Raw genomic sequence first — 57,671 nt, 5'->3', positions numbered from 1 at the left:
CGATGGACTGTGTGCGTTCTTCTATCCGCCAAGGCGCAACGGATGTGGTTTGTGCCTACCGTCGTGATGAAGCCAATATGCCAGGTTCCAAGCGGGAAGTGAAAAACGCCCGTGAGGAAGGGGTTGAATTTAAGTTCAACCTGCAACCATTGAGCATTGAAGTGAACAGCAATGGTAAAGTGTGCGGTGTAAAAATGGTGCGTACACAACTGGGCGTACCGGATGCACAGGGCCGCAGTATGGCTGAGCAGATCCCAGGTTCAGAACATGTGTTGCCTGCAGATGCCGTGATTATGGCATTTGGTTTCCGCCCACACAGCATGGAGTGGCTGGCTGCTCATGATGTGGCGCTGGATAAACAAGGCCGTGTCGTTGCCCCTGAAGGCACCGATAATGCCTTCCAGACTAGCAACCCGAAAATCTTTGCCGGTGGCGATATTGTCCGTGGTTCTGACTTGGTCGTGACAGCAATTGCTGAAGGCCGTAAAGCCGCTGATGGCATCATGAATTATTTGGAAGTCTGACACTAACAACACCGCGATATCTAAGGGCTGGCAACTGGTTTGCTAGCCCTTTTCTTTGCTACATTCCCCCGTATTTCCTTATCTTTACAAGATTTTGTAACAATCTCTCTTCTCCTTATTTGCAGCATTTTATATGCGAAGCGCTATAGTAAAGGCCGAGTTATATTTGCTTTTGGGTCGACGCAGCTCGGCCTACCTAGATAGTTTCGCCCCCGTTTTAAAGAAAGGATCATCTGTTATGAAATCTCACTTACTTTTTATTGCTGGCGGATTGTTAGCGATGAGTGGCAGCGCGTTGGCAATGTCTCTGAATTATCAAGAAGTTGGCTATAATATTGAAGCCCGTGGAGCCCGTGCCGTGGTGGCTGAACTGGCAAAAGCGGGGCAACTGCCCGCGGTAGAGAACAATATCAAGCTGGGTGATGATAACTGGATTGCCATGGCACCTAAATTGGCCGATGGAGGTAATGCGAGTTTCACCGCAGGCGTGAAATCAGCACTCTCTTCTGCACTGATATATAACCCTGCGGCGGTACTAAAATCGGTCAATGACAGCAAAACACTCAAATTATCAGAGATTTGTACTGCCCCTGCGGATGTTAAAGATAGCGCCGCGAAAGCGAGTTTCCAGCAACGCGCCTCGCATACTTTATCGACAATCCGTAATAGTGACATGATGAGTCAGCGTGATAGCTGTCTGGCAGAATTGAAAAAGCTGTCTTAATTTTGGTCCTATTCCCAAAATAATAAGGGCAGCCCCAAGGCCGCCCTTAAAATACACCTGCTTTACCTGAAAACGAAGATGGCTATTTAACGACTCGCAACGCCGGGCGACCACCATTACGCGGTGGCTGCGGCGGCTCATCATCAGGTGAGCCATTATCGCCTTGCGAAGGCGTTGCTTCATCTGAGACTAGCATCAGGTTGTCAGCCGCAGTATTCGTGCTCTCATCTTCTTCGATGCTATCGAAATTGCCTTCAGCATCAGAATCGTAAGCTTCTTCAGGTTCAAACATTGTGCCGGAACCATTTTCCCGCGCATAGATTGCCACGATCGCCCCCATAGGAACGATCACCTGAAGCGGTACACCGCCAAAACGGGCATTGAACGTCACGCTATCGTTGCCCAATTCTAAGTTACCTACCGCGCGCGGTGCCACATTCAATACAATCTGCCCATCACGAGCAAACTCCATCGGCACCGATACGCCTGGCCGTGTGACATCCACCACCAGATGTGGCGTCAGTTGATTATCAATCAACCAATCGTAAAAGGCGCGTAACAGATAGGGACGACGCGGAGACATATCTGACATCTCCATAGCAATTAACCTCGGGTTTTCAAGTGCATTTCACGTTCAGCTTCCGTCAACGAAGCCAAGAACGCATCACGCTCAAACACACGTGTCATATAGCCTTTCAATTCTTTAGAACCCGCGCCAGTCAGCTCAATGCCTAATACTGGCAAACGCCACAACAGCGGAGCCAGGTAGCAATCCACCAGGCTGAACTCTTCGCTCAAGAAGTAAGGCGTTTCATTGAACACAGGTGCGATAGACAGCAGAACTTCACGCAATTGTTTACGTGCCGCTTCTGCTTCCTGTGCATTACCCTGTTCAATTTTATGCATCAGGGAATACCAGTCTTGCTCAATGCGGTGCATCATCAAACGGCTGCTACCACGTGCAACAGGATATACCGGCATCAATGGTGGATGTGGGAAACGCTCATCCAGATATTCCATGATGATACGGGATTCATACAGCGTCAGCTCGCGATCAACCAAAGTAGGGACGGTCTGGTAGGGATTGAGGTCAATTAGGTCCTGCGGCAGATTACCAGCTTCAACCTGCTCAATCTCAACACTGACACCTTTCTCCGCCAGTACGATACGTACTTGATGGCTAAAAATGTCGGTCGGGCCGGAAAACAGCGTCATTACCGAACGTTTGTTGGCAGCGACAGCCATGAAAACCTCCAAGATTATCTAGAAAACAGTGCGAATAGCCCACGGTGAGGTTGCTATCCTGAGTCGTTTGACCGCCAGTTCGCAATCTCAACAGCTGCTGCCGTAAATAAGCCTTGGTCGAGATAAGAATTCAGCCAGGGAGATACACGGACGCTAACTAGTTCGCCGAACAGGCACAAAAGTGAGTGATAGTTTACCAGATTTTGAATGTTTTGTGGGGATCGTGCTGCTATTTCATAAAAAATCGTCTATCAGACAACAGGTTAGCGGCAAAAATATAATATATAGAGTGGTGGGAAAGTGCTTTTCAGATGTGATTATCAGATGTATTACTCAGACAAATAAAAAAACCCGGTGAAACACCGGGTTTTTACCATCAATCTGATGCCATAAAGGCAAAAAATTAACGTTTGGAGAACTGTGGACGACGACGTGCTTTACGCAGACCCACTTTCTTACGCTCAACTTCACGCGCATCACGCGTTACGAAGCCAGCTTTACGCAGTTCACTGCGCAGAGACTCGTCATATTCCATCAGTGCACGGGTAATACCGTGACGGATAGCGCCAGCCTGACCTGAAATACCACCACCTTTAACAGTGATGTACATGTCAAACTTGGTAACCATGTCGACCAGTTCCAACGGTTGATTCACTACCATGCGGGCAGTTTCACGACCGAAGTAAACTTCAAGGCTACGTTGGTTAATAACGATTTTACCACTGCCCGGCTTAAGAAAAACGCGAGCAGCAGAACTTTTGCGGCGACCAGTGCCGTAGTATTGATTTTCAGCCATTGCCATAATCCCGATTAAATGTCCAGAACTTGCGGTTGCTGCGCCGCATGATTGTGCTCAGTACCCGCGTAAACTTTCAGTTTACGATACATTGCACGACCCAGCGGACCCTTCGGCAGCATGCCTTTAACCGCGATTTCAATCACACGCTCAGGACTGCGGGCAATCATCTCTTCAAAGGTCGCTTGTTTGATACCACCGATGTGACCGGTGTGGCGGTAATAAATCTTGTCTGAACGCTTGTTGCCAGTTACAGCAACTTTTTCTGCGTTCAAAACGATGATGTAATCACCAGTATCAACGTGCGGGGTGTATTCCGCTTTGTGCTTGCCGCGTAAACGACTAGCCAGTTCAGTAGCGAGGCGACCTAAGGTCTTGCCATTCGCGTCAACAACATACCAGTCGCGTTTTACAGTTTCTGGTTTAGCTGTGAAAGTTTTCATTATAAAAGCTTACCCAATTAATAAGTTACACGTTGGTGAACACCCAAACGTTCAAAAACAGTTGAGGCTCACACGACCATCAGTCCAGCAAACCTACCCCTTCGAATAGCCAATGCCGGCACTATCAAAGTTTTTGGGAAAAAAACTTTGTTGTAACGTGGGGTCGCAAGATTATAGAGAAGTCGACGTTAAAGATCGAACTGTTTTTGACGAGAAAGGTATAAATTAAACATGCTAAGTCAGGACGAAGGAAAATCGCCCGCGATAGAGTAGCATTTTAATACGCCAAAAGTGAATATCTTCGCCGCACTTAAAGCGGCGAAGGTGGCTGACAATACACAAATATTGCAATACACAGGTGTTGAGTATTTTACGTGCCGCCATGCCTTAAATGACATGATTACGGCAGATGCGGTAAAGCAAGGTACTCTTCACTCTGCATCTCTTGTAACCGAGATAAACAGCGCTGATATTCGAATTTTAGGTGCTCACCGCGATAAATCTCAAACATGGATGCTTCAGCTGAGATGATCAATTTGACTCTTCGTTCGTAAAACTCATCGACTAACGCCAAAAAGCGCCGAGCCGTATTTTCATCACGTACCGTCGCCATACAGTGAACATTGTGCAGCAATACCGTGTGATAGACCTTCGACAGTGCAATGTAATCCAACTGGCTACGTGCTTCTTCGCACAACGTATGGAAATCTATCGCCAAAACCCCCTGTCCCGCACAAATCGCCGGTAATGGCCGGTGATTGACCTCCAGCACCGGCGTATGTTCGCCCTCTTTACCCGCCAATTTGACAAACATTTCGCCCATGACCTGCTCGGTCTGCGAATTCAATGGGGCCAGATAAAGATTGGCTTGCGTCAGGGTGCGCAAACGGTAATCAATGCCTGCGTCGACATTCATCACATCGCAATACTGCTTAATCAATCCAATCGCCGGCACGAAGCGAGCGCGCTGTAAGCCATTTTGATACAAGTTATCGGGCGGAATATTGGAGGTTGCGACCAGTGTAATGCCTCTTGAAAATAAGGCGTCTAGCAATGTTGCTAACAGCATGGCATCGGTAATATCAGTGACGAAAAACTCATCAAAGCACAACACATCGGTTTGCGTTTTGAAGTGATCAGCAATGATCTCCAACGGATTTTCATGCCCTTGCAGTTCAGCCAGTTCTTGATGTACCCGCAGCATAAAACGGTGAAAATGCAGCCGAAGTTTACGCTCGCTTGGCAAACTGTGGAAAAACATATCCATCAGCCAAGTTTTACCGCGCCCAACGCCGCCCCACATATATAAACCCTGCACCGGACGTATGGCCGTTTTTGATGAGCCTCGGCCGATCAAACGGTTCAACCGCCCACGAATCCCCACCCCAGCGGGTGGCTCATGCTGACGTTGCATGAGTGCATGATAAATTTGGTCCAACTGTGCAACAGCGCGTCTTTGTACATCGTCAGGCTGGTAGTCGCCAGCATCAAGCGCCTGCTGATAAATCGTTGTAGGTGTACTTAGTTGCATGTTTATCATTAATCCCTGATAAAATAGTTATCTACTTTTCGCGTTACTTTCTCACTGATTTATCGTGCAATCGCAGCATTTACCGACTCAACACCTGCGGATAAATCCTGATAATCAAAACCAAAGTTGCATCAGGATTCCACTCAGACAAGGTTAACGGTTATAGTGGCTATTATTAAGTGAAAAGTCCTGCTGAACAATGAAGTCAAAAAAGGAGTCATCATGACCTGGGAGTATGCGCTTATTGGGTTGGTTGTGGGTATCATCATTGGCGCGGTCGCTATGCGCTTTGGCAACCGCAAATTGCGTCAGCAGCAAGTGCTGCAAAATGAGCTGGAGAAGAGCAAAACAGATTTGGAAGAGTACCGTCAAGAACTGGTTGGGCATTTTGCCCGCAGTGCTGAATTGCTGGATAATATGGCTCGCGACTATCGTCAGCTTTATCAGCATATGGCGAAAAGCTCCAATAACTTGTTACCGGACTTACCGTTACAGGATAATCCGTTCCGCTATCGCTTGACCGAATCTGAAGCTGATAACGATCAGGCACCGGTAAAAATGCCACCGCGTGATTACTCTGAAGGCGCATCAGGCTTACTACGCCCTGAGCATCAGACCCGCGATTAAACACAGATACATCATGCTGGCTACGATCACGTAGTCAGCACATTTACACTTCTATACTCACCTTTCCTTGAATTACTTCGCAGCAAACCTTATATCAAGCGGTATCTCAGGATACTTATTTTAAGACTATAGTAGCCATTTGAAATAAGTGAATTTTTTAGCTAACTCAGAGTCTGAACTTACAACGGGCCTGTCACAGCCATCTACACTATTCATTCACCGTTAGGTATTGAGAGAGTTTAATCAATGAAGAAAAAGTCATTACTTCTTAGTGCGCTGGCAATGAGTGTCGGCTTAGGTCTCGCTAGCGTTCCAATGGCGAACGCTGCCGCACTGCCCGCAGCGGTGGCTGGGCAGGCTGTTCCTAGCTTGGCACCGATGCTAGAAAAAGTCTTACCTGCCGTCGTCAGCGTTCATGTTTCCGGCACGCAGGTTCAACAGCAACGTTTGCCAGAAGAGTTCAAATTCTTCTTTGGCCCTAATGCGCCAACCGGTAAAGAGAGCAACCGTCCCTTCGAAGGGCTGGGTTCTGGTGTCATTATCAATGCTGAAAAAGGTTACATCTTAACCAACAATCACGTCATCAATAATGCGGATAAAATTCGTGTTCAGTTGAATGATGGCCGTGAATATGATGCCAAACTGCTGGGCCGTGATGAGCAAACTGATATCGCTTTATTACAGGTAACAGATGCGAAAAACCTGACCTCCATTAAAATTGCTGATTCCGATAATCTGCGAGTGGGTGATTTTGCTGTCGCCGTCGGTAACCCATTCGGTTTGGGGCAAACCGCGACTTCAGGGATCATTTCTGCCCTAGGTCGCAGTGGGCTGAATCTGGAAGGGCTGGAAAACTTTATCCAGACCGATGCGTCTATCAACCGGGGTAACTCTGGTGGCGCTTTGGTTAACCTCAATGGTGAATTGATTGGCATTAACACCGCCATTCTCGCCCCTGGCGGCGGTAATATCGGTATCGGCTTTGCTATCCCAAGTAATATGGCGCAAAACCTCAGTCAGCAGTTGATTGAGTTTGGCGAGGTAAAACGCGGGCTGTTGGGTATTCGTGGCAGCGAAATGACGGCCGATATGGCGAAAGCCTTTAATATCGATGCTCAACGCGGTGCATTCGTCAGTGAAGTTTTGCCAAAATCAGCCGCTGCAAAAGCAGGTATCAAAGCGGGTGACGTGTTGGTCTCTGTCGATGGCAAGCCAATCAGCAGCTTTGCTGAGCTGCGTGCCAAAGTCGGCACCACTGGCCCAGGTAAAGTCGTTAAAGTTGGTTTGCTGCGTGATGGGAAGCCGCTTGATGTTTCAGTCACGCTGGAAAATAGCAGCCCAACGTCCACCAGCGCAGAGACTTTATCACCATCATTGCAGGGTGCTTCCCTGAGTAATGGCGAAATCAAAGATGGTGGCAAAGGCGTTAAAGTTGAAAGCGTCACTAAAGGTTCACCTGCAGCGCAATCTGGCTTGCAGAAAGACGATGTGATTATTGCTGTAAACCGTGTTCGCGTAAAAGACATCGCCGAATTACGCAAAGCCATCGAAGCAAAACCTGCGGTCATTGCACTGAATATTGTGCGTGGCGGTGAGAATATTTACCTGTTAATACGCTAATTTGCGGAAAAATCGGACACAGCACCATGCTGTGTCCGCCAAACTCATGCTATCCTCCTGACATCCATTCATTCACGCCATAAACCTCATGTTTCTTAAGCTATTGCGTTCTATTATTTTGGGGCTGATTGTCGCCGGTATCTTGCTGGTCGCCATGCCTATGCTTCGTAATCCCGGTCACTTCTTTTCCGGTAGCAGCACTAGCTTAGAAGAAACCCCCGCCAGTTATAATCAAGCGGTACGCAGAGCGGCGCCTGCGGTGGTGAATGTCTATAATCGCAGTCTGAGCTCAACTCAAGATGGGCTAGCCATTCGTACGCTGGGCTCTGGCGTTATCATGAGTGACAAAGGCTACATCCTGACCAACAAGCACGTTATTAATAATGCAGAGCAAATTATCGTGGCGCTGCAAAATGGCCGTGTATCAGAGGCATTACTGGTCGGTTCGGATAGCCTGACAGATTTAGCCGTTCTGAAAATTGATGCGGTCAATCTCCCTGTCATTCCCATCAATATTAATCGTGTCCCCCATATTGGCGATGTCGTCCTCGCCATCGGTAACCCTTATAACTTGGGCCAGACGGTCACTCAGGGGATTATCAGTGCCACCGGCCGTATCGGTTTAAGCGATTCTGGCCGACAAAACTTCCTTCAGACCGATGCCTCAATCAATCAGGGCAACTCTGGCGGCGCACTGGTGAATACATTGGGTGAGTTGATGGGGATTAATACCTTATCTTTCGATAAAAGTAGCAACGGTGAAACACCGGAAGGGATCGGTTTTGCTATTCCAACGGCGCTGGCGACCAAAGTCATGGAGAAGCTGATTCGTGACGGGCGGGTCATTCGCGGTTATATCGGGGTGACTGGCGAGGAGTATCCTCCTTTCAATGCGAGCGGTAATGGCCCCGATCGGATACATGGCATTAAAGTTAATGGGATATCGCCAGATGGCCCAGCGGCGAGATCTGATTTGCAAGTCGGTGATATCATTCTTAGCGTGAATAATAAGCCTGCCACGTCCGTGATTGAAACAATGGATCAGGTTGCAGAAATCCGCCCCGGAACAACGATTCCAGTACTGCTCTTGCGTAATGGTCAGCAAATAACGATACAAATCACCATTACAGAATTAGATCAAAATGCAGTACTTGGCCACCAAGCAACACAACAGCCATAATTTTTTTGTTAAAAAAATGCCAGCTCGTGAGAACGGCTGGCATTTTTATTGCGATGAGATCGCTGGCTTAGCGAAGGCTTATTCGCCTTTCACACGCTCAATTTTGGCACCTAGCGCACGTAATTTATCTTCGATACGTTCGTAGCCACGGTCAATGTGATAAATACGGTCAACAATCGTGACGCCATCAGCGATACAGCCCGCTAATACCAAGCTGGCTGAAGCACGCAGATCAGTTGCCATCACTTGAGCACCGGATAGTTGCTCAACACCATAACAAATGACGGTGTTGCTCTCGATTTCAGCATGTGCGCCCATACGAATCAATTCAGGCACGTGCATGAAACGGTTTTCGAAGATAGTTTCGGTAATCACTCCCGTCCCTTCTGCGACCAAATTCAATAGGCTGAACTGAGCTTGCATATCCGTTGGGAACCCTGGATGTGGCGCAGTACGGATCGTCACTGCTTTTGGCCGCTGGCCGTGCATATCGAGGCTGATCCAGTCATCACCCACTTCAATGTCTGCACCCGCTTCACGTAGTTTGGCTAATACCGCATCCAAAGTATCAGGACGCGCTTGGCGACAAACCACTTTTCCGCCCGAAACTGCCGCAGCAACTAAGAAAGTGCCGGTTTCAATACGGTCAGGCACCACACGATAAACACCACCCCCCAAGCGCGCAACGCCTTCAATGGTGATACGGTCAGTGCCCGCACCCGTTATTTTAGCGCCCAGCGTATTGAGGAAATTTGCGGTATCGACGATTTCTGGTTCACGTGCGGCGTTTTCAATCACAGTGGTGCCTTCAGCCAAGGTTGCGGCACTCATAATGGTCACAGTAGCGCCAACGCTCACTTTGTCCATCACGATATTTGCGCCCTTCAGGCGACCATTGACTGAAGCTTTAACGTAGCCTTCTTCCAGCTTAATTTCCGCACCCAATTGTTCTAAACCAGTGATATGCAAATCAACCGGACGAGCGCCAATAGCACAGCCACCAGGCAAAGAAACCTGCCCTTTACCAAAACGCGCAACCAGTGGCCCCAGCGCCCAAATAGAAGCGCGCATGGTTTTGACTAAATCATAAGGCGCGCAAAATTCATTCACGCCGCGGGCATCGACGAAAACGGAGCCTGAATCGTCACGTTCAATTTTGGTGCCTAATTGGCCAAGCAGCTTGATGGTAGTATCAATGTCTTTTAGCTTCGGGACATTTTGCAGCTCAACTTGCTCTTCAGCTAACAGCGCAGCAAACAGTATTGGCAGTGCGGCGTTTTTCGCGCCGGAAATAGTGACTTCACCACTTAGGCGAGTCCGCCCCTCAACACGAAACTTATCCATTGTGACCACTCTCTATTGTCAAATTCGAATTTACCGCCCGCCGTTGAACTGTTCACAACATCATCAAACAGCCCACTAGCCAACAGTATTAAAAGCCGTTTAGCTTACGATCCCGCAGCCACTCTTGTGGCGTATAAGCCTTAATTGATAAGGCATGAATACGGTTATCCGCGATATATTCCATCAAAGGCGCATACACAGCCTGCTGTTTTTTCACTCGGCTCATGTCAGCAAATAGCTCACCGACCGCAATCACCTGAAAATGACTGCCATCGCCGGTCACATGTGCTTCTTGTAATGCCAATGCTCGCATCAGCACGTCTTTAATTTCGTTAGTATCCATAAGATTCATTCTATTTTATGAGGAGCATAGCCAGTCAAACATATTAGTGGAATACGGCATGTTCCGAAACAAAGAAAAGCCCCTGCGTCATAATTATCTGCAGGGGCCACTCGTTTTCATTCTTGACGTAGCAGCGGTATTCGCTAGCCTGGGTATATTTCTGCTGAGGCTACGGTTTCGACTGGTATGATATCGCGAAGATTATACAGCTCAATCAGGGTAGCTAGCCGGTCACTGACCCCCATGATCATGAGTGAAGTTCCTTGCTTGATCCTCAGTTCACGAAAATGCACCAGTAGCGCCAAGCCAGAGGAGTCAACGCGTTGTAACTGACTGACATCGATATGGGTTTTATCCGCCAGCAGCACCTCGCGCTGCTGCCAAAGAGGCAACAGCGTCTCACGATCTAACTCACCTTGCAGTACCAGCGTATCCTGCTCTGAATGCCAGCTCAGTTCATTTGCCATTATTGCTACTTATCCCCGCCCTTACTGCTTATCTAAGGTAATTGGCTGTTTCGCGGCAAGCAGCAATTGTTGGGTCAAGCCATCAACACCTTTTTGACGCAGGATAGAAGCCCACTCATTTTGCTTAGTGCTGATCATGCTAACCCCCTCGGCTATCATGTCATACGCCTGCCAGTTGCCAGTTTGGCTATTTTTACGCCATTGGAAATCTAAACGAACCGGTGGGCGGCCATTAGGATCGAGGATGGTCACACGGATAGCGACAATATTGGCATCACCCAGCGGCTGGTCTGGCGCGACATCATAAGTTTGGCCGTGGTACAACGCCAATGCTTGGCCGTATGCCTGCTCTAGATATTGACTGAAAGCATTAAAGTAGGCTTCACGTTGTGCAGGTGTTGCCCCTTTATAATAGCTCCCCAATACCAGTGCCCCGGCATACTTAATCTGGACGAATGGCAACAGCTCTTCGCGCACGATCGTCCGTAAATAGTCTGGGTTTTGCTTGATCTTAGCTTGTTCAGTTTTCAGACGTGTGAATGTTCTTTCTGCCGCTTCATCCATCAGACGATACGGGTTTGTTTGATCGACCGCATTCGCCAATGGCGCGACCACCAGCAATGCAATCATAAGGAAACGTTTAAACATTCTGATACCCTTTTATGGATGTTGAGTTGCAGGCAAGTGACTATTGACTGCCGGTGACTGTGTACCTTCAGCCGGTACAGTGGTTCCAGTTGGCAACGCAGCTGGGTTATTGGCTGGTGAATCAGAATTACCATCCCCACCACTTTTGTACAAGAACTGGCCGATAAGGTCTTCCAGTACCAAGGCGGACTTGGTGTCTTGAATCACACCTCCGTCTTTCAAAATACTGGTGCCCATATCAGGATCTTCAAAACCGACGTTCAGAGCCAAGAACTGCTCACCCAATAAGCCTGACGTACGGACAGCCAATGAACTGGTATCTGGGATATGGTTATAGCGCTGCTGAATATCCATTGCCACACGAGGGCTGTAGTTACTGGTATCCAACGTAATATTCGCTACCCGCCCAACGACTACCCCGCCAATTTTGACCGGTGAATTGTTTTTAAGTCCGCCAATATTGTCAAAATTTGCGTAAATCCGGTAAGTCGGTTGATTGCCCACTGCTTTGATATCGGCCACCTTCAGGCAGAGGAATATGACTGCCACGATAGCAATCAGTATAAACGCGCCTACCCAGATTTCACTTTTCTTCGTTTGCATCGACTCAGTTCCCAAACATCAGTGCTGTCAGCACAAAATCTAATCCCAATACCGCCAGTGACGAATGCACCACAGTACGGGTCGTTGCCCGGCTAATCCCTTCAGATGTTGGGATCGCATCATAACCATTGAACAGCGCAATCCAAGTCACGGTAATGGCAAATACCACACTTTTGATCAGGCAATTCAGTAAATCTGTACGCCACTCAACGGCGCTCTGCATGGCTGACCAAAAGAAACCGCCATCGATGCCTTTCCAGTCAACACCGACCACTGAACCGCCCCAAATACCGACGGCAACAAAAATCGCGGTCAATAATGGCATACTGATCAGACCCGCCCAGAACCGAGGTGCGACTACTCGGCGCAAGGGGTCAATGGCCATCATTTCCAAACTGGAAATCTGCTCTGTGGCCTTCATTAGGCCAATCTCCGCAGTCAATGCAGAACCTGCACGACCTGCGAACAGCAGCGCTGTGACGACGGGCCCTAATTCACGTAACAGTGACAATGATACCATCATGCCAAGGCTGGCTTCTGCACTGTATGTGGTTAGGATCAAGAAGCCCTGTAACCCGAGAACCATACCGATGAACAGGCCGGAAACCACGATAATCAGCAGGGATTGCACCCCAACGCTATACAGTTGTTTAACCAATAGTGGCCACTGTTTTCGCGGTTCAGGCCGCCCCACGAGGGCATTGAACAACATTAAGCCTGCGCGACCAAAGGAGGCGCAGACATTAATGCCGCGACGGCCTAGAGACGCTAATGTCTGTACTAGCATGAATACTCCATCAACCTAACAGCTCAGTTTTATAATCCCCGGCAGGGAAACGGAAAGGCACCGGCCCGTCGGCAATACCATCAAGGAACTGGCGCACCCGCATATCATCGTTAGCCTGCAACTGTTCAGGTGTGCCTTCAGCAATCACATGCTGATCGGCAACAATATAAGCATAATCGGCAATACTGAGCACTTCCGGCACATCATGGGAAACCACCACACAAGTGACACCCAATGCATGATTCAGTTCGTCAATCAGTTTTACCAACACACCCATGGTAATCGGGTCCTGACCAACGAACGGCTCATCAAACATAATGAGTTCAGGATCAAGGGCAATTGCGCGCGCCAATGCCGCACGACGTGCCATCCCACCAGACAGCTCATTGGGCATTAAACTCGCCGCGCCACGTAATCCTACCGCCTCCAATTTCATCATCACTGTGCTATGCAGCAACTCTTCCGGTAATTGACTATGCTCTCGCAGTGGAAACGCCACGTTTTCGAACACGGTCAAGTCAGTGAATAGCGCCCCTGATTGAAATAACATGCTCATTTTTTTGCGCACATCATATAAACGCTGACGCGAAAGCGTAGGAATATTATCACCATCAAGCCAGATTTCACCGGTATCCGGCGCTAATTGCCCACCGATCAGGCGCAGCAGTGTGGTTTTACCAATCCCTGAAGGCCCCATAATCGCAGTCACTTTTCCGCGCGGGACCGTCATATTGATATCGGCGAATATCGAACGCTCACCACGGGTAAAACTCATCCCATGGATCTCTATCAAATTCGACGCTATATGCTTCATTATCATTCGTCCCTTGAGCCTTTTATTACGCATCTAACCGCCAATGCTACATCAAATGGCGTTAACGAGCGCGATTGGGGAGTAGTTTGGCAACTTATTCGCGCTTTTTCGTAGCTAAAGTTGCCTTCAGTTTTACTTTTCCGGCACTCACAGTCAAAATTAGCAACTAAGCAAAAATAAGTTTCAAAACACGTTGCCAACCATTTTTGCTAATGGGCGATCTGCTGCCTGCACCCCATGGATCAGGATTATACCTAATAAAGGACTCTGCATGTTTCTTGCGATAACACTATTAGTCATTGGCTTGGTTTTATTAGTGTATGGCGCCGACCGATTAGTCTACGGCGCTGCGGTGTTAGCCCGCGCTTTTGGTATCCCACCGCTCATTATTGGGATGACGATTGTGGGGATCGGCACCTCGCTACCAGAGTTGATTGTATCAGTCACTGCTGCACTGAATAACCAAACTGATATGGCCGTTGGGAATGTGCTGGGGTCCAATATTACCAATCTATTGCTGATTGTGGGCGGTGCTGCCCTGATACGCCCATTAACGGTACGTTCTGAGATATTACGTCGCGAGTTACCCTTAATGTTAGCGGTCACCGTCCTGTGCGGCTTCCTGTTAGCGGATAATCATCTTAGTCGCGGGGACGGGATTATTTTGCTGCTGGCCGCCGTCGCATTTATTGTCTTGATGCTAAAAATTGCGCGATTGGCCCATGCTCAGGGTAATGACATCCTGACCCGCGAACAGTTGGCCGAATTACCGCAAGATAGCAGCACGACGGTTGCATTATTGTGGCTGGTATTGGCCTTCATTATTTTGCCGCTGTCAGCCAAAATGATTATTGATAACGCGACCGTGATTGCCAGAGTCGCGGGCGTCAGTGAGTTGGTCATTGGGCTGACCGTCATCGCTATCGGCACCAGTTTACCGGAATTAGCCACCTTCATCGCCGGCGCGTTGAAAGGGGAAGATGATATGGCGGTCGGGAATATCATCGGATCGAACATCTTTAATATCGTCATTGTCTTAGGCGTACCTGCGTTGTTGTCACCAGGTGAGATTAACCCGGAGGCTTTCCAACGTGATTATTGGGTGATGCTCGGTGTCAGTGTGATATTCACCCTACTTTGTTTAGGGCGAAAACATCGTATCGGCCATCTGGCAGGTGCTCTGTTATTATGTGGGTTTATTGCTTATCTTGCGGTGCTATTCTTCGCCCCTTTTAGTGCGGCGTAATAGAAAACGATGCCGCGTACAGGAACTGAGTATGTCTTCTTTTGATTCGCAACCAAGAATGGATTTTCAACAGGCGGGCAAACAGGTATTGCACATTGAGCGCGAAGGACTTGCACAGCTCGATCAATACATTAATGACGATTTTTCTAATGCCTGCGAAGCTATATTTCATTGCCATGGCAAAGTGGTCGTCATGGGAATGGGAAAATCAGGTCATATTGGTTGCAAAATTGCCGCTACGTTGGCCAGTACAGGAACGCCAGCATTTTTTGTCCATCCAGCAGAGGCCAGTCATGGCGATCTCGGTATGGTGACACCGCAAGATATCGTATTAGCGATCTCCAACTCAGGCGAATCAAACGAGATTCTTGCATTAATCCCTGTTCTAAAGCGCCAAAAAATCACATTGATCTGCATGAGCAACAACCCTGATAGCACCATGGGTAAAGCCGCCGATATTCACTTGTGCATAAAAGTCCCGCAAGAAGCCTGTCCACTGGGGCTAGCCCCCACAACCAGCACCACCGCCACCTTGGTGATGGGTGATGCACTCGCGGTAGCATTACTGCAGGCACGCGGTTTCACTCAGGAAGATTTTGCGCTTTCTCATCCGGGCGGAGCACTTGGGCGCAAGTTGTTATTGCGAATCAGCGATATCATGCACACTGGCGCTGAGATGCCACATGTCAGCCCTGATGCTTCACTACGCGATGCATTACTGGAGATTACTCGGAAAAATCTGGGATTAACCGTAATCTGTGACGATTTGATGATGATTAAAGGTATCTTTACCGACGGTGACTTACGCCGGATATTCGATATGGGCGTTGATTTAAATCATGCGAAGATCGCAGATGTGATGACCAGTGGTGGCATTAGAGTTCGTCCAAACATGTTGGCAGTCGATGCACTCAACCTGATGGAATCACGTCACATCACCGCAGTGTTGGTGGCCGACGGTGACCAATTGCTCGGCGTGGTGCATATGCACGACATGCTAAGAGCCGGTGTCGTTTAACAAAGGAAAAATTATGAGCAGCACCGTCTATTTGGACACATGCTACGGCCCCGTGGCCGAGAGCGTCATGCAACGTGCAGAAAACATTCGTCTGCTCATTTGTGATGTTGATGGCGTGATGTCTGATGGTCTGATTTACATGGGTAACGATGGCGAAGAGCTGAAAGCATTCAACGTCCGTGATGGCTATGGTATCCGCTGCCTGATAACCTCGGGTATTGAAGTGGCTATCATTACGGGTCGCCGCGCCAAATTACTGGAAGACCGCGCCAACACCTTAGGCATTACCCACCTTTATCAAGGACAATCTGATAAACTGGTGGCTTACCATGAATTATTGCTAGCATTAAACTGCCAGCCTGAGCAGGTGGCGTATATTGGCGATGATCTGATTGATTGGCCTGTCATGGCACAAGTCGGGTTATCTGTCGCGGTGGCGGATGCCCATCCGTTACTTCTTCCCAAAGCACATTACGTGACGCAAATTAATGGCGGGCGCGGTGCAGTACGCGAGATATGTGATTTGATTTTATTGGCCCAGAATAAACTCGACGGTGCCAAAGGATTGTCGATATGAGTAAAACAAGGCTATGGATAACCCTAGCGCTGGCATTGATCGTTTTAGCTTTGATTGGTTGGAATATGTCCGGCTTTAATCAGCAAAGCACGCCAACGGCGGCAGATAATAATGAGCCATCGTCGCAAAGCCAGCATACGGTGACCGTGGTATTTAATCCGGTCGGGCAATTGAATTACAAATTAGTGGCAGAGGAAGTTCAGAACTTCAGCGCCCAAGAACTGACTTGGTTTACTAAACCGGTCATGACGATGTTTGATGAGAATGCCGTTGCCACTTGGACAGTTCGGGCAGACCGCGCCAAACTGACCAATGATAAAATGCTGTATTTGTATGGTCACGTTGAGGTCGATAGCCTAACACCAGATGCACAATTACAAAAAATTAGAACCGATAACGCCCAGGTTAATTTGATCACTCAGGATGTGTCCTCAGACGATGAAGTTACCCTTTTTGGTGTTGGATTCACGTCTAACGGTATGAAAATGCGTGGTAACTTGCGGGATAAAACCGCTGAGCTGATTGAAAAGGTTAAAACCTCTTATGAAATCCAAAAATAACATTCGCCTTCTTTTACTTGCCAGTTCACTTTTGGCCGCCAGCCTGCCAGCGCTGGCTTTAACGGGTGATACTGATCAACCTGTCAAGGTTGACTCCGCCAAGCAAGCGTTAGATATGGAGGCGAACACCGTCACCTTTACCGGCAACGTGGTTATCACGCAAGGCACCATTGAAATTAAGGCCGATAAAGTGGTTGTCACCCGCCCTGGCGGTGACCAGAGCAAAATGGTCATCGAAGGCTTCGGTAATCCTGTTACCTTCTACCAAATGCAAGACAGCGGTAAACCCGTCAAAGGCCACGGTCAAAAATTGCGCTATGAAGTCGCGAATGATTTTGTGGTGTTGACTGGCAATGCTTATCTGGAGCAACTTGATAGTAATATCAAAGGTGACCGCATTACTTATCTGGTGAAAAAACAGCAGATGGAAGCCTTCAGTGATAAAGGCAATCGCGTCACAACCGTATTATTACCGTCCCAATTACAAGACAAAGGGCCAGCAGCGTCAGGCCAAAAGAAGAGTAAGTAATCATTTATGGCAACATTAATCGCAGAAAAGCTGGCTAAGGCGTACAAAGGCCGTAAAGTGGTCGAAGACGTGAGCCTAAGTGTAAAGTCAGGTGAGATTGTGGGTCTGCTGGGGCCAAACGGCGCAGGTAAGACCACCACCTTTTATATGGTCGTCGGCATTGTCCAGCGTGACGCCGGGCGTATTGTGATTGATGATGAAGATATCAGCCTCTTGCCTCTCCATGAACGCGCCCGTCGCGGCATTGGCTATTTACCGCAAGAAGCCTCAATCTTCCGCCGTTTAAGTGTTTTTAATAACCTGATGGCGGTGTTAGAAATCCGTAAAGATCTCACGGCTGAACAGCGACAAGAACGCGCTGACGAGTTGATGGAAGAGTTCCATATCACGCATTTACGTGACAATCTGGGGCAATCACTGTCTGGTGGTGAGCGTCGTCGTGTCGAAATAGCCCGTGCGCTGGCAGCAAATCCTAAGTTTATTTTGCTGGATGAACCGTTCGCGGGTGTTGACCCCATTTCCGTTATCGATATTAAAAAAATTATTGAGCATCTGCGCGACAGTGGTCTGGGAGTTCTGATTACCGACCATAACGTGCGTGAAACGTTAGACGTTTGTGAGCGGGCTTATATTGTAAGCCAAGGCCACTTAATCGCTCATGGCACACCACAGGAAATTTTGGCTGACGAACAAGTCAAACGCGTGTATTTAGGTGAAGAGTTCCGTCTCTAATCATCTGCCAATGCTCGTAACAAGGCCGTTTCGCCAGCCATAAAGGAAAATTGATACCGCATTATGAAGCAAGGTTTGCAACTCAAGTTCAGCCAACAATTGGCAATGACTCCGCAGCTTCAACAGGCTATTCGTCTGTTGCAACTTTCTACACTTGAACTCCAGCAGGAGATTCAGTTAGCGCTGGAGAGCAACCCACTGCTTGAGCAAACTGACCCTCATGAAGAGGTAGACACCAAAGAAACGGTAGACAGTGAATCGCTTGATACTCGCGAAGCGCTGGAACAAGCCGATATGCCTGAAGAGTTACCTCTCGATGCCACTTGGGATGAGATTTATACCGCAGGTACGCCATCAGGCACAGGCAATGATTACAACGATGATGAGTTGCCCGTCTATCAAGGTGAAACCACCCAAACACTGCAAGACTATCTTATGTGGCAGGTGGATCTCACGCCCTTCTCTGAAACGGACGCAGCTATCGCGACCTCAATTGTCGATGCCGTTGATGAAACAGGCTATCTCACCGTTCCGCTGGAAGATATTCTGGAAAGTATGGGGGGCGAAGACATTGCACTGGACGAAGTCGAGGCCGTTCTCAAGCGGATCCAACACTTTGATCCTATCGGCGTGGCGGCGCGTAACCTGCGCGAATGTCTGTTAGTACAGCTCTCGCAATACGCTAAAGACACCCCCTATCTCGCCGAAGCGCGTCTGGTGATAAGCAATTATCTGGATTTGCTAGGCAACCATGATTTCCGGACAATGATCCGCTTAAGTCGGCTAAAAGAAGATACACTTAAGGGAGCGATAGCCCTGATCCAGTCACTGGATCCGCGCCCTGGTCAGTCGATCAATACAGGGGAGTCTGAGTATGTCATTCCCGATGTTTTGGTCCATAAAGACAAAGATAAATGGACGGTCGAGCTAAATGCCGATAGCATTCCACGCCTAAAAATTAATCAACACTATGCGGCAATGGGGAGCAATACCCGCAATGATAGCGACGGGCAATTTATCCGCAGCAATCTGCAAGAAGCAAAATGGTTGATAAAAAGCCTTGAAAGCCGCAATGAAACACTGCTCAAGGTTGCACGTTGCATCGTAGAACAGCAGGTCGACTTTTTTGAAAATGGGCCTGAATTTATGAAACCCATGGTACTGGCGGATATCGCACAGGCCGTCGATATGCATGAATCGACAATTTCTCGAGTGACGACGCAAAAGTTCCTGCACAGTCCCCGGGGGATTTTCGAGCTGAAATATTTCTTCTCCAGCCACGTCAATACTGAGAGCGGGGGCGAAGCCTCTTCGACAGCAATTCGTGCACTGGTGAAAAAATTGGTTGCGGCAGAAAACCCTGCCAAACCCCTTAGCGACAGTAAACTGACCACACTTTTGTGCGAACAAGGCATCATGGTGGCACGGCGTACCGTCGCGAAGTACCGAGAGTCGTTATCCATCCCGCCGTCAAATCAACGCAAACAGTTGGTTTGACCTGAACTGAGAAGGAAGACACTATGCAACTCAATATTACCGGACATCATGTCGAAATAACCGACGCATTACGCGAGTTTGTTACCACTAAATTTGCCAAACTTGAGCAATATTTTGATCGCATTAACCAGGTGTATGTGGTTTTAAGTGTCGAAAAAGTCAAACAAATCGCAGAAGCGACGGTACATGTGAATGGCGGCGAGTTGCACGCAAGTTCAGAGCAGGAAGACATGTACGCCGCCATTGATATTTTGGTTGATAAACTGGCGCGCCAGTTGAACAAGCATAAAGATAAATTGAAACAACATTAAGAATCCTAGCCGTTAGTCTACCTAACGGTGGTTCTACCCTCGCTACATAGCCTGATCCTACCGTTCATCCGTGGGATCAGGTTTAAAACAGCGCTTAAGTGAAAGATGAGATGACCAACGATCCAGCATTGCAATTAACCTCGGTATTAAATATCGAGTGCACCAAAAGCTCCGTACATTGCTCAAGCAAAAAACGGGCTTTGGAAATTATCAGCGAGTTAGCTGCCAAACAGCTTAACTTGCCTTCACAGGTCGTTTTCGATGCTGTATTGACCCGCGAACGTATGGGCAGTACAGGCATTGGCAGTGGCATCGCGATACCGCATGGCAAGCTGGAGGAAGACACACTGCGTGCAGTGGGCGTATTCCTCCGTTTGGAACAACCGATTGCCTTCGATGCTATTGATAATCAACCTGTTGATCTATTATTTGCCTTGTTGGTTCCGGCAGATCAATGTAAAACTCATTTACACACTTTATCTTTAGTGGCCAAGCGATTAGCTGATAAAACAGTATGTCGTCGCCTACGCGCAGCACAAAGTGATGACGAGCTTTATCAGATCATGACTGAATTACCGCCAGAGACAGCGTAATCAGTGCTATCTGTTTTCATTGTCGTGTTTTGCTCATATAGCCGGAATACAGCGTTCTAATGTATATCCAATAGACTTCAAGTTGTCGGAAAGCGCTCAACACACCGGCAACTCGAAAGATGATAGGTACAGAGACCAAGGGGAGTCACTCACATGGTGCTGATGATTGTCAGCGGCCGTTCCGGTTCAGGGAAGTCTGTTGCTTTGCGCGCATTGGAAGATATGGGCTTTTACTGTGTCGATAACTTGCCTGTGGTTCTACTACCACAATTGGCAAGCACGCTTGCCGATAGAAATATTTCTGCTGCGGTAAGTATAGACGTGCGCAATATGCCTGAATCACCCGAGGTATTCGAGCATGCCATGACCCAACTGCCAGACAGCTTTTCACCGCAGTTGCTCTTTTTAGATGCTGACCGCAATACCCTGATTCGTCGCTACAGTGATACCCGTCGTCTGCACCCGCTGTCGACTAAAAACCTATCATTAGAAAGTGCTATCGATGAAGAGAGTGATCTGCTGGAGCCTTTGCGCTCACGGGCGGATCTGATTATCGATACCTCAGAAATGTCAGTGCATGAGTTAGCTGAAATGCTACGTACCCGCCTGTTGGGTAAACGCGAGCGTGAGCTGACGATGGTGTTTGAGTCCTTTGGCTTTAAGCACGGTATCCCCATTGATGCTGATTACGTCTTCGACGTGCGTTTCTTACCAAACCCACATTGGGATCCGAAATTACGCCCAATGACTGGTCTGGATAAGCCTGTTATCTCCTTCCTTGATCGCCACACCGAAGTGCATAACTTTGTTTATCAGACACGCAGCTACTTAGAACAATGGCTGCCGATGCTAGAAACCAATAATCGCAGTTATCTCACGGTGGCCATTGGTTGTACTGGCGGTAAGCACCGCTCAGTCTATGTTGCTGAACAATTGGCTGATTATTTCCGTGCGCGTGGCAAGAATGTGCAATCACGTCACCGCACTCTGGAAAAACGTAAATAATGACCATCAAACAGACTGTTGAGATCAAGAACAAGTTGGGGATGCATGCCAGACCCGCGATGAAGTTGTTCGAATTGGTTCAGAGTTTTGATGCAGAAGTGATGTTACGTAATGACAGTGGGACCGAAGCTGAAGCCAGCAGTGTGATTGCACTGCTGATGCTAGATTCAGCCAAAGGCCGCCAGATTGAAGTCGAAGCGACCGGCCCTGATGAGATTCAAGCACTGGCTGCGGTGATTGAGTTGTTTAATTCGGGGTTTGATGAGGATTAAGTCGCACACGGGGTTAAGGATTGGATCTGGTTTGGTTGATAGTTGGTTTTGTGATCGGTTCGGTTGTTACAGCTCCAGTGTTCACCTTCCCTGTGATGAACCAACCGCCAAAGGGGCCATGAGCGTGGCCCCTTGTGGAATCCCGCGCTTCGCACGTATCGCTTGTCCACTGCGTGGATTCCCTCACTCATCGTTTCGGCTGACGGACCGCCGTGATTCGCTCCTGCTCAAGCACGGCTCGCTCGGCATCCATGCCTCGCGTCCTACCTTCACTCTTCATTCGGCAGCTCAAATGTGCTTTCAAACTTCAAGGTCAAAACCATGATTTTTTGGTCTTGGGTCTTGGGTCTTGGGTCTTGGGTTGTGAATTGTGGGTTTTGACGTTGAGCGCAATCAGAAAAATTGCCGACGAGGATGAAGGGTAGAGTGAGCGGCCATGGACGGCCGCGAAAAGCGCGATTGAGCATGGATGCGAATCGCGCTGGCTCGTTAGCCGAAAGACGTAGGAGGTTTACCCGTAGGGCAATATTTCGCGCAAAGGCGCGGGTGTTGGGCCGCCGCCCTGCGGCCCGACTCGGTTGAGGCGGAGGAGTTAAAGTGATCACCGAACGAATATCAACCGAAACTAGATCCGGTCCTCAACCGAAACCAGATCCGGTCCTCAACCGAACCGATCAGCGGTCATTCGCCCCTAGCCCCGAATATCAACAAAAAGTAATCGTTTGCTAATCATAAAAAATGCGGCTTTTACCCCTTGCAGAGAAAAACCACGCGAGTATAATTCGCCACAATTTGCCGGGAGATATGATGAAAAGCTGCTTAGATTTCGCACTACATCGTCATTTTGTTGAAGATGACCAGCCAACAGGCAGCCAACTGCCTTGGTCTCTCCCGTTGCTAAACCGATCCCGTAAGGCCCCTCATTGAGGGGCTTTTTTTTGTCTGCCAATCGGCACTGAATTTAACATTACTGCGTAAAAACTGATCATACCCAATCTGCCAATGAAAAGATAACGGGTATAAAAACACCAGGGTAGCCCACGACCACGGGCAGTCACACAGGAGAGCGAAAATGGCCAACCCGTTGTATCACAAGCACATCATCTCAATTAACGACTTATGTCGCGATGAACTGGAACTGGTATTGCGCACCGCCGCTAGCCTCAAAAGTCGTCCGCAACCTGAGCTGTTAAAACACAAAGTGATCGCCAGTTGCTTTTTCGAAGCTTCGACCCGCACCCGTTTGTCATTTGAAACCTCGATTCATCGGTTGGGTGCATCTGTGGTCGGTTTCTCTGACAGCAGCAACACCTCGCTGGGCAAAAAAGGCGAGACACTCGCCGACACTATGTCGGTTATCAGCACCTATGTCGATGCCATCGTGATGCGCCATCCACAGGAAGGCGCGGCCCGCTTGGCAGCACAGTTCTCCGGCAATGTCCCCGTGGTCAATGCAGGTGACGGGGCAAACCAACACCCAACGCAAACTCTGCTCGATTTATTCACCATTCAGGAAACCCAAGGGCGGCTGGATAACATCAATATCGCCATGGTCGGTGACCTAAAATATGGCCGCACCGTGCATTCACTGACACAAGCGCTGGCCAAATTCGATGGCAATCGCTTCTTCTTTATCGCCCCCGATGCACTGGCAATGCCTGCTTACATCCTGCAAATGCTGGATGAAAAAGGAATTGAATACAGCCTGCATGAAAGCATCGAAGAAGTGGTCGCCGATCTGGATATTCTCTACATGACTCGCGTACAAAAAGAGCGCCTTGATCCGTCAGAATATGCCAATGTCAAAGCGCAATTTGTTCTACGCGCGTCGGATTTGAATGGCGCACGCGATAATCTCAAAGTCCTGCATCCCCTGCCGCGGATTGATGAAATCACCACCGATGTCGATAAAACGCCTTATGCCTACTATTTCCAACAAGCAGGTAACGGGATTTTCGCACGTCAGGCGCTGCTGGCTCTGGTGTTAAACGCTGAATTGGCTCTTTGAGGGAGAATTGAACATGACTCAAGATTACAAACTACAGGTTGAAGCGATCAAATGCGGCACCGTGATTGACCATATTCCGGCGCAAATCGGGTTCAAATTATTGTCGCTGTTCAAACTGACCGCCACAGACCAACGTATCACTATCGGCTTAAATCTGCCTTCTAAGCGCTCAGGCCGTAAGGACCTGATTAAGATAGAAAATACCTTCCTAACCGAACAGCAAGCCAACCAATTGGCGATGTATGCGCCAGATGCCACCGTCAACCGCATCGATAACTACGAAGTAGTGAAGAAATTGACGCTGAGCCTGCCAGAGCGGATAGACGGCGTTCTCACCTGCCCAAACAGCAACTGCATTAGCCACAATGAACCCGTCGACTCCAGCTTCAAAGTGAAAGCTAGCCAGGGTGAAATCCACCTGAAATGTCAATATTGCGAGAAAGAGTTCGATCATCAGGTCGTGTTGCAAGCAGATTAAGCCCTGTAAACCAACAAAGAACGGTTAACCGGCAACGAACTGTTCACCGATTAAGCACTGTAAATGAATTAACACGGCAGCCCGCAGCAAACTGAGTTCGCGCCGGTTGCCGTTATTCATCCCAGCTTTATAATGGCAGAGATAATAATATCCCATTGATCTCATCAGGCCATTTACGTGCCTGTCAGCGAAAGATGAAGGGGACCTCTTTTCCGCATTACATAAATCAGGAGTCTACATGTCACGCATTATCAGCACTGAACAAGCCCCTGCCGCTATCGGCCCTTACGTCCAAGGCGTTGACCTTGGCAGCATGATCCTAACTTCCGGCCAGATCCCCGTTGATCCTAAAACCGGTCTAGTGGCCGACGATGTTTCAGCGCAAGCACGTCAGTCGCTAGAAAACGTCAAAGCCATCGTTGAAGCTGCGGGCCTGAAAGTTGCCGATATCGTGAAAACCACGGTATTCGTGAAAGATCTGAATGATTTCAGCACCGTTAATGCCACTTACGAAGCGTTCTTTAATGAGCACAATGCGCCATTCCCTGCGCGCTCTTGTGTTGAAGTCGCTCGTCTGCCAAAAGACGTCAAAATCGAAATCGAAGCTATCGCAGTACGTCGTTAATTCTGATGTCACTGCGAATACGGCTGGTCATTGCCAGCCGTTCTTGTTTTCAGGCGTCAATTTCGCCCCTCCTCTTTCCCGATGCGCTATCGCAGCCCATCGCCCTGTTGATGCCGTCATTTTCTGCCCATAAATAAAGCACCCTGCTCACCAGTTGCACCCTAATAGTGCTAAAGTTGTACTAACCCCCCTTATTTTGCCTATTTGACGAGCTGGCACAGTTTATGCCTGATCCCCACTACAGCCTGTTCTGTTAGCGAGGTGATAATGCTGAACATCGACCTTTCCGCATCACGATTTTTCGATGAAATGTTACTGGCGCAGGGACAACACCGCAGCCATTACGACGCCTACTGGCAATGGTTACAACAGGCCGATCAGCTAACGATTGCGCGCAAGCGTGAAGAAGCTGCACTGCTGTTTCATCGGGTGGGTATTACCTTTAACGTGTATGGCGACGATGACGGTGCGGAGCGGTTAATCCCGTTCGACAGCGTGCCGCGCATTATCCCCGCCAGTGAGTGGCAGATGTTAGATCGAGGCATTCGCCAACGTGTACAAGCGTTGAATGCGTTTCTCCATGATATTTACCACGATCAACATATCCTCAAAGCTGGGATCATTCCGGCCGAGCAAGTGCTCGCCAATGATCAATATCAGCCCTGCATGCAAGGGGTCAATCTGCACCAAAATATCTACGCACATATTATTGGCGTCGATATGGTTCGTAATAGTGACGGTCTCTATTATGTGCTGGAAGACAATCTGCGTACGCCATCCGGCGTCTCTTACATGCTGGAAAACCGCAAAATGATGATGCGGCTCTACCCAGAACTCTTTGCGGAACAACGCATAGCACCGGTGGAACGCTACCCTTCTCATCTGCTACAAACGCTGCGTGAAAGTACCCCCGTCAATGACCCTACCGTGGTGGTGTTGACCCCTGGTCGCTTTAACAGTGCCTACTTTGAGCACAGTTTTTTGGCGCAACAGATGGGGGTTGAGTTGGTGGAAAGCGCCGATCTATTCGTCAAAGAGGGCGCGGTCTTTATGCGGACGACTGCCGGCCCTTGCAAGATTGATGTTATCTATCGGCGAGTGGACGACGCCTTCCTCGACCCGCTGGCTTTCCGCCCTGACTCCATGTTGGGTGTTCCCGGATTGCTGTCCGTTTATCGTGCTGGGGGCGTGGTGTTGGCTAACGCCATTGGCACTGGCGTGGCAGATGATAAATCTATCTATCCCTATGTGCCGGATATGATCCGCTTTTACCTCGCAGAAGACCCTATTCTGGCGAATGTCCCCACCTGGCAATGTCGCCAACCGGCTGATCTCTCTTATGTATTGGCTAATTTGGATCAAATGGTAGTGAAGGAAGTGCATGGTGCAGGGGGCTACGGCATGTTGATCGGCCCAGCGGCCACACAAACAGAAATCGCCCAATTTCGCCAATTGCTGCTGGCGAAACCACAAAACTACATCGCGCAAGAAACTCTCGCGCTCTCGACCTGCCCCACTTTCGTCAATAACGGTCTTGCCCCCCGCCATATTGATTTGCGCCCTTTTGCCCTATCTGGGTCGGAAATTCGTTTGGTACCGGGTGGACTCACGCGCGTGGCATTGGCGGAAGGTTCTCTGGTGGTTAACTCCTCGCAAGGTGGCGGAACCAAAGACACTTGGGTATTGGAGGATGACGCATGCTAAGCCGAACAGCCAGTGAGCTTTATTGGATGGCCCGTTATCTTGAGCGCGCCGAGAACATCACCCGCGTATTGGATGTGACCAACCGGCTCTCGATGATGCCCACCAGCACCCGAGTGAATTTTGATTTACTGGTGCCGCTCAGCCTGAGTAACACCCAAGCGCTATTCTCTGAGCACTATCCGCAAGTTTCCATGACGCATTTGCTCAATTTTTTTGTCCTTGATAGCCATAACCCTAGCAGTATTTTCAGTTGCTTACAGATGGCTTGGAATAATGCCCATGCCGTGCGCGGTAGCCTGTCGTCCGAGGTTTGGGAAAGCATCAACGCCACTTGGATTGAGATGAAGCAGCTACGTCGGCAAGGTATCAGCGCCGCCGGTATTGATGCCTTTTTTGACTGGGTTAAAGAACGCTCACACCTGTTCCGTGGCGCGGTTTACGGCACGTTGCTGCGCAGCGATGCGCTCTATTTTATTCGCTTGGGTACCCTGATTGAACGGGCGGATAGCACGGCTCGCCTGCTGGATGTCAAAAACCAACTATTGGATAACGACGACGATCCGGTGCGCGAATACTACCGAATGGACACTTTGCTGCGAGCCGTGAGCGCACGCGAGGCTTACCACAGCTTGTACAAGCAGCAACTCAGCCGCGAAGCCATTGCGGAACTGCTGATTTTACGCAATGAAATTCCGCGCTCCCTACTCGCTTGCATCAATGACATGGAGCAACAACTGGAATTGATCGGCGGCAATCAAAGTAACCAACCACGGCGGTTAGTCAGTATCTTGCTCGCCGAACTGCGTTTTAGCAGTATCAATGATGTCATGGCCGATGGCCTACACGTCTATCTGATGGATTTTTTAGGCAAGATCAATGCGATAGCTGACAGCATTCGTCAAACCTATTTGGAGGTTCAATGAGACTGAATGTCGATCACAGCACCCATTATACTTACGCCCAACAGGTGCAGCACAGCACACAGTATCTCCGCCTGACGCCGCAAGACTCAGCCCACCAGCGAATCTTGTCTTGGCAACTGAGTTTGCCGGAAGAGGCCATTTGCACCACCGACGCTTTTGGTAACGTGCTTCATGTGCTGACACTGGATAAGCCGCATCAGGCCATTACCATTCAGGCTCAAGGCGTGGTCGAGATTGAAGATAACGTGGAAGATGATAGTGGTGATCACCTCTCGCCACTGGTGTTTCTTCGCCATAGCCCGCTGACGCAACCCGATGCGGCTATCCGTCAGTTTGCTGCTAGCCATTGTCAGGGCGTGACGCACGCAGATGCACAATTGGATTGCCTAACACGGATGATGGGGGAGCTATTAGCCAAAATGCCCTATAGCCCTGGCACCACCACGGTCCAAGACAGTGCGGCACAGGCTTTTGCTGCTCAACAAGGGGTATGCCAAGATCACACCCACGTCTTTCTGGCGTGTTGCCGCAGTTTAAATATTCCAGCCCGCTATGTAAGCGGCTATCTTTATACAGAATCCTCTAGTCATGTCGCGACCCATGCTTGGGCCGAAGTGTGGTTGGATGGGCACTGGCAAAGCTTTGATGTGACCAATAATACCTGCAAGCCGAATCAACATTTGAAATTGGCGGTGGGCATAGATTATCTGGATGCCTGCCCAGTACGAGGAATTCGTCGGGGTGGTGGTTATGAGGATATGCAGACCATTGCTGCCGTACACATGCTATCGAACCCGCGATCTGATATGTCGCAATAAAAGGAAACTGTTTTATGACCTACTGTGTGGCCATGCGGCTGGCGTCCGGGTTAGTGTTTGCCTCAGATTCCCGCACTAATGCTGGGGTGGATCATATTTCCACTTTTCGCAAACTGCATCTGTTCCAGCAAGAGGGCGAACGAACGCTGGTGGTGCAAAGTGCCGGCAATCTGGCGACCACACAGAGCATTATCAGTTTATTGCAGCGCCGCTGTCTGGACCCCGAACAAACCAACCTGATGAATGTACGTTCAATGTATGAAGCGGCCACGCTGTTAGGTGAAACCGTACGCGAGGTGATTAATCGGGACAGTGGCGTACAGCAAAACAGTGGTGGCACAGATTTTAGCTGTAACCTGTTGTTAGGCGGCCAGATTAAGGGTGAAGAGTTGCGGCTATTTCATATTTATCCGCAGGGAAACTTTATTGAAGCCACGCAAGATACACCTTATTTTCAGATTGGCGAAAGCAAGTACGGCAAGCCGATTATCGATCGTGTTTTGAGTTACGACACCACGCTGGATCAGGCGATGCAGTGCGCGTTGATTTCGATGGATTCCACGTTGCGCAGTAATTTATCGGTGGGATTGCCGTTGGATGTGATGATCTACCCACTGGGGAGTTTTAGTACGGATCAGCAATATCGAATTACGGAGGATCATCCGTATTTTATGATGATCCGTAAGGGGTGGGGGGAAGGGTTGGTGAGTATTTTTTCTCAGTTGCCGGTGTTGAAGTTGGGGGGGTGATGTTGGGTTTGGTTTCGGTTGAGGATTGGATCTGGTTTCGGTTGAGGGCTGGATCTGGTTTCGGTTGAGGATTGGATCTGGTTTCGGTTGAGGATTGGATCTGGTTTCGGTTGAGGATTGGATCTGGTTTCGGTTGATAGGCGTTCTGCGGTCACTTTAACCTCGTAGCCTCAACCGAGTCGGGCCGCAGGGCGGCGGCCCAACACCCGCGCCTTTGCGCGAAATATTGCCCTGCGGGTAAACCTCCTACGTCTTTCGGCTCACGAGCCAGCGCGATGGGCATCCTTGCCCAAACGCGCTTTTCGCGGGCGTCCTGCCCGCTCACTCTACCCTTCATCCTCGTCGGCAATTTTTCTGATTGCGCTCAACGTCAAAAGATACAAACCAAAAGCCAAAAAATCATGGTTTTGATTTTGAAGTTTAAAAGCACATTTGAGCTGCCGAGTGAAGAGAGCAGGCAAGGAAAACGGGCAGGACGCCCGTTTTAGGCGCCATGAGCAGGGATGCGAATAAAGCCGTCCGTCAGCCGAAACGATGAGTGAGGGAACCTGCGAAGCAGGCAAGCGATACGTGCGCAAGCGCGGGTTTCCAAAGGGGCCACGCTCATGGCCCATTTGGCGGTTGAGGCATCAGAGGTAAGGTGAACACTGAAGTAATAACAACCGAACCGATCACCAAACCAAACCAAACCAAACCAAGCAACCGGATCCACCTGCAAAGCAGCCAAGCAATCCGTGCGCAAGCGCGGGTTTCCAAAGGGGCCACGCTCATGACCCCCTTGGCGGTTGAGGCATCAAAGCCAAGGTGAACGCCAATTTCATAACAACCGAACCGATCACCAAACTACTGAACCACTAAACCTAATAACTAACGCAACAAAGACAACACATTCTGAGGAACCTGATTTGCCTGCGCTAAGACGGTAGTCCCTGCGGATTGCAAAATATTCGCTCGACTCATATTAGAAACTTCAGAAGCAAAGTCCGCATCCATGATCCGAGAACGCGATTCAGATAGGTTAGTCACGGTGTTATCGAGATTACTGATAACTGAAGAAAAACGGTTTTGTGAAGCACCTAAGCTGGAACGTAAGGTATCTACCTGAGCTAACGCTTCATCGACCGTTTTCAGTAGACCCTCACTCACACTGTCGCCAAATTTGGCGACTTCATCGCTTGTGGCCGTAGCGGCAGTAAACGCCATTGAAGCGGGGACTACGGGTGGCCCTGCTACTTCAGGTGTTACAGCTACCGTCGCTGCTGTTACCTTGCCGTCGTCATCAACCCCAACAAATGCTGTTTCACCGTTTTCTTTGGTATAGGAAAACATTTGGCCGGTATTACCCGCGCCAAATAGCGCGGTCTCAAGCTTAGTGACATCCGCGGCAGCCATTGCCATGTCATTGCCGCTGGCATCTTTAACAACCACGCCATCGCTTGGTGTAGTAATAGTCCCAAATTTATCGTCATTGCCGAAAGATAATACATCAAAGCCAGTCATACCCAGCGTTTCAGTATTCATCTGACTCAGGTTGATGTTAATGGTCTGCCCATCATTCGCGCCAACCTGAATACTCAGACTCTGATCTGTACTCAGCACTTTCACACCGTTGAACTCAGTTTGTTCGGATATGCGGTTGATCTCCGCTAGGCGTTGGTTGATTTCATCTTGGATGGACTGGCGATCAGATTCAGAGTTGGTGCCATTGGCAGCCTGAACGGTCAGACGACGAATATTTTGTAAGTTATCATTGATTTCGTTCAATGCGCCTTCCGTCGTCTGCGCCAAAGAGATACCGTCGTTAGCGTTACGAGATGCCTGACTCAGACCATTAATGTTGCTGGTAAAACGGTTGCTGATTGCCTGACCTGCAGCATCGTCCTTCGCACTGTTAATTCGCAGGCCTGAAGACAGGCGTTCAATAGAAGTACCCAATGCAGACTGAGACTTATTCAGGTTATTCTGAGCAACTAAACTCATGGCGTTAGTATTAATAACTTGTGACATATCCTTTTCCTTTTTTGATATTTAATGACAGTAACGATAGAGGATATCGCTACTATTAATATCGGTATTGGAGAAAAAACATGAACACATAAAAGAAAAAAGTGATCATTATCAGCCTCTTACAATTACCTCACCAAAATTACTTTTTTTATTCATTTTATGATTCATATACTTATTTAATTGATCGTTTTCAATAGGTTATATTAGTGTAATTATTTAATTCAAGGTCACGATTAGTGATTTGAATTTCAATAAACTCAATCCTATCCATTTAATTACTGTCATTTATGTCGCCTTATTAACCAAATAGATTTAGCTCCTCCATGCCATATTTAGGAAATAAGTTGGTTAGGAAATAAGTTGGTCATCGAGTGAATGAATATCAATCAGAACCAGATCCGGTATTCAACCGAATCCAGTTCCAATCCAAAATCTACTCAGTTCAGCCCTCTCCCCGAATCCAAAACACGCCCTCATAAGCCCGCAGCATTAACTTCTGCGGCTGGAAAGCACTCTCGCCATAACTGCTCATTAATAGCTGCCAATGGCCATCCAACTCGACCCCTTCAGGCTCCCATGCTTGCGGCTTATCACTCAAATTGGCCACGACCAATAACTGCTGACCTTGCCAACGGCGTAAATAACACCACAAATCAGGGTGCTGTGGACAAAGATCCCGATAGTCACCCAACGTGAACACATGATGTTGCTTACGTAATGCGATTAAATGCTGATAGGCGTAAAACACTGAATCAGGATCTGCCAATGCCGCAACAACGTTAATCTCATCACGGTGATCCGTTCGAATATCGCTGTTATTCGCTCGAGTATAATTACTACAAGGCTCGATCCACGGTGTGCCTTGGGTAAAACCAGCATGGAGAGTGTGATCCCATTGCATTGGTGTTCGACCATTATCGCGGGATTTCGCGGCCAGAATCGCCAATAACTCGTCAGGATCGCGCCCTTCGGCACTCAGCTCACGATACATATTCAAGCTTTCGACATCACGATATTGGTTAATCGAGGTGAAGTTAGGATTGGTCATCCCAATCTCTTCGCCTTGGTAAATATAAGGCGTACCCTGCATGCCATGCAGCACCATCGCGAGCATCTTGGCGGACGGTAGGCGCAATGCCCCTTCATCACCAAAGCGCGACACAATGCGTGGTTGGTCATGGTTACACCAGAACAAGGCGTTCCATGCTCGGTTATGCATCCCCTGCTGCCATTGGTTAAAGATATGCTTCAACTCAACGCGATCCGGTGGCATCAACGACCACTTCTCACCGTTGAGATAATCCACTTTCAGGTGATGAAAATTAAACGTCATCGACAGTTCATCCCCCCCTAAAGCCGCATAACGCTGGCAATGTTCAAGGCGGGTGGAAGACATTTCACCGACCGTCATCAAGCCTCGAGGCTGAAAGACATCACGACTCATTTCTTGTAAAAATTCGTGGATACGGGGGCCATCAGTATAAAAGCGGCGGCCATCACCCTCGAAATCATTGGGGAAGTCCTGCTGTTTAGACACCAAGTTGATCACGTCTAATCGCAGGCCATCGACGCCAATATCCGCCCAGAACTCGCATACTTTTTTCAGTTCATCACGTACCGGCTGATGTTCCCAGTTCAAGTCAGCTTGTTCAGTCGCGAACAGATGCAGGTAGTACTGGCCGCTGTCGGCATGCCATTGCCAAGCGTTGCCGCCGAATTTCGAACGCCAATTATTGGGTAAGCTATCGCCTTCACCATCGCGCCAGATGTAAAACTGGCGATAAGGGCTACTCGGCTCCTGCGAGGCTTTAAACCAAGCGTGCTCAGTCGAAGTGTGGTTAAACACCATGTCCATGACGATACGGATGCCACGCTGATGGGCTTGCGTCACCAGATGCTTGAAATCATCCAATGTGCCGTAAGCGGGATCAATGGCGCAGTAATCAGCAACGTCATAACCATTATCCACTTGCGGCGAGACATACACGGGTGTCAGCCAAATCGCATCAACACCTAGCTTTTGCAAGTAGTCCAAACGCTGCGTCACACCCGCCAGATCGCCGTAGCCATTACCGGTACTGTCCTGAAAACTCTTCGGGTAAATCTGATAAATGACGCCGTTTTGCCACCAAGGGATAGGATTATTCATAGCAGACTCTTTATTCATAGAAAAACAGAAAAAGGGAAAACAACGCCGCCAGTGGATGACCACTCACGGCGTTTCATGACTCAGACCGGCAGTTCGCCACGACTCTCTTTACGCTTATAAACCATAATCGTCAGTATCAATGGCACCACAACCGCCACGAGCATTGCCAAGGCGTAGATACCCCAGAATTGCGGCTGAATGGATAAAATCCCCGGTAAACCGCCGACACCAATGCCATTCGCCATCACGCCTGTTAACCCGCAAATCAGGCCCGCCAAGGCCGAGCCAATCATGGCGCACAGCATGGGGAAGCGATACTTCAAGTTGATACCGTACATCGCCGGTTCGGTCACACCGAGATAGGCTGAAATAGCTGCCGGTACTGAAATCTCACGCTCATTAATCTTACGGCTAATGATGATAATGCCCAGAACCGCAGATGCCTGCGCGATGTTAGACAGCGCAATCAGTGGCCAGACAGGGGTGCCACCCATGCTCTGAATCATCTGCATATCAATGGCTAACGTCGTTTGGTGCACACCAGTGATGACTAGCGGCGCATACAGGAAGCCAAACAGCGCTGCCCCAATCGGTGCGAAGCTACCCGTCATCACCCCTTTCACACCCCATGCCACCCCATCACCAATCATGCGGCCAAATGGCCCGATCAACGTATGGGCAAGGAACACCGCTAACAGTAATGAAACCACTGGCACCACAACCAAGTACAGATAAGCGGGGATGATTTTCTTCAGGTTAGTTTCAATCCAGCCCAATGCCAAACCTGCCAGAATTGAAGGGATGACTTGCGCTTGATAGCCCACTTTCTCAATGGTGAACCAACCGAAATTCCAGACTTCAGGAATTTGTTGGCCCAACAGATAAGAATTCATGAGTTGCGGCGAAACCAAGGTGATACCCAGCACAATCCCCAAGACTGGCGTGCCACCCATTTTCTTCACCGTGGACCAACAGATAGCCACTGGCAGATAGAAGAAGATGGCTTCGCCCAGTAACCAGAGGAAGTCATAAATGGTTTTCCACGCGGGATACATCTGCGCCAGCGTTTTGCCGTCTGTCATCGGGATATCACCGATCACGTTACGGAAACCGAGGATCAACCCCCCGCTGATCAGGGCTGGTAACAGCGGGAAGAAGATCTCAGCAAAGTGAGAAATGCCTCGCTCAAACCACGTCATATTCTGGCGCGCCGCCAGTTTGGTCTGCTCTTTGTCCGCTTCATTCTGACCAATCTTGGCGATCAATGCTTGGTAGTAATCATCGACTTCCGGCCCGATAACGACTTGAAATTGGCCCGCATTGGTGAAACAGCCTTTGACCATTGATAAGTTTTCAATCTCTTTTGGCGAGGCTTTCGATGGGTCATTTAACACAAAACGTAGTCGAGTAATACAGTGGCTGACGGTGGCAATATTCTCTCTGCCTCCCACCAGTACGATCAATTGATCGATGTCTTGTTGTTTGACTTTGCTCATTTCAACGTACCTTTCGTAAAGGTGGGATAGCAGGCTAAGTTGTCTGTTCTTTTAATCGCTCAGGACTCACTTGAATAAAAAACGTGAAATGGTTGTTGGCATGAAAAACGTCGCCGGTACTAAAACCATAGCCGATTAAATATTCAACTGACTAAAGATTAGCTATGTATTCATTTTTATTAAATGGGAACGTTCCCAACTTGGGTTGAAGATCACAGATTGGCCACTTTTTGTGGTAAAGGCACAGTGAAGCATCCGCGTTGGGTTGCCGAGCGATCCCACCACACAAGATAGGATCCCGGTAAGAAAAATGGGCGTCAGGCTAGCTGACCGGGAATAATAATCTGTTGAATGGGCTGCTGATGACTCAGTTGGCCGAGGAGTTGTTGTGCCGCTTTGGTGCCAGCAGTGCCGTACCCCAACTCAACTGATAGCGTGTTGGGGAACAGAAAGTGCAGCAGTGGTGTATTGCCGATGCCACAGACCTGAATATGTTGCAGGCTCTGTTGCTGTAAATACTTACTCACGCCCATGGCGATGGTATCTGACGCACACACCAGCGCCGACGTATCCGGCTTGATGACCTGTGGAGCCAGTTGGAAGCCACTCTGGTAGCTCAACTCCCCCAGTGCGACCGTGGGTATCAAGCCATGCTGCTGGCTGTAATCGAGATAAGATTGATGGCGTCGCATACCGGTGGTGGCATCCGAAGGTTGTACGCCGATATAGCTGATATGACGATGCCCAGCGTGGCGTAGCTTATCCATCAACAAGCGCACAGCGCCTTCGTCGTCATAGCAAACCGAAGAGTAACCCTCGTATTCCCGCGCCAATACCACCATTTTTTCCTGCCACGGTGAGAGCATCTCTGCGGTTAGCCCCGTAAAACCAAACAGGATCACCCCATCCACATGACGTTGTTGAAGCACATGTAGATGCTCGCTGACCAATGTGGGATCAAACTGGCTTTCCATCAAGATAGGGTCATACCCTTGTTGATAGAACAGTGGCAGCATGGTTCGCACCGCCTGATTTTCAGACGGCGAATCTAAACGGGAGACGATAATCCCCACCACTTTATCACTCTGCCCTCGCATCGCTCGGGCTGATTTTGATGGCGTGAAACCTTGCTGGCGAATCACGGCTTCAACCCGCTCACGCGTCTGTGGGCTGACACTGCCTTCGTTATTCAATACCCGTGAGACTGTGGATTTTCCAACTCCACTCATGCGGGCAATGTCCTTAATGGTCAAGCGGTTTTGCATGGTTTACCTAATGTTTAGGTTTAGAAACATATAATAAACTGATTATTTATATTTGCTGGTATTGAGGGAAGCATAGCATGCGTAGAACTAGACTCAACGCATGATATCCCCATGATCGGCGGCCTGTAGCCACCCTAACGGACTCCCCCTCCGCTAGGGTGTTTTTTGCCGTATCGAAAATAGTGATGCCGTTTAGTATCTGTCTAACTGTTCGAGCTCCCGCATCATGCTCAAACAAAACGTTTCTTCTCTGACCGGAGGTTAATTACCCAGTGGACCCTGTTCCCTCATCCGCACCCTACGGGTGCCACCGCTAAGGTAATTCCTCGTCTGACGTGATTGCCTTACCGGAAAAATCTGGTAGGCAGTCACTGCGCACTCTTCTTGTGCGAGTTTCTGCTGATAATGTTTTTTGCTCTCTCTACGGCAGGTTTGCCGTGAGCGCAACCTGAGATCGCCCCGACACGATTTCAGGGTATGACAGTAAGGTTTGAACCATGCACGTTAAAAATTTCACTCGGCAGTTGCTCAATACCTTGAGCCGTAGCCTGCCCCGCCGCCTGATCCGTCGGGAAACCATGCTAGAAGGTTTGCCACAGGGAAGTTCGGCCAAAGATCTGCCCGCCGCATTAACGCAGCAGCGTTTGCTGTGCGCCAATGAAACGCCACAGCAGCTCTATCAGCGTTTTCAGAGCCATCCCGAAGGGTTGACCGAGCAGGAAGCCGAGGCGATTCGCCTCAATGTTGGCAGCAATGTGATTGAAAATCAGCAAGCGACTCGCTGGTGGGTTCATCTATGGCACTGCTATCGCAATCCCTTTAACTTGTTGCTCACCATTCTGGCGCTGATCTCCTATGCCACCGAAGACCTGACCGCCGCACTGGTGATTGGGGCCATGGTGCTGATCTCCACCCTGATGCATTTTATTCAGGAAGCCCGTTCAAGCCGTGCAGCGGATGCGTTAAAGGCGATGGTCAGCAATACCGCCACCGTGATCCGCAGCGATGCCCATACGGGGAAAAGTGAACACCGCGAGCTGCCTATCGCTCAACTCGTCCCTGGTGACATCATTAAGCTGTCCGCCGGCGACATGATCCCCGCAGACTTGCGCATTTTGGTGGCAAAAGACCTGTTTATCAGCCAAGCCGCTTTGACCGGTGAATCCCTGCCCGTTGAAAAAGTGGCGCAATGCCGTGAGTGTGACGAGCAAAATCCACTAGAGCGCGATACCTTGTGCTTTATGGGCACGAATGTGGTCAGCGGTTCCGCGTTAGCCATCGTGGTTGGCACCGGTAATCAAACCTATTTTGGCCTACTGGCTGAGCGAGTGACTCATCAGGATGAGCAGCCCAACGCCTTCCAAAGTGGCATCAGTAAAGTCAGTTGGTTGCTGATCCGCTTTATGTTGGTGATGACACCCATTGTGTTGCTGATCAATGGCTTTACTAAGGGTGATTGGTGTGAAGCGGCACTGTTCGCACTCTCCGTTGCAGTAGGTTTAACCCCAGAAATGTTGCCGATGATCGTCACCTCGACGCTGGCAAAAGGGGCGGTAAAGCTGTCAAAGCAGAAAGTGATCGTCAAACGACTGGATGCCATTCAGAACTTTGGCGCGATGGACATTCTGTGTACCGATAAAACGGGTACGCTTACCCAAGATAAAATCGTATTGGAGAGCCATACCGATGTGTTCGGTGCTAATTGTGAGCGAGTGCTGCGTTACGCTTGGCTCAACAGCTACCACCAAACTGGGCTGAAAAATCTGCTGGATGTCGCCGTACTGTCCTCGATGTCGGAACCCGCCACTGAATCTCAAGCCGCTGCCACACTGGCCGGTTACCGCAAAATCGATGAGATCCCCTTTGATTTTGAACGCCGCCGTATGTCAGTGGTCGTCAGCGATAAGTCGGATTATCACGAGCTGATTTGTAAGGGCGCGCTCGAAGAGATGCTCTCCATCTGCCGCCATGTCCGCCAAGGGGATGACGTTATTCCTCTGACCGACGCGCTGCTGGCGCGTATTCGCCGCATTACCGATGAGCAGAACCAGCAAGGGCTGCGGGTGGTTGCCGTCGCCACACGCATTTTGCCTGCCTATCAGCGGGATTACGCCGTCATCGATGAATACGACCTGATTTTAGAAGGGTATATCGCCTTCCTCGATCCACCGAAAGAGAGCACAGCACCGGCGCTATTAGCACTGAAAAAAAATGGCGTTAATGTCAAAATTCTGACCGGTGACAATGAGTTAGTGGCACGTAAGGTCTGTAAAGATGTCGGACTATCGGTCGATCGGGTATTACGTGGCAATGATATTGAGCAGATGACAGAAGCAGAGCTGACTGAAGCCACGCGCACCACCACTGTCTTCGCCAAACTCACGCCAATGCACAAAGAGCGTATCGTACAAAACCTGCGGGAAGCGGGCCATGTGGTCGGTTTTATGGGCGATGGCATTAACGATGCGCCCGCTCTGCGGGCGGCAGATATTGGGATATCCGTAGATTCCGCCGTGGATATCGCCAAAGAAGCTGCCGATATCATTTTGCTGGAAAAGAGCTTGATGGTTCTGGAGCAAGGCGTCATTGAGGGGCGTCGTACTTTCGCCAACATGTTGAAATACATTAAAATGACCGCCAGCTCTAACTTTGGTAACGTTTTTAGTGTGTTGATTGCCAGCGCATTTTTGCCTTTCCTGCCGATGCTTCCCTTGCATCTGCTAATTCAAAATCTGCTGTACGATATCTCACAGATTGCCATTCCTTTCGATAATGTCGATGAAGAGCAATTGGCGAAACCACAACGTTGGAACGCCGGCGATTTGGGGCGATTTATGGTGTTCTTTGGGCCGATAAGTTCCATTTTTGACGTTTTGACCTTCAGCCTGATGTGGTGGGTATTTAAGGCGAATACACCGGAGATGCAGACACTGTTCCAATCCGGTTGGTTTGTTGAGGGGCTGCTGTCCCAGACATTGATTGTGCATATGATTCGTACCCGTAAGATTCCATTTATCCAAAGCCGTGCCTCTTGGCCGCTGTGTTTAATGACTCTGGCGGTTGTCGCCATCGGTATTGGGTTGACCTTCTCGCCGTTGGCGGGGTTCTTGCAATTACAGGCGCTGCCATTGTCTTACTTCCCATGGCTGATTGTGATTTTGCTGGGTTATATGGTGACGACGCAGTTGGTGAAAGGGTGGTTTGTGAGGAGATATGGGTGGCAGTGAGGGGATCATATTTTCAGTTTCAGTTGAGGACTGGATCTCGTTTCGGATGATATTAGGTGATCGACTCAATTCGGTTTGGTGATCGGTTCGGTTGACATGAGATCGGTGCTCACTTTACCCCTGATGCCTCAACCGCCAATGGGGTCACAAGCGCGTGACCCCCTTGGAGCCCCCGCGCTAGCGCACGCATCGCTTGTCCACTGCGTGGATTCCCTCACTCATCGTTTCGGCTGACGGAAGGCTTTACGCGGGTCCCTCCGCGCGACGCCTAAAACGGGCGTCCTGCCCGTTTTCCTTGCCTTCTCTCTTCGCTCGGCAGCTCAAATGTGCTTTTAAACTTCAAGATCAAAACCATGACTTTTAGGTCTTGGGTCTTGGGTCTTGGGTCTTGGGTCTTGGGTCTTTTGACCTTGAGCGCAATCAGAAAAATTGCCGACAAAGATTGCAGGCCGAATGAGCCGCATGGACGCGGCGAAAGGGGCTGTCGAGCTGGGAGCGAGTCAGCGCCGGTTCGATAAGCCGGAAAGCTGTAGGAGGGAATGGCGAAGCCACAATATTTCGCGCAAAGGCGCGGGTGTTGGGCCGCCGCCCTGCGGCCCGACTCGGTTGAGGCGGCGGAGTCAAAGTGATCACTGAGCGAATATCAACCGAAACCAGATCCGATCTATCGCAGCCAAGGTGAACACTGGAGCTATAACAACCGAACCGATCACCAAACCTTGATCCCCTAAATGCGACTCAAACAATCAATCGCAATAGCCTTAAAACTATCAAAATGCTGACTACTCAATAAACGACTCATCGACCGCTCCCGCACAAAGGTCACGAACAAATCATAAATCGCCATCGCTTCTTCATAATCAGTCTTACTGATAGCCAGCAAGAAAATAACGTAAGCCACTTCACCATCACCCCAAGCAATCCCATTGGGGGCTAACATGGTGACGACCACGGTTTTCTTCGCCAATAAACCCAACGAATGGGGTAGCGCGATCCCCTCGCCTAGCATGGTCGAGACAATCGCTTCCCGCTCAACCACTGACGGGTAAAAATCAGCATCAACGAAACCTTCAGCTTCTAACTCGCCGCAGACTTTTTCAAATAACTGCGCCTGCGTCATCGGCTCATCGATAATCATAAAATGATTGCTGTCGAAAAACTTCTCCAGCATGTATGGCCGAGTACGATCCACTAAAACCAATTTGCCTAACTGCTCTAACTGATACTCCGTCGGGAACGGTGACATCACCACCACCGGCTTGTTCTTTTCCGCTAATCGCGAATTAGAAATAATGAAATCTTCGTCGATATGGTCGAGAACTTCGTAGTCACGCAGTGAAATAGTCTGCGTCATCACAATTTGCGGATACTTACGGGAAATCTGAGCCTGAATCATTCGCGTGGTCGAGTTGCCGGTATCACACACCAGCATCACCTGCGGATGGCGCTGATATCCGATATTGTAATGGCGCTCTAACCCGACCCCAATATGCAGCACCAGATAACCAATTTCATTCTCGCTCAAGCTGTAAGGCGTGTATTTCCCCCAACTGGATACCGCCGCCAGTGTCACATCATAGGCCATCGGATAATGCTGTTTGATGTTGGATAACAATGGATTAGGGATGGTTATCTGATACTTCACCCTCGTAATCATGGTTTTGATATGGGTGAGCAAATCACTGCGTAGCTGCTTATCGCCCTGCAAATTGTAGTTATAGTGCGCGTTAATGTAAGACAGGATGTAATCCACCAGCGTCTCTTCATCGTCGGCATTGATTTCACTCGGGCGGCTAGTACTGGGCTGGCTGGCTTGAACCCGACGCGCAGCAATATTCACTCGTAAATAAGCTTCTTCGGCCGCTGAAATATCTTTACCAGACAGCAACTTAAGCTCACTCGCCAAGCGAGCTGAAGCCAGTTTCACCGCCTCATCGACATCTTCAGCGTCAAAATCGGATAATGGGTAACCGTCGGTGATGCGTTTGATCGCTACCGCACAGTAGAAAATCAAGTATTGCTCACCTTCATCGGTTAACCGCACCGCATATTGATCCAACAGCTCATGGAGCTGTTCGGTTAAATCAGGGATGGCCTGAATACTGAGAAATTCGTTTTTTAATAATGGGTTATCGGCATCTTGCAGTTGTAATTGGAATAAAAGGTCAGTGAGACAGGTACGGATAGATAATTCCGTCCCGAACAACTTCATGCCATAACGAGGTTTGGTTTCAATCGTCAGATGATAGCGATTTAGCCTTTCTCTCACCTCAGCCATATCATTTTGCAGCGTGCCACGGCTGACAAACCATTCATCGGCTAAATCTTCGAGCTTCAATGAAAAGGCGGAGGTCAGAAAACGGATTAACAGATAATGCACTCGTTCATGGGCAGTACGTGGGGTCAAATGGGTTTTGCGATTTTGCGGTTGGAGCGCCCGAAAGCGTTCAGCATCATCGATCATTAACCGATAACCAAAACCACGGTTATGCACAAAGTGTGCGCCATAATGCTCAAGAACTTCATTCAACGCCGTAATATCTGCCCGCACAGTCCGCGTCGAGACTGCAAAACGCTTCGCCAACTCATCTTGAGGTAGCGTTTCCGATTGCAATGCATCGAACATATAGGCCAGACGTTGATAGGGAAATCTCACTGCTCCACTCCGTTATTCAGGCATGCTGTTTTTAAGTCATTCAGCGCCCCCTGCCAGCATGTGCGCAGGGAGCGTCTCTCACTTCATTTTAGTGTCGCAGCATAAAATGTTAGACCACGATTTTCTTCACGATATCCAATAAGGTTTTCACATCTTCCGGACGAGTATGACCCGTTTTACTGTCGATGATCGAGCTGTAGATGTGCGGGATGATTTTCGTGACACCGGCATCCAGTGCAATTTGCACGATTTGTTCGAAGTTCTCCAGATCGATACCGCCCGTCGGTTCCAACCAGAACCCGGTCGCCGCACAAGCTTCAGCCACAAAACGGTATTCTTCGATAGAATCCAATCCGTTCATCGGGAAAAATTTGATGGAGCTGCCGCCCATATCCCGCAACATGGCAATGGCAGTTGTCACGGGAACGATCGCGTCTTTTTGCTGTGAGCTGAGCGGGCCAGTCGAGATCTTCACATAGCCCACTTTGCCCGTTGGCGAAATCAGGCCGTTCACCACGGTATCCTGTTGCCCCAACAACGCACGGCTTGGACCGACACCGGTAAAGACCTGATTCACATGCTGCGGTTGAACCTGCTGTGATATTTGACTGACCATGGTCGATTGCTTAGGATCGCCCGCCCCCAGCCCGACAGATAAGGCATTATCGATAAGTGCGGCGTATTCACGCATGTCTTTGACGGCACTGTCGACATCGGGATAATTTTTCGATAATACGCCCACCAGCACATGGCCTTCGGCCGCCTGATAGATCTCACGCGCATTCTCTTTTGAACCGGCCAGCACATTCAGGCACACCCGATCACGGTAATAATTTGGGGTCAATTTCATGAGTTAGGCTCCCTTCACCAAGCGGTTGATACAGCTATAAATCGTCTCAAGTTGCGGTGCCGTGACGCTGCGAACGTCCACCTCAATTTTGCCTTCATTCGCTTTATAAGCACGGAAATAAATAGCGATATCGCCATTTTTTAACGCATCCACCAAGTCAGGCGTCGAACGGCCAATTTTGGCCTCATCAAAACTGATTTCTGTGCGAGCAATATCGCGCCCAGCAGCATCCCAGACCACTTGGGCTGATACGCCGTCGATGGTATTCAACTGTGCAATGAAAGGGGTCATCTTAGCCACCATCTGCTGCCCAGTCTCTTTCTCCAGTGTCATGTAGCTTTCAATCGCGCGGGTCAGGCCGAGGATCCCCTCTTTACCGACTTTCATCGCACGTCCAATGCCGTTTGATTGCAGCTTCACCCAGTCGACATAGGTTTTCTTGCCCAGAACCAACCCGCTGGTTGGCCCTTCAATGGCTTTGGCCCCGCTATAAATCACTAAGTCAGCGCCCATTTGGTAGTAACACAGCAAGTCTTCTTCCGCTGCCGCATCAACAATCAGGGGCAATTGGTGCTTACGGGCAATCACCACCGCCTGCTCAACAGACAAAATGCTTTTTTGTACACAATGGTGGGATTTTATGTACAAGATAGCCGCGGTATTTGGCGTGATCGCGGCTTCAAGCTGTTCTGGCAAACATTCATTGGCGTATCCGGCTTCCACAACTTTACCGCCGCCGAGTGTCACCATAGTATCGACTGGTGCACCAAAGTTAACGTTATGGCCTTTCGGTAACACGATTTCGTGAGGCACGGTACGAGGTGCAGCATGGAGATTGACCAGCAAATTCGCATCATCTTTCACGATCACGGCCGCGACAGATTGTGCAATCCCCGCAGAAGCACAGGACACCACCACTGCACTCTCGACATTCAATAAATTGGCAATATAAGCACCGGTGTTATTCACCAGATCTTTCATGACAAAGTAATGGTTCAGGCCCAATTCCACGGCATCAACGACATCTTGTCGTGGCGTTGAAACACCGAGCATCGTCATACGGCCAGATGCATTAATAACCTGTTTTAACTGGTACTTTTCATAAACTGAAGACATCTTTTGACTTCCCTTCGTCAGTTAACACGACGTCACCGGCGACCACAGCGGCCAGTGGCACCAGATATTTTTCACCGGTAACCGATTTACCTTCCGAATCATTAAAGACCTGAGGTTGCTGTTTTAACTCAAAAATAGTCAAGTCAGCGTCATAGCCTTCTGCCAGTTTGCCTTTTTGGGACAAACGCAGCGCTTGCGCGGCATTTTGTGTCACGCAGTCAATAACCTGTTCCAAGCTTAGACCGACAGTGAAGAATTTGGACATCACGGTCGCCAAGCTGTGAACCGGCCCATTAATGCGGTTGCGGCAATAAATGTCGGAGCTAATGGTATGCGGGTAGATACCTTGCTTGATGGCTAGCGCGGCAACATCAAAGCTGAAACTGGCACTGCCATGGCCCACATCCAACAACACGCCACGCTTTAATGCGCGCTGGATAGACTCACGCAAGGCACCGGCAGGGGTTAAAATGCGGTTAGGTTTGCCGTTATAGCAATGAGTAATAATGTCCCCTTGCGTCAATAAATCGGCAATTTCATCCAGATCCGGCGGGTTATTACCAATGTGTACCATTAATGGCAACTGATGGTTTTCTTGCTGGATTTCTTTGGCGCGAATAAGGGGTTTAATGCCATTTTGGCCTACCACGCTGCTGCTCATCCGCGCTTTAATGCCAATAATAAAACCGGGGTTACGCGCTATCGCTTGGTTAACACTTTGCTTATCAATCTGCGCCATATCGGCTAATTCGTTTTGTGTCACGATGCCGGTTTTTGCAATATTCAGAAAAGCGTAAACATGCGTTTTCGCCGCACGGGTCAGCCGATAGAAATCATCAACATCATTCGCGCCAGTACTGCCCGCATCCACCACGGTGGTCACGCCACTGGCGACACCAATTAAATCAGCTTCATCGTGATAAATAGGTGAGGCGGGGTAACAATGAACATGGGAATCAATCCATCCGGCACTGAGGTAATATTTCCCCGCCAGATCCAATACTTTTTTAGCCGGATAAAAAGAAGAGCCCGCTGGATTATTTTCAGCATTCGAGGAAGCTGCACTCACAGCCGTGATTTTTCCATCATTGATTGCAATATCAACCTGACGGCCATCAACCAATACTGCTCGAGTGATAATAAAGTCATGCATTATCTTTATTCTCCGTAATACCTACTTGCTTGGTATGGCTGTGGGGTAAATATCCGGTAATTTGAATATTTACCCCGATGTTCAAGAAATCGCGACGGGGAAAATTGACCCTAAAATCATGGCACCTAAAATTGCACCACCGGTAATCGGTTTATTCCACAAATAAAACAATAATGCGCCGCCAAGAGAACCAATCCCAATCGGAATAGATGCAGTGATCGCAGACAGGATAATCAGTGGCCCCAAGAAACGGCCAGATGAGTTACCTGCCCCCATCATCACATCGGCACCGTAAGTCGAATCACTTTGGTTAATGGTAAATTTACGCGCCAAAATAATCAGATAACCAATGGCGAGACCAATGATTAAGCCGGTCACCAGTGATGCGGCAAAATTAGCCACTGGGAAGACAAAGCCCGCGCCCAGTAATAATGCAGGGACACCCAAGCCAACACCGGTTTGAATCGCACCGCCGATATCTAAAATACCGACCAACGAACCTTCGATGATACGGGCGAATAAGAAGCTGGCACCAAATGCCGCTACCGCGCCATAAACACCGGTATCCATACCTGCACGTAGCATAGAAACAAATGCCACTTCGTTAAATGCGCCGATACCATATAAGTAATACATATGAGTACCCGCAAATACGCCGGAAGATAACAGTCCTACAAAAATCGGAAAGGACCAGTCGGCATACCAGAAATTATTCTTGGTTTGTTCATCCATTATTAAGCTCCTCTCGCTCTGTTATTTTCCGCTCAATGCGTTATGAATGGTATCGAGCCACATAGGAACACCCAGACTGAATGACTCCAATAACTTCATATCAAATCCGCGGAAGAAACCACTGAGCACAAATAGCAGCACAATCACTGTCATCATGATTTTCGTGACTTTATTCCAACCACTTTCCTCAACGCCTTTACCGATTAAAATACCCAGTACTAGGCCCGGAACGGCATTCCCCATAATAAGCTGTGCTAAACCACCAAATATCGTGGCCCAGAAGCCAGAACGACGCCCAGCATCAATCGCGGCTAACCAGAAAATAACGGGCATCACGGTGTTAACCAGAATATTGGCCGCAGGAACTAAGACTTTAATCGCCGTTACCTGCAATGCGGCTGGCACTGCTGACGCCGTGGTATTAAGGAAGCTAACAACAATAATCCCGATAATGCCGCAGGCAATCGCCATCTTTTTCGGGTTATGCATGGTTTCCGCGACATTGCGATTCTTTATCATCAATGCGGCGGCACCCCAGTTAGGGATGATGCGGTGGTCAACGTCCTGAGTGAACGCCCCCGCAGCGACCGATGAAGCCCAAGCGTTGAAGAAGAAGCCGAGCCCGAAGGAGAAATGCGATGCTGGATCACCCTCACACGAGTTCAACTCGCCCAAGGTACGAAATGCACCCATTCCCTGTATTGTCGGCGCATGGAACATACGGGCGGCCCCAACACCAACCCCCACGCCAACCAGTCCGCCGATAATAATCGACTTAAAAAGAATAATTAGAAACATCAACATATCCTTTCATTTGTTAGTTTTCCCTAAGTAATTGAAGTGACCGCACGCGGTAAAACAAATACAAAGGCATTCATTTTTATTGAGCTATCAAGACAATATTGACCGACAAAAACTGCTTATTTTGAAACGAAGGCCACTTTATCAGTGTCAATAAATGTCACGTTCACGGTGATATCTAATTCCACGCTGTAGGTTTTTCTTTCACGTGCCAGAAAGAAGAATAAAAACTTCTCTTTCTTCACCGATAACTCAGCGCGTAATACTTTTACGTCTTGTGGTTCAATGCGTAACAGAATATTTTGTGTCGATTTCAGCACTGTATTTTGGACATTTCCCAGCGCATTCGCGAAAGCTTTACCTTTGGTATCGCCTTTACCTTTGACCTGCACTTGAGTGGTGTATTGCTCTTTCATTACGGCTGACCATATTTCTTGATATAGGCTTCCACTAATTTTTGCCCTAACTCTTCTTTATCCATAAATCCGAAGCCTAATACCTTGCAGCCTTCATTTATTGCCGTCACACCTTCTTCCACTGAACGCATGCCGTATTTCGCTTTGTAGCCATATTTATTTTGGGCTGTAATCGCGCCTGCGCCGCCACTACCACAGAATGAAATACCGAAATCAGCTTGTTCGCTATTCATCACATCACCCAGTTTCATGTCTGCGGCAACGCCGGGAATAACCACCACGCGGCCACCAGCCAATTCAACACCTTGTCCTACTTTCTGGCCTTTTCCTAAACGGTCGCCAATCACAACGGTAATTTGACTCATAGTTTCTTCTCCAGATTCGTATTTTAGGGGTTATTATCTTTCGCGACTTCGAAATGCACTGACAGTAGATAAGCTTCTTCAATCGGTAAATTGGCAAACTTATCGACGACTTGCTGGGCCATTTGCATCGAATGCGTAGAAATTTCATCAAATAATGATTTATCGACCTCAGGTAATGGCTCGCCCGTTATTGAACGCAGTACCATTGCCCGAATATGTGATGTCAGCATTTGTTGCTGCACATCGTTAGTAAAAATATTTTCGGCATTTAGCATTGCCGTAATTTCAGCTAATACCCGTTCAGTGATGATATTGGCTTCGTCCACTTGCGGTTCCTCGGCTGCATTCATTGCGGCTACATCATTCACGCTGGCAATCCTCTATCTCTTTTTCCCGAAAAAACTTTCTGACGACAAAGATAGGTTCCGTTACCTTCCCTCTGCGCGATGACATCACCCTACCTGCAAGCCGAATAGGTGTGTAGTGGCATTTTTTCCAGTTCAAAGTGGAAATATCATGTCTTAGGGGGATCACATTCGCAAAATAGGTGATAACAGAGCTAACTTAATCATTAACAACAAAATAACTTTTAATATGAATGTCCGCTGATTCCCCGTGGGGAAAAATGTTCGTGATCCTGATCTCTTTCTTTTCTAGCCGGAAGCGCCTAATATCAGTTTATTATTAAGCTATTTTCTAACACCCCCTCTCCTATGGCGTGGGGGTGTTGCTTTTGTGTTGTTTGCTAAATTGAATTGGAGAGTGGTATGACCAAGCCAACCATCACGATTAACGAGCTGGATGCTGAACGTTTGGATGCGTTACTGGCGCAACCGGCTTTTGCCGGTACTGTGGTCGCACAAGCGCTCAATGAAGAACTGGATCGCGCAGAGATCTTGCCACCCAATGCCATTCCGGCGGATGTGGTGACCATGAACAGCCGCGTGCGTTTTCGCGATCTGAGTAATCAGGAAGAGCATATCCGCACGCTGGTTTACCCTGCTTCGCTGAAAGACAGCAATGAGCAATTGTCCGTTATGGCACCGTTAGGTGCAGCGTTGCTCGGATTGCACGTCAATGATGAAATCAGTTGGGCACTGCCTGGTGGCGATGAAACCCGTATTACCGTGCTGGAATTGCTGTATCAGCCAGAAGCGGCGGGCGAATTCCACCGTTAATCGGGCATCAGCGAAAGATGACAGTGCAGGTCGGTGCGGGTAAAGCATCAGTGCATATGTTGTGAGGGTAACAGCCTGTGGCCATTACCCTCTTTACGTCTGTTAGCGGTATTTTTTGTGGTAGGTATCACGGGTCGGCTTAAAGTCTTGGGCTGCTTTTTTAGCCTCATCCAGTTTGCCTTGATTCGCTAATGCCAGCGCACCATCAATCTGGCCGATAAGTAAGTCCAAGCCATGGCGGAAATCCTTCACCTCCGCGCTTCCCTCGCCTTTACTCTTCAATTTGCTTGGAATGCCCTTTTGCGCATCCTGCGCGGCTACACGCATCGCCTCGAGGCCTTTTTTGATGACATCTGTCGAATCTGCCTTCAATACTTTGCCGTAATTCTCGGCAATCGTGTCCATGTTGTCTGCCACACTGGCGGCCATAACTAGCGTACTGGTGCTGAGTAGCACCGCCGCCACTAACGCCATCATTTTCTTACCCATGCTCACATTCCTTCTATCCCCATCAGACTTGGCGTTGCGATGGTGCTGACAGTCACCTAAGCCATTGGGTAGGGTTATTGTTATTGAAATACTGATCATTAGTACATCACTTCATTAGTACATTGCTCATATTGAACATAGGCAATAGAAGACCAAACTGACAATGATTATTTGTTGTCAGTTGGGAAAGTCAGCGTTGTACGGGAAAATAAAAGGCGATGGGTTGCTCGCGATCAGCAATAGGCAGCGATTTTTTCTCTGTTTTCAGCGATTAAGATAACACCCCATTTCGACGTATCCGGATGTCTGCTCCAGATTTTCTCTTCTGGGATACTGGTGCCGTTGTAAGGAACTCGGTCACCGCTATAGGGGTAAAATTTGCCTGCCTCAGAATCCAATATAAATACAGCTAACTTGTCTGACTCACGAGCTATCTTCTGCCAAAGAGCCTGACCCGCCTCATACTGCTTATTATCACTCATTAAGATTAGGCCACACTTGAGCACTAAAACCTCGTAGAGCAGCGTAGCCAACCCTTTGCCCCGCTCATTCAGATCAATCACCATTCCTTCTACTTGAAAGAGTGCAGAATCTTGCCAAAAACGATGAACTGAAATGACGTTATGACCTAACTCCTGCTTGGCCACCAGATCCAGAGCTGCAATAACCCGATGACGAGGTATGCCATTAAAACTTTCTGTATTTAAACGGATAATGGCGGCTTTAGGGACTTTAATATCAAAAACAACGGCATATTCCATACCGAATAATTCAAATTCATGGATGACCTTAAATTCCCGAGCAATAGTGGCTGGACTATACGTGCTTGGCATCACAATCATCTTTGAACTTCCCCGCATCAATACTGGCATTATCATTTCCTTTGACTATAAAACATCCACTTGAACGGGGGAAGATTACCATGTCAGAGAAATGAGCAAACAAAGCCGCCCGTATTGCTACAGGCGGGGAGTGGAATGAGAAAATGACAGGAAGGGTATTATTCGCCTGCGATCTTCATGGCAGGTAACAAGACAGAGCCGCATTGGATATTACTGCGCGTTTCGATATCACTGCCGACGCTCACAATATTGCGCAGCATGTCTTTCAAGTTACCGGCAATGGTAATCTCACTGACCGGATACTGAATCTCACCGTTTTCGACCCAGAAACCTGCAGCACCACGTGAGTAATCACCGGTAACCGTACTGACGCCTTGGCCCATCAATTCAGTCACCACTAAGCCTTTATCCAACTGCTTGAGCATACCGGCGAAATCCTGCCCCTGACCGGCGATGCGCCAGTTATGGATCCCCCCTGCATGCCCTGTGCTTTGCAGCCCTAACTTACGGGATGAATAGCTGGTCAGCAGGTAAGTTTGCAGCACCCCATCTTTGACGATTTCTCGTTGTAACGTGCGCACACCTTCGCTGTCGAATGGCGTCGATGCTAGGCCACGTAGCAAATGCGGATGTTCTTCGATGGTCAGCCAATCAGGCATAATCTGCTGGCCGAGATGGTCAAGCAAGAAGGTGGATTTGCGATAAATGTTACCGCCGCTGATGGCTGACACCAAATGACCGAACAAACCAGTAGCCACTTCAGCGGCAAACAGCACCGGCGACTGCATCGTCGGCAGCTTACGTGGAGACAAGCGAGATAACGTGCGGCGGGCACACTCTTCACCCACCCACTCAGGGTTGGCTAAATCGTCCATCCGGCGACCAATGGTATAAGCATAATCGCGTTCCATATCCCCATTGTGCTCGGCGATAACACTGCTCGATAGCGAATGACGACTGGAGCAATAGCTCTGCAACATGCCGTGGCTATTACCAAAAACTTTGATGCCATAGTGGCTGTTAAAGCTGCCACCTTCCGTATTAGTAATGCGCTTATCGGCCTGCAATGCAGCCTGTTCTGCCCTCGCGGCCAACAAGATACCTTGCTCAGCATCCAAATCACTGGGATGGAACAAATCCAGATCCGGCGCATCAAAAGCCAATAGCGATTTCTCTGCTGGCCCTGCGTAAGGGTCTGGTGAGGTGTAGCGAGCGATATCCAGCGCCGCTTGCACGGTACGCGCGACAGCATCTGGATTTAAATCGGTAGTAGACGCACTGCCTTTGCGCTGCTGGTGATAAACGGTAATTCCCAGCGCACCATCGCTGTTGAACTCCACGTTCTCCACTTCACCAAAGCGTGTGCTGACGCTAATTCCGGTGGTTTTACTCACGGCGACTTCGGCCGCATCGGAACCGGCGCGGGCCAATTCCAAAGCCTGTGCAACGGCTTGTTCCAGCGTTTTACGCTGTTCTGCAACTTGAGTGACTACTTTCATCTATCTGCCATAATTAATGAGATAATCGTTCAGGAAAGTGTCGTAATACGACGACTTACACGGATAAAATAGAGAACGCCATACTTTTGAGTCTATCAGAGATCTTTGCACAATTTCGCAGAAAGCAAACAACCTGCTACGATTAGCCTCTTTTTAAGGAATTTGACCATGAACAAACAGCCCGAAGACTGGCTAGACGAAGTCCCAGAAGATAAAAATGACGATGATGATGAGATTATCTGGGTCAGTAAAAGTGAAATCAAGCGCGATGCCGAAGCATTGAAAGATCTCGGTACCGAGCTGGTTGAGCTGGGTAAAAACGCGCTAGAGAAGATCCCATTAGATGAAGATCTGCTGGCGGCCATTGAGCTGGCACAGAAAATCAAAAAAGAAGGTCGCCGCCGCCAAATTCAGTTAATTGGTAAAATGCTACGCGCCCGTGATGTCGAGCCGATTCAAACTGCCCTCGATAAACTGAAAAACCGCCATAACCAGCAAGTTTCACTGTTCCATAAGCTAGAGCTATTGCGTGATCGCTTGGTTGAAGAAGGTGATGATGCGATCCCAACCGTATTGGATTTGTATCCAGACGCCGATCGCCAGCAACTACGTAGCTTGGTGCGTAATGCCCAAAAAGAAAAAGCCGCCAATAAACCGCCGAAGTCCTATCGCCAGATTTTCCAATATCTGCGTGAACTGGCAGAAAAGCAGCAGTAATAACGTTATAGACAGTGCCTATTCATTTAGGCGTTTGTCACCCGCCGCTTGGCTATGCGGCACGTTGAGTTCAAGATGGCAAGGGAACGTGGCTTAGTTAATATTAAAGCGCAGACTCCCTGCCAGCTCTTCTTCTGCCTCTTCGAGCAACAAAACTATCGCCCCAAAACGGCGTTTCCGGCGGTGATTGAAATGAATAAACTCAATCTCTACCGGTAATGCTATCTCGCCTGTTACCACATCCCACAACGCATCCAGATTCGCGCCAAAATCTTCGCTCAGGGCAAACTTCTGAGAGAATTCACGGTAAAATGCAGGGAAATCAGGTATATGGTCAAAATCGAATGCCACTTTTACCATTTTCTCACCCCATCCGAATGAAATGCTTGTAGTGATCCTGAGTCAGATAAATCAGGCCATCATTTGAGTACAACAACCGATCGCTGCCACGGTGACCACAGCGATAATTCACATCAGCCTCACGCCAGTTACGCCCCTTGGCCTCAGGCAGTTGACGTTCACGGTTAGAAAAACGATCGCCACCGATTGCCCGCCCCGGTAACACCTGACACAGATTACCTTCCTTGGGATCCCAGCCCTTCTGACGGGCCTGCTGCTTGGTGATGTAAAAATCCGGCAACCGGTGGTGTTTTTGTAGATATTCCACCACCGGTTTGTGCTGGGTTAATTGCTCGATAGATGCCGGTGTCGATACCGATGGGCGCGCCAGATCGGGTGATTGACCAATATCACGCGCAGTGACTCCATCAAAACCTTGCAGGGCTGCGACGAGCAGCAGCAGTACCGCGCCTAAAATCGTGATAATCCGTTTATTCATTATGGCCCTCCTTAACCCTTAAGCGTCCAAAAACAGTTGTACTGCATATAGTGATCGTTCACATCTCACCGAAAGTGATTTACTCATCTGACTTACAGATTGCCTAAATGCAGGGTTTTAACTTCCATAAACTCTTCTAATCCTAGCACTGAACCTTCGCGGCCCAGACCGGATTCTTTCACACCACCGAAGGGGGCAAGTTCTGTCGATACTGAGCTTTCATTAACACCGATCATGCCGCTTTCCAATGCCTCTGAAACGCGAAATACCCGTTGCAGATTCTGGGTGTAAAAATAGGCCGCAAGCCCAAATGGCGTGTGATTGGCGCGCTTAATGACTTCGTCTTCCGTTTTAAAGCGGAAGCATGCTGCCAACGGGCCAAATGTCTCTTCAGAAGCCACTTTCATCTGTTCGTTGGCATCGGCAATTACTGTCGGTTCGAAGAAGTTACCGCCTAATTTATGACGATGGCCACCCGCCAATAATCGGCCACCTTTTTCGAGAGCATCTTTAACGTGATCCTCGACCTTCTCCAGCCCCGCGAGATTAATCAATGGCCCCATATCAACGTCTTTATCCATGCCGTTGCCCACTCTCAACTTTTTGACCTCAGCGGCCAAGCGGCTGACAAACGCATCGTACACGCCCTCTTGAATATAGAAGCGATTGACGCAGACACAGACCTGCCCAGCATTGCGGAATTTACAGGCCATCGCCCCCGCGACCGCAGCCTCTAAATCTGCATCATCAAACACGATATAGGGTGCATTGCCGCCCAATTCCATCGAAATCTTTTTCATGGTCGCGGCAGCATTGCGCATCAGAGTTTTGCCCACTTCAGTGGAGCCGGTGAAAGAGATTTTGCGCACATCAGAGCTGGCCATGATGGCATCACTGATAGCATGGGTATCACCGGCAACACCATTCAGCACACCCGCTGGCACACCCGCTTTTTCAGCTAATGCCAGTAAGGCGAAAGCTGACAGTGGGGTGTTATTGGCAGGTTTAATCAGCCCAGTACAACCGGCAGCCAATGCCGGGCCGAGTTTACGGGTCAGCATCGCTAGCGGGAAATTCCACGGCGTGATAGCCGCGACAACGCCAACCGGTTCGCGCGTCGCAAAAATACGCGCCCCTTCTTTGGCGGGGGGAATGATTTCACCGTTGGCACGTTTGGCTTGCTCACTAAACCATTGAATAAAGCTGGCAGCGTAGGCCACTTCACCTAATGCTTCTTTCAGTGGTTTACCTTGCTCTGAAACCATTATCTCAGCCAAGGCTTGCTGATGTTCCATGATCAGTAAATACCAACGCTGGAGAATTTCTGCCCGTTGTTTAGCCGGTGTTTTGCGCCAAGCAGGGAATGCCTCACTGGCGGCTTGAATGGCAGCTTCGGTTTCATTTTTGCCAGCTTTTGCCACTTTGGCGACTAATTCGCCAGTGGCGGGATTGCGGACCTCAAACGTGTCTTGCGCTTGGTGCCATTTACCCCCCACAAAGTAGCCGAGGTGGTAAACACCGTCGCTGTGCTGTTGGGTCTGTAATGGATTCTGTATGGAATGTGATGCTGACATCTTGTCGACCTCCTTTAGGGAAGTAATGCCCTCCATCAGTGAAGGGCGCGGAAAGATTGTTTGATAGAAAAAGATTGTTTGATAGAAGTATAGCCCTTGAAAAGACGATGAGAACAGCTTACCCCCTTTCCCGCGTTAACTAGATAAGAGCACTCTGATATCGGTGCAACATCTCCGCGAGCCGCTTCACGGGTTGGGCAATCGAATCAGATAACTGATAATCCAATAATTTTTGTTGGTATTGATCCAATTCTTGTAATAACCGAGCAAAGTAATAACGCCGTTTCTGATCATTCTTCGCATTAATGACACGATCAGCGGTATAGCGGATTTGCTTATGAAAGGCACTCAATTCAACATTTGCGGGGATTTCGGTGTGATTAAGCCGCTGATGGGCGATGATCAACGTTAATGCCAGACGATACTTATCGATATCGCCAGGGAACATCATTAATAATTGGTTTAGTTGCTGATAGAGCATCGGTAAATGATTTTCGCTGCGGCGCGCTTGATTGGTGGTCAGAGCCGATACCGCGCTATAAACAAAACGGTTTAATAACGTTCTGCCCGTTCTATCTTTGGCATTATCACGGATCAGCAGCAAGACAATCAGGGAAACAAAGCAGCCAACGATTTGCCCCAACGCGCTGTCGAGAAACAAGCTCACGTTAAATTCCATCGGATTGCTTAGCACCATAATATTGATGGTACTGGCTAATGTCCCCAATGACCCCAAACGCCGCTTCTGCACTTCGATACCAATCACAAAAGCCAGTAAACCCAAGCTGATACACAGCAGCAGCAAACTTTGCTGCGTGGACGGAATAATAAACATAAAGTAAAGCGCACCAATCGGCAGTGCCATAACCACCCCTAACAGGAAGTCGATGGCGACCATACGCGGGTTGGGCGTACGCATCGCCAATGAAGTGACCACCGCAATCATGACCATGCAGCCAGCGCCAGACGTCCAGCCTGTCCATAGCCAGAACAACCCACCGATCGCCGTCGCGATACCAGTACGCAATCCATTGATCATAGCGTGATGGCCTTCGGCAGAGACATGTTTGACAGGCACTTCTCTCGACAGGATTCCTTCCTCTACGGCACTGATACTGCTATTGGTGTGTATCCCTTTCGCGAGCAATAAATAGCGGGTCGCGGCACCCACCCAACTGCTGATAGTTTGAGGGATGGCTTCACTGTGGCTCGCGCCAATAAATTGACGTAACTCTTTCAGCCGCTGATGTATCTCAGCAGGTGTCGATGCGGGCTCGCTCAACATGCTTTTCAGCTCAGGCGTCAAAATGTCCGGGTGATAGGTCTGCACCAGATAGCTTTCGCACGCTTGGGTGATCAAGGCGAGGGATTCGGTATGCAATACGCGTAAGCGGCGATCACAACGCTGCCAGCGGGATGACTCCATCATCAAATAGCTGCGCATCCCATTGAGCGCGGTTGTGTTTTTGACCAAATCATTCCAAGCGCGATCGATTTCTGTTTTTTCGGCGGGACGAATACACAGTTGCAGCAATTTGTATTGATCCACCAGCACCTTATCCACCAGCCGATCAATATCCTGTTTAATTGAACGCGGGGAAAACAGTAAATCCGCCATCACGGCGCAGACGATCCCCAGCACAATTTCGCTACAACGCTCAACCGCAAACTGCGGCGTCAAGAGCGGCGTTTCACCGGTTGTGACGATGATAATCAGCGCGGTGTAACCGGCCAGACCAAAAGCATAGGAGTTTTCGACGCGCACCAGTGATGAGATCCAAGTGCAAACACCGGCCCATAGACAACAGAGCATAAGCGTTAAAACGGGCGCTCTGATGGTCAGCACGATAATGACCAATCCGCCAATACAGCCGATAAACGTCCCAATAATACGCAGCCAGCCACGGTGGCGGATTGCACCAGAGAAGGGTTCACCACCGGCGGCAAAGGCTGGACCGGCGGCGACAATCGCAGCCGTCAGTACCGACCAGCGTGGTGTTTCCAACTGCAAATGAAAGCCAAGAAACAGCGCAGCGACAATGGCAAAACTCAGCTTAAAAGCAAAGCGCAGGCGAATAAAGGTGGGGCTGTTCATCTTAGCCAAACTCGCGCAGACGGTGCATCAGCTTAATCACAGGTGATGCCTGATTGGGGTCGCGATCATTGGCTCCGGTGATCACCACTGTCGCCGTGGTACCGGCTGGGTACGGATGTTGCTGATCTTCGCTATCTAAGCGAATCTTCACTGGCACGCGCTGCGCTAAACGCACCCATTCCAGATTATTGTCGATGGTGGCGAGCCCTTTGCTATCCGCACTACTGCTGCTGTTGGTGACACCGGCCGAGATGCTATCGACTGTACCATGCAGAATGCGGTTACTGCCCAGTGGCGTGATTTCTGCCCGATCCCCCGGTTTCACCCCATCTAACTTGGTCTCTTCTAGGTAGGCCAAAATATAGAATGTATCTTTTTTCACCAGTGCAACAGCCGTTGCGCCTCGATTAATAAATTCCCCCGCATGCACATTCAGGTTAGTCACCCAACCCTGCGCTGGCGCACGTACCGTGGTGCGTTCTAGATCCAGTTTGGCTAAATCACGCACAGCAATGGCTTTTGCCAGTTGATGACGAACGGTTTGCAACACGTTACTGGATTGGTCAATCTCTTCTTGTGATAACGCCTGAACCCCTAAGCGCTGCCGACGACCAGATTCTCGCTGCTTCTCAGCAGCCAGCGTTTGGTAATAGGCGACATCCGCTTCTGCCTCAGCTAACGCTTGCTGATAGCGAGGTTGGTCAATGACAAATAATACTTGGCCTTGCTGCACCAACTGGTTGTCTTTAACCGGTACGTCGGTAATTAATCCACTGACATCGGGTGCGATCGCAACCACATCAGCGGTAAATTTTGCATCACGGGTCCACGGTGATTCGGTATAAAACGCCCAAACTTTGAAAAC

General features: G+C 49.1%; 60 protein-coding genes (2 of these 60 cut by a window edge). 26 read left to right on the top strand and 34 right to left on the bottom strand.

All coding sequences use genetic code 11. The annotated features are described in order from the left end of the window. Together BN68_RS17400 and BN68_RS17395 are read left to right on the top strand one after the other, a co-directional pair. A protein-coding gene (locus BN68_RS17400; protein ID WP_019212450.1) for a glutamate synthase small subunit crosses the window boundary here: on the top strand, window positions 1-524 show its 3' end. 895 nt of this gene lie to the left of the window's left edge; 524 of the gene's 1,419 nt are visible here — the last part of the coding sequence; its start codon lies beyond the left edge, outside the window; its stop codon occupies window positions 522-524. Between the two features lie 238 nt (window positions 525-762). After that, the gene (locus BN68_RS17395) at window positions 763-1,248 is read left to right on the top strand and encodes a hypothetical protein (protein ID WP_019212449.1); all 486 of its coding nucleotides are present in this window, start codon (window positions 763-765) and stop codon (window positions 1,246-1,248) included. 82 nt (window positions 1,249-1,330) lie between these two features. Here the strand turns inward: BN68_RS17395 and sspB are convergent, their stop codons facing one another. The 5 genes from sspB to zapE form a co-directional block, all read right to left on the bottom strand. Further along, window positions 1,331-1,846 (bottom strand): ClpXP protease specificity-enhancing factor, encoded by a 516-nt coding sequence (gene sspB / locus BN68_RS17390; protein WP_042806923.1) that lies wholly within the window; start codon window positions 1,844-1,846, stop codon window positions 1,331-1,333. A 5-nt stretch (window positions 1,847-1,851) separates the two neighbouring features. Next, on the bottom strand, window positions 1,852-2,493 hold the full coding sequence (sspA, locus tag BN68_RS17385; RefSeq protein ID WP_019212447.1) for a stringent starvation protein SspA: 642 nt from the start codon (window positions 2,491-2,493) through the stop codon (window positions 1,852-1,854). 403 nt (window positions 2,494-2,896) lie between these two features. After that, window positions 2,897-3,289 (bottom strand): 30S ribosomal protein S9, encoded by a 393-nt coding sequence (gene rpsI / locus BN68_RS17380; RefSeq protein ID WP_019212446.1) that lies wholly within the window; start codon window positions 3,287-3,289, stop codon window positions 2,897-2,899. A gap of 14 nt (window positions 3,290-3,303) precedes the next feature. Continuing rightward, on the bottom strand, window positions 3,304-3,732 hold the full coding sequence (gene rplM, locus BN68_RS17375) for a 50S ribosomal protein L13 (RefSeq protein WP_019212445.1): 429 nt from the start codon (window positions 3,730-3,732) through the stop codon (window positions 3,304-3,306). 400 nt (window positions 3,733-4,132) lie between these two features. Next, window positions 4,133-5,263: a cell division protein ZapE gene (gene zapE / locus BN68_RS17370; RefSeq protein WP_019212444.1), complete on the bottom strand. Its 1,131-nt coding sequence runs from the start codon at window positions 5,261-5,263 to the stop codon at window positions 4,133-4,135. Window positions 5,264-5,485: 222 nt separating this feature from the next. Here zapE and zapG point away from each other — a divergent pair, with 222 nt between their 5' ends. The 3 genes from zapG to degS all read left to right on the top strand — a co-directional run bounded on the left by zapG (window position 5,486) and on the right by degS (window position 8,690). Further along, on the top strand, window positions 5,486-5,890 hold the full coding sequence (gene zapG / locus BN68_RS17365) for a Z-ring associated protein ZapG (protein WP_019212443.1): 405 nt from the start codon (window positions 5,486-5,488) through the stop codon (window positions 5,888-5,890). Between the two features lie 246 nt (window positions 5,891-6,136). Next, on the top strand, window positions 6,137-7,510 hold the full coding sequence (gene degQ / locus BN68_RS17360) for a serine endoprotease DegQ (RefSeq protein ID WP_019212442.1): 1,374 nt from the start codon (window positions 6,137-6,139) through the stop codon (window positions 7,508-7,510). Between the two features lie 88 nt (window positions 7,511-7,598). Further along, on the top strand, window positions 7,599-8,690 hold the full coding sequence (gene degS / locus BN68_RS17355; RefSeq protein ID WP_019212441.1) for an outer membrane-stress sensor serine endopeptidase DegS: 1,092 nt from the start codon (window positions 7,599-7,601) through the stop codon (window positions 8,688-8,690). A 78-nt stretch (window positions 8,691-8,768) separates the two neighbouring features. Here the strand turns inward: degS and murA are convergent, their stop codons facing one another. From murA to mlaF, 7 genes are all read right to left on the bottom strand, one after another. Next, window positions 8,769-10,034, bottom strand: coding sequence for a UDP-N-acetylglucosamine 1-carboxyvinyltransferase (gene murA / locus BN68_RS17350; RefSeq protein ID WP_019212440.1), 1,266 nt, complete (start codon window positions 10,032-10,034; stop codon window positions 8,769-8,771). A gap of 88 nt (window positions 10,035-10,122) precedes the next feature. Beyond that, window positions 10,123-10,377, bottom strand: a complete 255-nt coding sequence (gene ibaG / locus BN68_RS17345) for a BolA family iron metabolism protein IbaG (RefSeq protein WP_019212439.1) — start codon at window positions 10,375-10,377, stop codon at window positions 10,123-10,125. A 143-nt stretch (window positions 10,378-10,520) separates the two neighbouring features. Beyond that, the gene (mlaB, locus tag BN68_RS17340; protein WP_019212438.1) at window positions 10,521-10,844 is read right to left on the bottom strand and encodes a lipid asymmetry maintenance protein MlaB; all 324 of its coding nucleotides are present in this window, start codon (window positions 10,842-10,844) and stop codon (window positions 10,521-10,523) included. A gap of 21 nt (window positions 10,845-10,865) precedes the next feature. Further along, complete coding sequence (gene mlaC / locus BN68_RS17335) at window positions 10,866-11,492, bottom strand: phospholipid-binding protein MlaC (protein WP_019212437.1); 627 nt, start codon at window positions 11,490-11,492, stop codon at window positions 10,866-10,868. A gap of 12 nt (window positions 11,493-11,504) precedes the next feature. Then, window positions 11,505-12,095 (bottom strand): outer membrane lipid asymmetry maintenance protein MlaD, encoded by a 591-nt coding sequence (mlaD, locus tag BN68_RS17330; RefSeq protein ID WP_019212436.1) that lies wholly within the window; start codon window positions 12,093-12,095, stop codon window positions 11,505-11,507. 4 nt (window positions 12,096-12,099) lie between these two features. After that, window positions 12,100-12,882: a lipid asymmetry maintenance ABC transporter permease subunit MlaE gene (mlaE, locus tag BN68_RS17325; RefSeq protein WP_019212435.1), complete on the bottom strand. Its 783-nt coding sequence runs from the start codon at window positions 12,880-12,882 to the stop codon at window positions 12,100-12,102. A 10-nt stretch (window positions 12,883-12,892) separates the two neighbouring features. After that, on the bottom strand, window positions 12,893-13,696 hold the full coding sequence (gene mlaF, locus BN68_RS17320; protein WP_042806922.1) for a phospholipid ABC transporter ATP-binding protein MlaF: 804 nt from the start codon (window positions 13,694-13,696) through the stop codon (window positions 12,893-12,895). A 271-nt stretch (window positions 13,697-13,967) separates the two neighbouring features. On the opposite strand from mlaF, the gene BN68_RS17315 reads away from it, so the two are divergent. The 18 genes from BN68_RS17315 to BN68_RS17225 all read left to right on the top strand — a co-directional run bounded on the left by BN68_RS17315 (window position 13,968) and on the right by BN68_RS17225 (window position 29,341). Continuing rightward, window positions 13,968-14,942: a calcium/sodium antiporter gene (locus tag BN68_RS17315; RefSeq protein WP_019212433.1), complete on the top strand. Its 975-nt coding sequence runs from the start codon at window positions 13,968-13,970 to the stop codon at window positions 14,940-14,942. Between the two features lie 31 nt (window positions 14,943-14,973). Next, a complete protein-coding gene (gene kdsD / locus BN68_RS17310; protein ID WP_019212432.1) occupies window positions 14,974-15,960 on the top strand; it encodes an arabinose-5-phosphate isomerase KdsD in 987 nt (328 codons plus the stop codon). A gap of 13 nt (window positions 15,961-15,973) precedes the next feature. Beyond that, the gene (gene kdsC, locus BN68_RS17305; RefSeq protein WP_019212431.1) at window positions 15,974-16,537 is read left to right on the top strand and encodes a 3-deoxy-manno-octulosonate-8-phosphatase KdsC; all 564 of its coding nucleotides are present in this window, start codon (window positions 15,974-15,976) and stop codon (window positions 16,535-16,537) included. Beyond that, on the top strand, window positions 16,534-17,097 hold the full coding sequence (lptC, locus tag BN68_RS17300) for an LPS export ABC transporter periplasmic protein LptC (RefSeq protein ID WP_019212430.1): 564 nt from the start codon (window positions 16,534-16,536) through the stop codon (window positions 17,095-17,097). The genes kdsC and lptC overlap by 4 nt, the downstream gene beginning before the upstream one ends. Further along, the gene (gene lptA, locus BN68_RS17295; RefSeq protein WP_019212429.1) at window positions 17,081-17,626 is read left to right on the top strand and encodes a lipopolysaccharide ABC transporter substrate-binding protein LptA; all 546 of its coding nucleotides are present in this window, start codon (window positions 17,081-17,083) and stop codon (window positions 17,624-17,626) included. Before lptC ends, lptA begins: the two co-directional genes overlap by 17 nt. Before the next feature lie 6 nt (window positions 17,627-17,632). After that, entirely contained in the window at window positions 17,633-18,358 is a 726-nt protein-coding gene (gene lptB / locus BN68_RS17290) for an LPS export ABC transporter ATP-binding protein (RefSeq protein ID WP_019212428.1), read from the top strand. 63 nt (window positions 18,359-18,421) lie between these two features. Next, the gene (gene rpoN, locus BN68_RS17285; protein WP_019212427.1) at window positions 18,422-19,855 is read left to right on the top strand and encodes an RNA polymerase factor sigma-54; all 1,434 of its coding nucleotides are present in this window, start codon (window positions 18,422-18,424) and stop codon (window positions 19,853-19,855) included. Between the two features lie 23 nt (window positions 19,856-19,878). Further along, on the top strand, window positions 19,879-20,166 hold the full coding sequence (gene hpf / locus BN68_RS17280) for a ribosome hibernation promoting factor (protein WP_005162480.1): 288 nt from the start codon (window positions 19,879-19,881) through the stop codon (window positions 20,164-20,166). A gap of 110 nt (window positions 20,167-20,276) precedes the next feature. After that, complete coding sequence (gene ptsN, locus BN68_RS17275) at window positions 20,277-20,759, top strand: PTS IIA-like nitrogen regulatory protein PtsN (protein WP_019212426.1); 483 nt, start codon at window positions 20,277-20,279, stop codon at window positions 20,757-20,759. Between the two features lie 153 nt (window positions 20,760-20,912). After that, a complete protein-coding gene (gene rapZ / locus BN68_RS17270; RefSeq protein ID WP_019212425.1) occupies window positions 20,913-21,764 on the top strand; it encodes an RNase adapter RapZ in 852 nt (283 codons plus the stop codon). After that, complete coding sequence (gene npr / locus BN68_RS17265) at window positions 21,764-22,036, top strand: PTS phosphocarrier protein NPr (RefSeq protein WP_019212424.1); 273 nt, start codon at window positions 21,764-21,766, stop codon at window positions 22,034-22,036. Before rapZ ends, npr begins: the two co-directional genes overlap by 1 nt. Window positions 22,037-23,108: 1,072 nt before the next feature. Continuing rightward, window positions 23,109-24,044 carry an aspartate carbamoyltransferase gene (pyrB, locus tag BN68_RS17255; protein WP_019212422.1) on the top strand — a complete coding sequence of 312 codons (936 nt, stop codon included), beginning with the start codon at window positions 23,109-23,111 and terminating at the stop codon, window positions 24,042-24,044. 13 nt (window positions 24,045-24,057) lie between these two features. Next, window positions 24,058-24,522, top strand: coding sequence for an aspartate carbamoyltransferase regulatory subunit (gene pyrI, locus BN68_RS17250; RefSeq protein WP_019212421.1), 465 nt, complete (start codon window positions 24,058-24,060; stop codon window positions 24,520-24,522). 238 nt (window positions 24,523-24,760) lie between these two features. Next, window positions 24,761-25,147 (top strand): 2-iminobutanoate/2-iminopropanoate deaminase, encoded by a 387-nt coding sequence (ridA, locus tag BN68_RS17245; protein WP_019212419.1) that lies wholly within the window; start codon window positions 24,761-24,763, stop codon window positions 25,145-25,147. Window positions 25,148-25,414: 267 nt separating this feature from the next. Further along, window positions 25,415-26,851 carry a circularly permuted type 2 ATP-grasp protein gene (locus tag BN68_RS17240; RefSeq protein WP_019212418.1) on the top strand — a complete coding sequence of 479 codons (1,437 nt, stop codon included), beginning with the start codon at window positions 25,415-25,417 and terminating at the stop codon, window positions 26,849-26,851. Then, window positions 26,845-27,774, top strand: a complete 930-nt coding sequence (locus BN68_RS17235; protein WP_019212417.1) for an alpha-E domain-containing protein — start codon at window positions 26,845-26,847, stop codon at window positions 27,772-27,774. The genes BN68_RS17240 and BN68_RS17235 overlap by 7 nt, the downstream gene beginning before the upstream one ends. After that, window positions 27,771-28,592 (top strand): transglutaminase family protein, encoded by an 822-nt coding sequence (locus BN68_RS17230; protein WP_019212416.1) that lies wholly within the window; start codon window positions 27,771-27,773, stop codon window positions 28,590-28,592. Before BN68_RS17235 ends, BN68_RS17230 begins: the two co-directional genes overlap by 4 nt. A 14-nt stretch (window positions 28,593-28,606) precedes the next feature. Continuing rightward, window positions 28,607-29,341: a proteasome-type protease gene (locus BN68_RS17225; RefSeq protein ID WP_019212415.1), complete on the top strand. Its 735-nt coding sequence runs from the start codon at window positions 28,607-28,609 to the stop codon at window positions 29,339-29,341. 484 nt (window positions 29,342-29,825) lie between these two features. Here the strand turns inward: BN68_RS17225 and BN68_RS24170 are convergent, their stop codons facing one another. From BN68_RS24170 to treR, 5 genes are all read right to left on the bottom strand, one after another. After that, complete coding sequence (locus BN68_RS24170; protein ID WP_019212413.1) at window positions 29,826-30,083, bottom strand: hypothetical protein; 258 nt, start codon at window positions 30,081-30,083, stop codon at window positions 29,826-29,828. 125 nt (window positions 30,084-30,208) lie between these two features. Beyond that, window positions 30,209-31,348: a FliC/FljB family flagellin gene (locus BN68_RS17210; RefSeq protein ID WP_019212412.1), complete on the bottom strand. Its 1,140-nt coding sequence runs from the start codon at window positions 31,346-31,348 to the stop codon at window positions 30,209-30,211. A gap of 442 nt (window positions 31,349-31,790) precedes the next feature. Beyond that, window positions 31,791-33,497, bottom strand: coding sequence for an alpha,alpha-phosphotrehalase (gene treC, locus BN68_RS17205; RefSeq protein ID WP_019212411.1), 1,707 nt, complete (start codon window positions 33,495-33,497; stop codon window positions 31,791-31,793). A gap of 80 nt (window positions 33,498-33,577) precedes the next feature. Further along, window positions 33,578-34,993, bottom strand: coding sequence for a PTS trehalose transporter subunit IIBC (gene treB / locus BN68_RS17200; RefSeq protein WP_019212410.1), 1,416 nt, complete (start codon window positions 34,991-34,993; stop codon window positions 33,578-33,580). A gap of 317 nt (window positions 34,994-35,310) precedes the next feature. Then, window positions 35,311-36,258: a trehalose operon repressor TreR gene (treR, locus tag BN68_RS17195; protein WP_019212409.1), complete on the bottom strand. Its 948-nt coding sequence runs from the start codon at window positions 36,256-36,258 to the stop codon at window positions 35,311-35,313. A gap of 497 nt (window positions 36,259-36,755) precedes the next feature. On the opposite strand from treR, the gene mgtA reads away from it, so the two are divergent. Then, window positions 36,756-39,485, top strand: coding sequence for a magnesium-translocating P-type ATPase (mgtA, locus tag BN68_RS17190; RefSeq protein ID WP_019212408.1), 2,730 nt, complete (start codon window positions 36,756-36,758; stop codon window positions 39,483-39,485). Between the two features lie 727 nt (window positions 39,486-40,212). Here the strand turns inward: mgtA and BN68_RS17185 are convergent. The 9 genes from BN68_RS17185 to BN68_RS17145 form a co-directional block, all read right to left on the bottom strand. Then, window positions 40,213-42,141, bottom strand: a complete 1,929-nt coding sequence (locus tag BN68_RS17185) for a BglG family transcription antiterminator (protein ID WP_019212407.1) — start codon at window positions 42,139-42,141, stop codon at window positions 40,213-40,215. A gap of 109 nt (window positions 42,142-42,250) precedes the next feature. Continuing rightward, window positions 42,251-42,991, bottom strand: coding sequence for a 2-dehydro-3-deoxy-phosphogluconate aldolase (gene dagF / locus BN68_RS17180; protein WP_019212406.1), 741 nt, complete (start codon window positions 42,989-42,991; stop codon window positions 42,251-42,253). A gap of 3 nt (window positions 42,992-42,994) precedes the next feature. Then, window positions 42,995-44,107 (bottom strand): DgaE family pyridoxal phosphate-dependent ammonia lyase, encoded by a 1,113-nt coding sequence (locus BN68_RS17175; RefSeq protein ID WP_019212405.1) that lies wholly within the window; start codon window positions 44,105-44,107, stop codon window positions 42,995-42,997. Continuing rightward, a complete protein-coding gene (locus BN68_RS17170) occupies window positions 44,091-45,260 on the bottom strand; it encodes an amidohydrolase/deacetylase family metallohydrolase (protein WP_019212404.1) in 1,170 nt (389 codons plus the stop codon). Before BN68_RS17170 ends, BN68_RS17175 begins: the two co-directional genes overlap by 17 nt. A gap of 81 nt (window positions 45,261-45,341) precedes the next feature. Beyond that, window positions 45,342-45,992 carry a DUF4310 family protein gene (locus tag BN68_RS17165; protein WP_019212403.1) on the bottom strand — a complete coding sequence of 217 codons (651 nt, stop codon included), beginning with the start codon at window positions 45,990-45,992 and terminating at the stop codon, window positions 45,342-45,344. A gap of 21 nt (window positions 45,993-46,013) precedes the next feature. Beyond that, window positions 46,014-46,790: a DUF4311 domain-containing protein gene (locus BN68_RS17160; protein ID WP_019212402.1), complete on the bottom strand. Its 777-nt coding sequence runs from the start codon at window positions 46,788-46,790 to the stop codon at window positions 46,014-46,016. A 122-nt stretch (window positions 46,791-46,912) separates the two neighbouring features. Then, the gene (locus BN68_RS17155) at window positions 46,913-47,209 is read right to left on the bottom strand and encodes a DUF4312 family protein (RefSeq protein ID WP_019212401.1); all 297 of its coding nucleotides are present in this window, start codon (window positions 47,207-47,209) and stop codon (window positions 46,913-46,915) included. Further along, a complete protein-coding gene (locus BN68_RS17150) occupies window positions 47,209-47,574 on the bottom strand; it encodes a glycine-rich SFCGS family protein (RefSeq protein WP_005271418.1) in 366 nt (121 codons plus the stop codon). The genes BN68_RS17155 and BN68_RS17150 overlap by 1 nt, the downstream gene beginning before the upstream one ends. Before the next feature lie 23 nt (window positions 47,575-47,597). Beyond that, window positions 47,598-47,942, bottom strand: a complete 345-nt coding sequence (locus tag BN68_RS17145) for a PRD domain-containing protein (protein ID WP_019212400.1) — start codon at window positions 47,940-47,942, stop codon at window positions 47,598-47,600. A gap of 399 nt (window positions 47,943-48,341) precedes the next feature. Between BN68_RS17145 and rnk the strand changes: the two genes are divergently transcribed. Continuing rightward, window positions 48,342-48,752: a nucleoside diphosphate kinase regulator gene (gene rnk / locus BN68_RS17140; protein ID WP_019212399.1), complete on the top strand. Its 411-nt coding sequence runs from the start codon at window positions 48,342-48,344 to the stop codon at window positions 48,750-48,752. A 102-nt stretch (window positions 48,753-48,854) separates the two neighbouring features. Here the strand turns inward: rnk and cybC are convergent, their stop codons facing one another. The 3 genes from cybC to pmbA form a co-directional block, all read right to left on the bottom strand. After that, window positions 48,855-49,241 carry a cytochrome b562 gene (cybC, locus tag BN68_RS17135; RefSeq protein WP_019212398.1) on the bottom strand — a complete coding sequence of 129 codons (387 nt, stop codon included), beginning with the start codon at window positions 49,239-49,241 and terminating at the stop codon, window positions 48,855-48,857. A gap of 233 nt (window positions 49,242-49,474) precedes the next feature. Then, window positions 49,475-50,119: a hypothetical protein gene (locus BN68_RS17130; protein WP_050082855.1), complete on the bottom strand. Its 645-nt coding sequence runs from the start codon at window positions 50,117-50,119 to the stop codon at window positions 49,475-49,477. Between the two features lie 122 nt (window positions 50,120-50,241). Further along, window positions 50,242-51,582: a metalloprotease PmbA gene (gene pmbA, locus BN68_RS17125; protein ID WP_019212396.1), complete on the bottom strand. Its 1,341-nt coding sequence runs from the start codon at window positions 51,580-51,582 to the stop codon at window positions 50,242-50,244. 168 nt (window positions 51,583-51,750) lie between these two features. On the opposite strand from pmbA, the gene yjgA reads away from it, so the two are divergent. After that, on the top strand, window positions 51,751-52,299 hold the full coding sequence (gene yjgA, locus BN68_RS17120) for a ribosome biogenesis factor YjgA (RefSeq protein WP_019212395.1): 549 nt from the start codon (window positions 51,751-51,753) through the stop codon (window positions 52,297-52,299). Between the two features lie 93 nt (window positions 52,300-52,392). On the opposite strand, the gene BN68_RS17115 is transcribed toward yjgA, so the two are convergent. From BN68_RS17115 to aaeA, 5 genes are all read right to left on the bottom strand, one after another. Next, window positions 52,393-52,659 carry a barstar family protein gene (locus BN68_RS17115; RefSeq protein WP_019212394.1) on the bottom strand — a complete coding sequence of 89 codons (267 nt, stop codon included), beginning with the start codon at window positions 52,657-52,659 and terminating at the stop codon, window positions 52,393-52,395. Window positions 52,660-52,663: 4 nt separating this feature from the next. Further along, window positions 52,664-53,137: a ribonuclease gene (locus tag BN68_RS17110; RefSeq protein WP_019212393.1), complete on the bottom strand. Its 474-nt coding sequence runs from the start codon at window positions 53,135-53,137 to the stop codon at window positions 52,664-52,666. 92 nt (window positions 53,138-53,229) lie between these two features. After that, window positions 53,230-54,711: an NAD-dependent succinate-semialdehyde dehydrogenase gene (locus tag BN68_RS17105; protein WP_019212392.1), complete on the bottom strand. Its 1,482-nt coding sequence runs from the start codon at window positions 54,709-54,711 to the stop codon at window positions 53,230-53,232. Window positions 54,712-54,850: 139 nt separating this feature from the next. Next, entirely contained in the window at window positions 54,851-56,806 is a 1,956-nt protein-coding gene (aaeB, locus tag BN68_RS17100) for a p-hydroxybenzoic acid efflux pump subunit AaeB (RefSeq protein WP_019212391.1), read from the bottom strand. 1 nt (window position 56,807) lies between these two features. Further along, window positions 56,808-57,671, bottom strand: partial view of a p-hydroxybenzoic acid efflux pump subunit AaeA gene (aaeA, locus tag BN68_RS17095; protein ID WP_019212390.1) — the 3' portion only. 72 nt of this gene lie beyond the right edge of the window; only the last 864 of its 936 coding nucleotides appear in the window; its start codon lies beyond the right edge, outside the window; the stop codon is at window positions 56,808-56,810.

This window comes from Yersinia massiliensis CCUG 53443 (assembly GCF_000312485.1).
GTDB lineage: Bacteria > Pseudomonadota > Gammaproteobacteria > Enterobacterales > Enterobacteriaceae > Yersinia > Yersinia massiliensis.
The sequence above is the reverse complement of the archived record's forward strand: the minus strand, read 5'-3'. Positions and strand labels throughout refer to the sequence as shown.

Coding starts and splice junctions, on each gene's coding strand:
- BN68_RS17395 (WP_019212449.1), top strand. CDS start 763: ATGAAATCTCACTTACTTTTTATTGCTGGCGGATTGTTAGCGATGAGT.
- sspB (WP_042806923.1), bottom strand. CDS start 1,846: ATGGAGATGTCAGATATGTCTCCGCGTCGTCCCTATCTGTTACGCGCC.
- sspA (WP_019212447.1), bottom strand. CDS start 2,493: ATGGCTGTCGCTGCCAACAAACGTTCGGTAATGACGCTGTTTTCCGGC.
- rpsI (WP_019212446.1), bottom strand. CDS start 3,289: ATGGCTGAAAATCAATACTACGGCACTGGTCGCCGCAAAAGTTCTGCT.
- rplM (WP_019212445.1), bottom strand. CDS start 3,732: ATGAAAACTTTCACAGCTAAACCAGAAACTGTAAAACGCGACTGGTAT.
- zapE (WP_019212444.1), bottom strand. CDS start 5,263: ATGCAACTAAGTACACCTACAACGATTTATCAGCAGGCGCTTGATGCT.
- zapG (WP_019212443.1), top strand. CDS start 5,486: ATGACCTGGGAGTATGCGCTTATTGGGTTGGTTGTGGGTATCATCATT.
- degQ (WP_019212442.1), top strand. CDS start 6,137: ATGAAGAAAAAGTCATTACTTCTTAGTGCGCTGGCAATGAGTGTCGGC.
- degS (WP_019212441.1), top strand. CDS start 7,599: ATGTTTCTTAAGCTATTGCGTTCTATTATTTTGGGGCTGATTGTCGCC.
- murA (WP_019212440.1), bottom strand. CDS start 10,034: ATGGATAAGTTTCGTGTTGAGGGGCGGACTCGCCTAAGTGGTGAAGTC.
- ibaG (WP_019212439.1), bottom strand. CDS start 10,377: ATGGATACTAACGAAATTAAAGACGTGCTGATGCGAGCATTGGCATTA.
- mlaB (WP_019212438.1), bottom strand. CDS start 10,844: ATGGCAAATGAACTGAGCTGGCATTCAGAGCAGGATACGCTGGTACTG.
- mlaC (WP_019212437.1), bottom strand. CDS start 11,492: ATGTTTAAACGTTTCCTTATGATTGCATTGCTGGTGGTCGCGCCATTG.
- mlaD (WP_019212436.1), bottom strand. CDS start 12,095: ATGCAAACGAAGAAAAGTGAAATCTGGGTAGGCGCGTTTATACTGATT.
- mlaE (WP_019212435.1), bottom strand. CDS start 12,882: ATGCTAGTACAGACATTAGCGTCTCTAGGCCGTCGCGGCATTAATGTC.
- mlaF (WP_042806922.1), bottom strand. CDS start 13,696: ATGAAGCATATAGCGTCGAATTTGATAGAGATCCATGGGATGAGTTTT.
- BN68_RS17315 (WP_019212433.1), top strand. CDS start 13,968: ATGTTTCTTGCGATAACACTATTAGTCATTGGCTTGGTTTTATTAGTG.
- kdsD (WP_019212432.1), top strand. CDS start 14,974: ATGTCTTCTTTTGATTCGCAACCAAGAATGGATTTTCAACAGGCGGGC.
- kdsC (WP_019212431.1), top strand. CDS start 15,974: ATGAGCAGCACCGTCTATTTGGACACATGCTACGGCCCCGTGGCCGAG.
- lptC (WP_019212430.1), top strand. CDS start 16,534: ATGAGTAAAACAAGGCTATGGATAACCCTAGCGCTGGCATTGATCGTT.
- lptA (WP_019212429.1), top strand. CDS start 17,081: ATGAAATCCAAAAATAACATTCGCCTTCTTTTACTTGCCAGTTCACTT.
- lptB (WP_019212428.1), top strand. CDS start 17,633: ATGGCAACATTAATCGCAGAAAAGCTGGCTAAGGCGTACAAAGGCCGT.
- rpoN (WP_019212427.1), top strand. CDS start 18,422: ATGAAGCAAGGTTTGCAACTCAAGTTCAGCCAACAATTGGCAATGACT.
- hpf (WP_005162480.1), top strand. CDS start 19,879: ATGCAACTCAATATTACCGGACATCATGTCGAAATAACCGACGCATTA.
- ptsN (WP_019212426.1), top strand. CDS start 20,277: ATGACCAACGATCCAGCATTGCAATTAACCTCGGTATTAAATATCGAG.
- rapZ (WP_019212425.1), top strand. CDS start 20,913: ATGGTGCTGATGATTGTCAGCGGCCGTTCCGGTTCAGGGAAGTCTGTT.
- npr (WP_019212424.1), top strand. CDS start 21,764: ATGACCATCAAACAGACTGTTGAGATCAAGAACAAGTTGGGGATGCAT.
- pyrB (WP_019212422.1), top strand. CDS start 23,109: ATGGCCAACCCGTTGTATCACAAGCACATCATCTCAATTAACGACTTA.
- pyrI (WP_019212421.1), top strand. CDS start 24,058: ATGACTCAAGATTACAAACTACAGGTTGAAGCGATCAAATGCGGCACC.
- ridA (WP_019212419.1), top strand. CDS start 24,761: ATGTCACGCATTATCAGCACTGAACAAGCCCCTGCCGCTATCGGCCCT.
- BN68_RS17240 (WP_019212418.1), top strand. CDS start 25,415: ATGCTGAACATCGACCTTTCCGCATCACGATTTTTCGATGAAATGTTA.
- BN68_RS17235 (WP_019212417.1), top strand. CDS start 26,845: ATGCTAAGCCGAACAGCCAGTGAGCTTTATTGGATGGCCCGTTATCTT.
- BN68_RS17230 (WP_019212416.1), top strand. CDS start 27,771: ATGAGACTGAATGTCGATCACAGCACCCATTATACTTACGCCCAACAG.
- BN68_RS17225 (WP_019212415.1), top strand. CDS start 28,607: ATGACCTACTGTGTGGCCATGCGGCTGGCGTCCGGGTTAGTGTTTGCC.
- BN68_RS17210 (WP_019212412.1), bottom strand. CDS start 31,348: ATGTCACAAGTTATTAATACTAACGCCATGAGTTTAGTTGCTCAGAAT.
- treC (WP_019212411.1), bottom strand. CDS start 33,497: ATGAATAATCCTATCCCTTGGTGGCAAAACGGCGTCATTTATCAGATT.
- treB (WP_019212410.1), bottom strand. CDS start 34,993: ATGAGCAAAGTCAAACAACAAGACATCGATCAATTGATCGTACTGGTG.
- treR (WP_019212409.1), bottom strand. CDS start 36,258: ATGCAAAACCGCTTGACCATTAAGGACATTGCCCGCATGAGTGGAGTT.
- mgtA (WP_019212408.1), top strand. CDS start 36,756: ATGCACGTTAAAAATTTCACTCGGCAGTTGCTCAATACCTTGAGCCGT.
- dagF (WP_019212406.1), bottom strand. CDS start 42,991: ATGAAATTGACCCCAAATTATTACCGTGATCGGGTGTGCCTGAATGTG.
- BN68_RS17175 (WP_019212405.1), bottom strand. CDS start 44,107: ATGTCTTCAGTTTATGAAAAGTACCAGTTAAAACAGGTTATTAATGCA.
- BN68_RS17170 (WP_019212404.1), bottom strand. CDS start 45,260: ATGCATGACTTTATTATCACTCGAGCAGTATTGGTTGATGGCCGTCAG.
- BN68_RS17165 (WP_019212403.1), bottom strand. CDS start 45,992: ATGGATGAACAAACCAAGAATAATTTCTGGTATGCCGACTGGTCCTTT.
- BN68_RS17160 (WP_019212402.1), bottom strand. CDS start 46,790: ATGTTTCTAATTATTCTTTTTAAGTCGATTATTATCGGCGGACTGGTT.
- BN68_RS17155 (WP_019212401.1), bottom strand. CDS start 47,209: ATGAAAGAGCAATACACCACTCAAGTGCAGGTCAAAGGTAAAGGCGAT.
- BN68_RS17150 (WP_005271418.1), bottom strand. CDS start 47,574: ATGAGTCAAATTACCGTTGTGATTGGCGACCGTTTAGGAAAAGGCCAG.
- rnk (WP_019212399.1), top strand. CDS start 48,342: ATGACCAAGCCAACCATCACGATTAACGAGCTGGATGCTGAACGTTTG.
- cybC (WP_019212398.1), bottom strand. CDS start 49,241: ATGGGTAAGAAAATGATGGCGTTAGTGGCGGCGGTGCTACTCAGCACC.
- BN68_RS17130 (WP_050082855.1), bottom strand. CDS start 50,119: ATGATAATGCCAGTATTGATGCGGGGAAGTTCAAAGATGATTGTGATG.
- pmbA (WP_019212396.1), bottom strand. CDS start 51,582: ATGAAAGTAGTCACTCAAGTTGCAGAACAGCGTAAAACGCTGGAACAA.
- yjgA (WP_019212395.1), top strand. CDS start 51,751: ATGAACAAACAGCCCGAAGACTGGCTAGACGAAGTCCCAGAAGATAAA.
- BN68_RS17115 (WP_019212394.1), bottom strand. CDS start 52,659: ATGGTAAAAGTGGCATTCGATTTTGACCATATACCTGATTTCCCTGCA.
- BN68_RS17110 (WP_019212393.1), bottom strand. CDS start 53,137: ATGAATAAACGGATTATCACGATTTTAGGCGCGGTACTGCTGCTGCTC.
- BN68_RS17105 (WP_019212392.1), bottom strand. CDS start 54,711: ATGTCAGCATCACATTCCATACAGAATCCATTACAGACCCAACAGCAC.
- aaeB (WP_019212391.1), bottom strand. CDS start 56,806: ATGAACAGCCCCACCTTTATTCGCCTGCGCTTTGCTTTTAAGCTGAGT.